The organism is Actinocrinis sp., assembly GCF_035653575.1.
GTDB lineage: Bacteria > Actinomycetota > Actinomycetes > Streptomycetales > Catenulisporaceae > Actinocrinis.
The window spans coordinates 1-44,835 of record NZ_DASRBQ010000049.1; the positions used below are offsets into that span (position 1 = coordinate 1).

34 protein-coding genes are annotated in these 44,835 nt (G+C 69.6%); 18 read left to right on the plus strand and 16 right to left on the minus strand.

Going from position 1 to position 44,835, the window contains the following annotated elements:
- Window positions 1-83 precede the first annotated feature (83 nt).
- Window positions 84-608, plus strand: a complete 525-nt coding sequence (locus VFA06_RS07215) for a DinB family protein (protein WP_324839650.1) — start codon at window positions 84-86, stop codon at window positions 606-608.
- 46 nt (window positions 609-654) lie between these two features.
- On the opposite strand, the gene VFA06_RS07220 is transcribed toward VFA06_RS07215, so the two are convergent.
- The 3 genes from VFA06_RS07220 to VFA06_RS07230 form a co-directional block, all read right to left on the minus strand.
- Window positions 655-801: a hypothetical protein gene (locus tag VFA06_RS07220; protein ID WP_324839651.1), complete on the minus strand. Its 147-nt coding sequence runs from the start codon at window positions 799-801 to the stop codon at window positions 655-657.
- Window positions 802-992: 191 nt separating this feature from the next.
- Window positions 993-1,265 carry a Sec-independent protein translocase subunit TatA gene (tatA, locus tag VFA06_RS07225; RefSeq protein ID WP_324839652.1) on the minus strand — a complete coding sequence of 91 codons (273 nt, stop codon included), beginning with the start codon at window positions 1,263-1,265 and terminating at the stop codon, window positions 993-995.
- 65 nt (window positions 1,266-1,330) lie between these two features.
- The gene (locus tag VFA06_RS07230; RefSeq protein ID WP_324839653.1) at window positions 1,331-2,374 is read right to left on the minus strand and encodes a MazG family protein; all 1,044 of its coding nucleotides are present in this window, start codon (window positions 2,372-2,374) and stop codon (window positions 1,331-1,333) included.
- Window positions 2,375-2,445: 71 nt separating this feature from the next.
- On the opposite strand from VFA06_RS07230, the gene VFA06_RS07235 reads away from it, so the two are divergent.
- Window positions 2,446-3,084, plus strand: a complete 639-nt coding sequence (locus VFA06_RS07235; RefSeq protein ID WP_324839654.1) for a maleylpyruvate isomerase N-terminal domain-containing protein — start codon at window positions 2,446-2,448, stop codon at window positions 3,082-3,084.
- Between the two features lie 61 nt (window positions 3,085-3,145).
- Here VFA06_RS07235 and mfd read toward each other — a convergent pair whose 3' ends face one another.
- The gene (mfd, locus tag VFA06_RS07240) at window positions 3,146-6,724 is read right to left on the minus strand and encodes a transcription-repair coupling factor (RefSeq protein ID WP_324839655.1); all 3,579 of its coding nucleotides are present in this window, start codon (window positions 6,722-6,724) and stop codon (window positions 3,146-3,148) included.
- Between the two features lie 523 nt (window positions 6,725-7,247).
- On the opposite strand from mfd, the gene VFA06_RS07245 reads away from it, so the two are divergent.
- On the plus strand, window positions 7,248-8,249 hold the full coding sequence (locus tag VFA06_RS07245) for an SMI1/KNR4 family protein (protein WP_324839656.1): 1,002 nt from the start codon (window positions 7,248-7,250) through the stop codon (window positions 8,247-8,249).
- A 168-nt stretch (window positions 8,250-8,417) separates the two neighbouring features.
- Window positions 8,418-11,279, plus strand: a complete 2,862-nt coding sequence (gene ppc, locus VFA06_RS07250) for a phosphoenolpyruvate carboxylase (RefSeq protein ID WP_324839657.1) — start codon at window positions 8,418-8,420, stop codon at window positions 11,277-11,279.
- Window positions 11,280-11,553: 274 nt separating this feature from the next.
- Here the strand turns inward: ppc and purU are convergent, their stop codons facing one another.
- Entirely contained in the window at window positions 11,554-12,435 is an 882-nt protein-coding gene (gene purU / locus VFA06_RS07255) for a formyltetrahydrofolate deformylase (protein ID WP_349260091.1), read from the minus strand.
- 57 nt (window positions 12,436-12,492) lie between these two features.
- Between purU and VFA06_RS07260 the strand changes: the two genes are divergently transcribed.
- Window positions 12,493-15,849 (plus strand): S41 family peptidase, encoded by a 3,357-nt coding sequence (locus tag VFA06_RS07260; protein WP_324839659.1) that lies wholly within the window; start codon window positions 12,493-12,495, stop codon window positions 15,847-15,849.
- A gap of 114 nt (window positions 15,850-15,963) precedes the next feature.
- On the opposite strand, the gene VFA06_RS07265 is transcribed toward VFA06_RS07260, so the two are convergent.
- Both VFA06_RS07265 and VFA06_RS07270 read right to left on the minus strand, forming a co-directional pair.
- Window positions 15,964-16,833, minus strand: a complete 870-nt coding sequence (locus VFA06_RS07265; RefSeq protein ID WP_324839660.1) for a sirohydrochlorin chelatase — start codon at window positions 16,831-16,833, stop codon at window positions 15,964-15,966.
- Window positions 16,834-16,945: 112 nt separating this feature from the next.
- The gene (locus tag VFA06_RS07270; protein WP_324839661.1) at window positions 16,946-18,163 is read right to left on the minus strand and encodes a uroporphyrinogen-III synthase; all 1,218 of its coding nucleotides are present in this window, start codon (window positions 18,161-18,163) and stop codon (window positions 16,946-16,948) included.
- A gap of 239 nt (window positions 18,164-18,402) precedes the next feature.
- Here VFA06_RS07270 and VFA06_RS07275 point away from each other — a divergent pair, with 239 nt between their 5' ends.
- The 5 genes from VFA06_RS07275 to VFA06_RS07295 all read left to right on the plus strand — a co-directional run bounded on the left by VFA06_RS07275 (window position 18,403) and on the right by VFA06_RS07295 (window position 26,628).
- Window positions 18,403-20,703, plus strand: coding sequence for a molybdopterin oxidoreductase family protein (locus VFA06_RS07275; protein ID WP_324839662.1), 2,301 nt, complete (start codon window positions 18,403-18,405; stop codon window positions 20,701-20,703).
- Window positions 20,703-22,022: an NAD(P)/FAD-dependent oxidoreductase gene (locus tag VFA06_RS07280; protein ID WP_324839682.1), complete on the plus strand. Its 1,320-nt coding sequence runs from the start codon at window positions 20,703-20,705 to the stop codon at window positions 22,020-22,022. The genes VFA06_RS07275 and VFA06_RS07280 overlap by 1 nt, the downstream gene beginning before the upstream one ends.
- Window positions 22,023-22,049: 27 nt before the next feature.
- The gene (nirB, locus tag VFA06_RS07285; protein ID WP_324839663.1) at window positions 22,050-24,710 is read left to right on the plus strand and encodes a nitrite reductase large subunit NirB; all 2,661 of its coding nucleotides are present in this window, start codon (window positions 22,050-22,052) and stop codon (window positions 24,708-24,710) included.
- Window positions 24,707-25,051 (plus strand): nitrite reductase small subunit NirD, encoded by a 345-nt coding sequence (nirD, locus tag VFA06_RS07290; protein ID WP_324839664.1) that lies wholly within the window; start codon window positions 24,707-24,709, stop codon window positions 25,049-25,051. Before nirB ends, nirD begins: the two co-directional genes overlap by 4 nt.
- 203 nt (window positions 25,052-25,254) lie before the next feature.
- Window positions 25,255-26,628 (plus strand): nitrate/nitrite transporter, encoded by a 1,374-nt coding sequence (locus VFA06_RS07295; RefSeq protein WP_324839665.1) that lies wholly within the window; start codon window positions 25,255-25,257, stop codon window positions 26,626-26,628.
- Window positions 26,629-26,674: 46 nt separating this feature from the next.
- Here VFA06_RS07295 and VFA06_RS07300 read toward each other — a convergent pair whose 3' ends face one another.
- Both VFA06_RS07300 and VFA06_RS07305 read right to left on the minus strand, forming a co-directional pair.
- On the minus strand, window positions 26,675-28,051 hold the full coding sequence (locus VFA06_RS07300) for a hypothetical protein (RefSeq protein WP_324839666.1): 1,377 nt from the start codon (window positions 28,049-28,051) through the stop codon (window positions 26,675-26,677).
- A gap of 357 nt (window positions 28,052-28,408) precedes the next feature.
- Window positions 28,409-29,824, minus strand: coding sequence for a transcriptional regulator (locus VFA06_RS07305; protein WP_324839667.1), 1,416 nt, complete (start codon window positions 29,822-29,824; stop codon window positions 28,409-28,411).
- A gap of 265 nt (window positions 29,825-30,089) precedes the next feature.
- Between VFA06_RS07305 and VFA06_RS07310 the strand changes: the two genes are divergently transcribed.
- Window positions 30,090-30,770 (plus strand): bifunctional DNA primase/polymerase, encoded by a 681-nt coding sequence (locus VFA06_RS07310; RefSeq protein WP_324839668.1) that lies wholly within the window; start codon window positions 30,090-30,092, stop codon window positions 30,768-30,770.
- A 202-nt stretch (window positions 30,771-30,972) separates the two neighbouring features.
- On the opposite strand, the gene VFA06_RS07315 is transcribed toward VFA06_RS07310, so the two are convergent.
- Window positions 30,973-31,686 (minus strand): metal-dependent transcriptional regulator, encoded by a 714-nt coding sequence (locus tag VFA06_RS07315; protein WP_324839669.1) that lies wholly within the window; start codon window positions 31,684-31,686, stop codon window positions 30,973-30,975.
- Window positions 31,687-31,790: 104 nt separating this feature from the next.
- Complete coding sequence (pdxH, locus tag VFA06_RS07320) at window positions 31,791-32,450, minus strand: pyridoxamine 5'-phosphate oxidase (RefSeq protein ID WP_324839670.1); 660 nt, start codon at window positions 32,448-32,450, stop codon at window positions 31,791-31,793.
- 328 nt (window positions 32,451-32,778) lie between these two features.
- On the opposite strand from pdxH, the gene VFA06_RS07325 reads away from it, so the two are divergent.
- Both VFA06_RS07325 and serC read left to right on the plus strand, forming a co-directional pair.
- Window positions 32,779-33,882 carry a citrate synthase 2 gene (locus VFA06_RS07325; protein ID WP_324839671.1) on the plus strand — a complete coding sequence of 368 codons (1,104 nt, stop codon included), beginning with the start codon at window positions 32,779-32,781 and terminating at the stop codon, window positions 33,880-33,882.
- 230 nt (window positions 33,883-34,112) lie between these two features.
- The gene (gene serC / locus VFA06_RS07330; protein ID WP_324839672.1) at window positions 34,113-35,231 is read left to right on the plus strand and encodes a phosphoserine transaminase; all 1,119 of its coding nucleotides are present in this window, start codon (window positions 34,113-34,115) and stop codon (window positions 35,229-35,231) included.
- A gap of 203 nt (window positions 35,232-35,434) precedes the next feature.
- On the opposite strand, the gene thpR is transcribed toward serC, so the two are convergent.
- Both thpR and VFA06_RS07340 read right to left on the minus strand, forming a co-directional pair.
- Window positions 35,435-36,064, minus strand: coding sequence for an RNA 2',3'-cyclic phosphodiesterase (thpR, locus tag VFA06_RS07335; protein ID WP_324839673.1), 630 nt, complete (start codon window positions 36,062-36,064; stop codon window positions 35,435-35,437).
- 166 nt (window positions 36,065-36,230) lie between these two features.
- On the minus strand, window positions 36,231-37,520 hold the full coding sequence (locus VFA06_RS07340) for an MFS transporter (RefSeq protein WP_324839674.1): 1,290 nt from the start codon (window positions 37,518-37,520) through the stop codon (window positions 36,231-36,233).
- Window positions 37,521-37,784: 264 nt separating this feature from the next.
- Here VFA06_RS07340 and VFA06_RS07345 point away from each other — a divergent pair, with 264 nt between their 5' ends.
- The 3 genes from VFA06_RS07345 (at window position 37,785) to VFA06_RS07355 (ending at window position 40,397) form a co-directional block, all read left to right on the plus strand.
- On the plus strand, window positions 37,785-38,123 hold the full coding sequence (locus VFA06_RS07345; RefSeq protein ID WP_324839675.1) for a YciI family protein: 339 nt from the start codon (window positions 37,785-37,787) through the stop codon (window positions 38,121-38,123).
- A 138-nt stretch (window positions 38,124-38,261) separates the two neighbouring features.
- The gene (locus VFA06_RS07350) at window positions 38,262-39,563 is read left to right on the plus strand and encodes an RNA polymerase sigma factor (protein WP_349260093.1); all 1,302 of its coding nucleotides are present in this window, start codon (window positions 38,262-38,264) and stop codon (window positions 39,561-39,563) included.
- A gap of 108 nt (window positions 39,564-39,671) precedes the next feature.
- Window positions 39,672-40,397, plus strand: coding sequence for an ester cyclase (locus tag VFA06_RS07355; protein ID WP_324839677.1), 726 nt, complete (start codon window positions 39,672-39,674; stop codon window positions 40,395-40,397).
- A 156-nt stretch (window positions 40,398-40,553) separates the two neighbouring features.
- Here the strand turns inward: VFA06_RS07355 and VFA06_RS07360 are convergent, their stop codons facing one another.
- Window positions 40,554-40,802, minus strand: a complete 249-nt coding sequence (locus VFA06_RS07360) for a hypothetical protein (protein WP_324839678.1) — start codon at window positions 40,800-40,802, stop codon at window positions 40,554-40,556.
- 397 nt (window positions 40,803-41,199) lie between these two features.
- Here VFA06_RS07360 and VFA06_RS26040 point away from each other — a divergent pair, with 397 nt between their 5' ends.
- Together VFA06_RS26040 and VFA06_RS07365 are read left to right on the plus strand one after the other, a co-directional pair.
- A complete protein-coding gene (locus VFA06_RS26040; protein WP_414639844.1) occupies window positions 41,200-41,274 on the plus strand; it encodes a 50S ribosomal protein bL37 in 75 nt (24 codons plus the stop codon).
- Window positions 41,275-41,425: 151 nt separating this feature from the next.
- Window positions 41,426-42,232 carry a TrmH family RNA methyltransferase gene (locus VFA06_RS07365; protein WP_324839679.1) on the plus strand — a complete coding sequence of 269 codons (807 nt, stop codon included), beginning with the start codon at window positions 41,426-41,428 and terminating at the stop codon, window positions 42,230-42,232.
- Between the two features lie 546 nt (window positions 42,233-42,778).
- Here VFA06_RS07365 and VFA06_RS07370 read toward each other — a convergent pair.
- Complete coding sequence (locus VFA06_RS07370; RefSeq protein WP_324839680.1) at window positions 42,779-44,104, minus strand: radical SAM protein; 1,326 nt, start codon at window positions 44,102-44,104, stop codon at window positions 42,779-42,781.
- A gap of 57 nt (window positions 44,105-44,161) precedes the next feature.
- Entirely contained in the window at window positions 44,162-44,332 is a 171-nt protein-coding gene (locus tag VFA06_RS07375; RefSeq protein WP_324839681.1) for a hypothetical protein, read from the minus strand.
- Between the last annotated feature and the right edge of the window lie 503 nt (window positions 44,333-44,835).

The window sequence follows — 44,835 nt, forward strand, 5'->3', positions numbered from 1 at the left end:
GAGGTCACGCGATCGGCTGAATCGGTGCGCGGGGAGGCACACCGCACCTTGCCGGGCACCGTCCGCGCACTAGGGTCTGCGCCATGGAGAGCGATCAGGAGCGTCGGGATCTGCTGGCGATGGCCGCAGACCAGCGGACGAATTTCCGGTACACGGTCGAGAACCTCGACGACGAGCAGGCCAGGAGCCGCACCACGGTCAGCGAGCTGACGCTCGGCGGCCTGGTCAAGCACCTCGCAGCGGTACAACGCGGCTGGCTCGCGGTGATCGACGGCTCCGCGCCGGCCGAGTTCGGCTGGTCGGACATCGACCGCGACGCCTACCGGATGACCGAGTCGGAAACCCTCGACGGCGTACTCGGCTCGTTTGACGAGGCGGCAGCCGAGTTCGACCGGACCGTTCGCGACGAGCCCGACCTCGACCGCCGGATCACGCTGCCGCGCTATCCGTGGTCGCCTGCTGAGCCGGTCGTCTGGACGGTGCGCCAGATTCTGCTGCACGTCTTCCGGGAGATCGCGCATCACAGCGGCCACGCCGACATCATCCGGGAGGCGCTGGACGGGTCCAGCACCACGGCGCGGATGGCCGCGGCCGCGGCAGGAAACTAGCGCAACCGGAAGCCGACTCAGCCGGGAACCGACACCGCGGGGCCGCTCAGCGGACCGGCTGCTCCTGGTTCACCTGTTTGAGGTACCACAGGACGGCGGTCGCCAGGATCTCGGACTCGTTGCGCCCGGTCCTACGGGCGAGGTCTGCCAAACGCTGCTGAAGGCGGGGAGGCAACGAATATTCGAGTTCCACACTTCCACCATGGCAAAGGCATGGCGGGATAGGAAGTCAGAACTCCGATATTCACACGATCGTGGGACTTGACGGACCGCGCTGACGTGCTGCGCTCGCGCCGCGCGGTCCGGCGATCAGGCTAATGCCGCCTGACCAGGTCTGAGTCAACGTTCCGTCGCCGCCGGACCGTGCCGGCCGGACGGGAAACGTCAGGGCTGCGAGACGCCGGAGTTGTGCGGGACGGAGTCGTTGACCGTCGGGGTGACGACCTTGCCCTCGACCGCCTGCTGCGGCGCTGCGTCCTTCTTGGCGTCGGCCTGGCCGTCGGCGCCGTCCTTGGCCGCGGCCTTCATCTCCGACTTGAAGATGCGCAGCGACTGGCCGACCGAGCGCGCGGCGTCCGGCAGCTTGCGCGAGCCGAACAGCAGCACGACGAGCGCGACGATGATGACGATGTGCCAGCCTTCAAGCCCACGGAGCATGGTTCGTTCTCCTACAGCGCAGTCGCAGTCCGACCGGAGCGTTTCGTCCGGTACCGCCAACCAGACTAACCTGCCACCCGGGCATCCCGGGAGGTCTCGGCCGCCACGATCTGATCGCGCAGGCCACGGGCCGCTGCGCGCAGCGCTTCCTCCGGGTCCACGCCGAGCGAACGTGCGTGCGCCACGACGGCAAGCAGCAGCTGCCCGACCGCCTCGGCGTCCTTGGCCTGAGCTGCCGATTCCTCCGGGATCGCGGGCACTTGCACCGGGATCTGGCTGTTGCGGGCGCGCTTGAGCAGCTTGTCGGCGAGCGAGAGTGCGGGCTGCGCGAGCGGTACGCCTTCGACGGCGGAGGTCCGACCTTTCTCCGCCGCCTTGATCTTGTCCCAGTTCGCCTCGACGTCGGCGGCCGTGTCGGCGCAGGCCCCGGCGAAGACGTGCGGGTGCCTGCCGATCAGCTTCTTCGCGATGCCTTCGGCGACCTCGTCGATGCTGAACGGGTCGGTCGGGTGCTCTTGCGCGATGCGGGAGTGGAAGGCGACCTGGAGCAGCACGTCGCCGAGCTCTTCGCGCAGCGCGTCGCGGCCGGGGCCCGGCTCGTCGTAGCTGCCGTCCTCGATCGTCTCGACGGTCTCGTAGGCCTCTTCCAACAGGTATTTCACCAGCGACTGGTGCGTCTGCTCGCCGTCCCACGGACAGCCGCCGGGTGAGCGCAGCCGGTCCATGACCGCGATCAGGTCGAGCACCTTCGCGCCGGGCAGGTCGTAGCTGCCGGGCAGCAGCTCAAGCTCGATCTCCGAGCCGTGCGCGAGCTGCCCGCCGAGCGCCTGGGCCAGCGCCTCGTCGCCGTCCGGCGCGGCGATCCAGACCACGGTGGCGCCCGCCTCGGCCTGCGCGATCAGATCGACGGCGATCTCGTACGCGCCGGCCTCGGCATCGAAGACGACGATCTGCACGTCGGCGTCGTCAAGGTAAGGCAGCACGGGGTGGTCCGGCGAGCCGGTGTGGACAACCGCGTCCGGACTGGTCATGAGGCGCCAAGCCGCGGCTGACACCAACCCGGGGGCCACGCGCGGAGAGAACGGGACGAGGACGATGCGGCCAGCCATGCCTTAACCCTACGGCGTTCGCACCCGTAGTCTGACGCAACAAGATCCGCCGCACGGAGGGGATGGCAGGCGTGACTGAAATCAGGGATCTGTACTTGGACGTGGCTCAGGCTGCCGCGGAGTTGCTCGCGGCTCCTGAGGTCGCGGCGGCCTGGGACGAGCCGTCGGCGCTCGCCCAGCTCAGCGTTCGCGGCCTGGCCGGGCATCTGGCCGCGCAGGTGTTCTTCATTCCGTCGATGCTGGCCGACCCGGTGCCCGTCGAGCCGGTGGTCGGGCTGGACGAGTACTACGCGCGGGCGGCCTGGATCGGCACGGATCTCGACACCGAGTTCAACCAGAGCATTCGCGCGGGCGGCGAGAAGGTGGCCGGGGAGGGCCCGGAGCAGCTGGCCGCGCGCACCGCGGCGTGCATCGCGGACCTGCGCAAGACCCTGTCCTTCGAGCCGGATCGGCCGGTGCGCCGCCCGAACTGGAGCGGGTATTCGGTGAGCCTGGACACGTTCGTCGCCAGCCGGATGCTGGAGCTCATCGTGCATAGCGACGACTTGGCGCACAGCGTCGGCGTGCCGACGCCGCAGTTCCCGGCGGAAGCGGTCCAGACCGTGGTCGACGTACTGACGCGCATCGCGCTGCGGCGGCATGGGCAGACGGCGGTGCTGCGCGCGCTCAGTCGTTCCGAGCGCGCGCCCGCGTCGATCTCTGCTCTCTGACGAGGAACACGAGCGCGCGGATCGGCCCGACACCTACGACCTGAGTAGGGCCGGGCCGATCTCACATCAAGATCACGGCGTCGATCAACGCGCGGCACCAGGCGAGCAGTTCCAGGCCGGTGACCGGCTGTCCGCCGATCCGCTGCGTCATCGGCTTGGGCACCAGGATCGTCTGCGTCGGGGCCTTGTTCAGCGACTTCGGGTAGACCCGCTGGAGCCGCATGAGCTGCGACTCGCGCAATTCGACCGGCGCGAACTTGATGTAGTTGCCCTGCATCGCGATCTCGGTGAGCCCGGCCGAGCGCGCGTGCGCGCGGAAGAGCGCGACCGCGAGCAGGTTGCCCACAGGCACCGGTAGCTGCCCGTAGCGGTCGACCAGTTCGTCGTGCACCTCGGTGACGCCGGACGGGTCGGTAATCGACGCGATGCGCCGATACGCCTCCAGACGCAGCCGCTCGTCCGGAACCCAGTCGTGCGGGATGTGGGCATCGATCGGCAGGTCGACGCGCACGTCGGCGGGCTCGGGCTCGGTGCGTCCCTCAGCCTGCGCGCGGTACTCGTTCACCGCTTCGCCGACCATGCGCACGTAGAGGTCGAACCCGACGCCTTCGATGTGCCCGGACTGCTCGCCGCCGAGCAGGTTGCCCGCGCCGCGGATTTCAAGGTCCTTCATCGCGACGTACATGCCGGCGCCGAGGTCGGTGTGCTGCGCGATGGTGGCCAGGCGCTCGTGCGCGGTCTCGGTCAGCGGCTTCTCCGGCGGATAGAGGAAGTACGCGTACGCCCGCTCTCGGCCTCGTCCGACCCGGCCGCGCAGCTGGTGCAGCTGGGAGAGCCCGAAGACGTCCGCGCGCTCCACGATCAGCGTGTTGGCGTTCGAGATGTCGATGCCGGACTCGACGATCGTGGTGCACACGAGCACGTCGAACTCACGGTTCCAGAAGTCGACGATGAGCCGTTCCAGGGTGTGCTCGTTCATCTGGCCGTGCGCGATGGCGATGCGCGCCTCGGGGACCAGTTCCTGGAGCCGGGCGGCGGCGCGGTTGATCGACTCGACCCGGTTGTGGATGTAGAAGACCTGGCCCTCGCGCAGCAGTTCGCGGCGGATCGCGGCGGCGATCTGCTTCTCCTCGTACGCGCCGACGAAGGTGAGCACCGGGTGCCGCTCCTCGGGCGGGGTCTGGATGGTGGACATCTCCCGGATGCCGGTCACCGCCATCTCCAGCGTGCGCGGGATGGGGGTCGCGGACATGGTCAGCACGTCCACGTTCGCGCGCATCTGCTTGAGGTGTTCCTTGTGCTCGACGCCGAAGCGCTGCTCCTCGTCCACGATCACCAGGCCGAGGTCCTTGAACTTGGCCTCCTTGGAGAAGAGCCGGTGGGTGCCGATGACGATGTCCACGGTGCCCTCGGACAGGCCGCGCAGCACCTCGGCGGCCTCCTTGTCGGTCTGGAACCGGGAGAGCGCCTTGATGTTGACCGGGAACTGCGCGTAGCGCTCGGCGAAGGTGGAGAAGTGCTGCTGGACGAGGAGGGTGGTGGGCACGAGCACGGCGACCTGCTTGCCGTCCTGAACGGCCTTGAAGGCGGCGCGCACCGCGATCTCGGTCTTGCCGTAGCCCACGTCGCCGCAGATCAGCCGGTCCATGGGCACCGACTTCTCCATGTCGGCCTTGACCTCGTCGATGCAGGCGAGCTGGTCCGGGGTCTCCACGTAGGGGAACGCGTCCTCGAGCTCGCGCTGCCAGGGCGAGTCGGGGCCGAAGGCGTGGCCGGGGGCGGCCATGCGCGCCGAGTAGAGCTTGATCAGGTCGGCGGCGATCTCCTTGACCGCCTTGCGGGCCCGGCTCTTGGCCTTGTGCCAGTCGGAGCCGCCGAGCCGGTGCAGCGACGGGGACTCGCCGCCGACGTACTTGGTGACCTGCTCCAGCTGGTCGGTGGGGACGAACAGGCGGTCGCCGGGTTGGCCGCGCTTGCTGGCCGCGTACTCGATGACGAGGTACTCGCGGGTCGCTCCGGCGACCGTGCGCTGCACCATCTCGACGTACCGGCCGACGCCGTGCTGCTCGTGCACGACGTAATCGCCCGCGTGCAACTGGAGCGGGTCGACCATGTTGCGGCGGCGTGAGGGCATCCGGCGCATGTCCTTGGTGGACGAACGCTGCCCTGCCATGTCCGACTCGGTAAGCACGACGGTGCGTGCGCGTTCGAGGACGAATCCGTGGTCGATCGAACCGGTCGCGACGTGCACGATGCCGGGCTCGGGGGCGTCGGGCAGGTCGATGTCCAGGCGCGCGCCGAGGTCTGCGCCCTTGGCGACCTCGACAAGGCGCTCGGCCGGGCCGTGGCCTTCGGTGACCAGCACGACGCGCCAGCCTTCGCGCAGCCAGTTGCGTACGTCGGCGAGCGCGGCCGTGGTATCGCCTCGGTATTCGGGGGCTGCGACGGCGTCGGCAGTGACCGTGTCGTCGGTGTCTAGGGCCTCGTCGCCGGACTCGGCCAGCGCCTCGTCCGCGACACGGTGCCCACTGTCGGCGAAGCCGAACGGACTGATGGACCACCAGGGCAGGCCGCGCTCCTGTGCGTGCTCGCGCACGTCGGCCAGGGACCACAGCGAGGCGGCGTTCAGGTCGAGCGGCGCGGCGGCGCCCATCGCGGCCGCAGCCCAGGAAGCGTCGAGGAATTCCTGCGAGGTACGCACCAGGTCGGCGGCGCGCGCCCTTATCCGCTCCGGGTCGATGGACACGATGTGGGTGTCCTGCGGCAGCAGGTCGATCAGCAGTTCCATGCGGTCGACCAGGACCGGGGCCAGCGATTCCATGCCCTCGACCGCGATGCCCTCGGCGATCTTGCTGAACACGTCGGCGAGCGCCGGGAACTCGGAGGCGTAGCCGTGCGCGCGCTTGCGAACCGTGTCGGTGAGCAGCAGTTCGCGGCAGGGCGGCGCCCACAGGCCGTGCTGGGCGATTTCGAGGGAGCGCTGGTCGGCGACCTTGAAGTAGCGGATCTCCTCGATCTGGTCGCCCCAGAACTCGAGCCGCAGCGGGTGCTCCTCGGTGGGCGGGAAGACGTCGAGGATGCCGCCGCGCACCGCGAAGTCGCCGCGCTTCTCGACCAGGTCGGTGCGCAGATAGGCGGCGTCGCCGAGGCGGCGGACCACCTCGTCGAGCTCGATCTCCTGTCCCGCGGTCACCCGCACAGGCTCCAGGTCGCCCAGCCCGGCCACCTGCGGTTGCAGCACGGCGCGGACCGGTGCGACGACGACCTTCGGCAGCACCTCGTCGCCCTCGGCGCCCGGGTGGGTCAGCCGGCGCAGCACGGCGAGGCGGCGGCCGACCGTGTCCGAACGCGGCGAGAGGCGCTCGTGCGGCAGGGTCTCCCAGGCCGGGAACTCGGCGACGGCGGAGGCACCGAGGAGGCTGCGCAGCCCGGCGGCCAGGTCGTCGCTCTCCCGGCCGGTGGCGGTGACCGCGAGCAGGGGCCGGCCGGCTCGCTCGGCGATCGCGGCGAGGGCGAAGGGGCGCAGCCCCGGTGGCGCGGTCAGGTCGAGGCGGGGCCGGTCGCCGGCGCGGGCGGCCTGCACCGCGGCGACGATCGCCGAGTCCTGCGCGACAGGGCCGAGCAGTCCGGGCAGTGGCATGGGGGAACTCCTCGGTCCATGGCGGGCACGCGGACTACCCCCAGTCTCTAAGAGACGGGGGGTGAGGGCTTACCTGTCCAGGGTACGCGGACCGGCCGACAGGCGGCGCTCCCCCGCGAAGGCACGGTCGAACGGACATCCGATCACCGAGCCACAACCGCTCCGGGGGCGCAAGTAGTGCAAGTAGCCGCGCACAATTACGCCAAATACATACTCCCGCCATCGGTCGGGGCGGCGGCGCAGGGTCGGCCGACGCGCCGACGCCGAGACACGTACAGCCAGGGCGAACACCCGTCGCAGCGCGGCGGCCGAGCCTACAGCCGCCCACTAGCCCCGGCCGATGTCGGGAGCCAAACGGACACTGAAAGGCGCTCCTGCCTACCGCAGCCGGGACTCTGACGGGTACCGTTCCACTGACGTTAATGCCGACTTCGGTGACCGCAGCGGGACTCTTGCGGTGGTTCGGCCGGGTGGACGTGACCGTTCGGGACAAGGGCTGGAGATCATGACGCAAGGATCGGGCATGGGTTCGCCGACGCGCGCCGCGATACCGAACGGGCAGTTCGCCGGCCGGCTGATCGAGTTCAGCGACCCGGAACTGGACCGCAAGTACCCGCGCGGCGTCTACGTGGACTTGCACGGCTACCCCAACTTCTCGGTGTACGCGCGGCTGGCGGTCGAGATCGCTGACCCGCCGTCAGGTCTGTCCGTCGACGAGGTTCGGGTGACCGACGTCATCGCGGCCAACCTGATCGGCTCGGGCAGCGGCGACCCGCTCTGGCAGCAGGGCCGCCCGCCGACGGTGACGCCGGAGGGCTGGACCTGGGTGCACGAGGCGCGCAGCCGCAAGCTGTACCTCGTGCCGGCCGAACTGAACGCGTCGTTCCGGCATCACGGTGGCATCGCCACGCTCCAGGCTGACCCGTCGAAGTCGGGGCTCTGGCACGAGGGCATGCTCGAGCCGGTCGCCTTTGAGCGCTCCGGCTCGGTGCCGGAGGAGGCCCTGGTGCAGTTGGAGTCGCAGCTCGGCTTCCAGCTACCGGTCTCCTACCGCCGCTTCCTCGGCGGGACGGACGGCGGCCGGCCGCTGGTGCCCGCGGTGAACCTCAACTGCGGCTTCATCGCGGACGGCTGGCTGTTCGGGCTGCGCCGCTCGGATCCGCACCAGGACCTGGTCTACGCGAACCAGTCGCTGTACGACCGGTTCACCGAGGAGTACCTCGGCATCGGGTTCGTTCAGGGCGGGATGCTGGCGCTGAAGATCCGCGGCGGCGACCTCGGCTCGGTCTGGTACTTCGACGACGACGATCCGCGCGACCACGACGGCCGTGACGCCGCCTCGGTGTGCGCCGAGCTGCTGCACCGGGTCGGCAACGACTTCGACGACTTCGCCAGGCACCTGGTCGCGCTGCCCGCGCAGATCGTGGAGATCTCGGAGGCGGCGGTGCGGGGCGGACACGCCCGTCCGGTCGAGGAGCAGCCGCACCTCGGCTCCGCGCTGCCGGCTCACCTGCGCCGCCGCTGAGCGCACTCCCGTTCTGACCAGCGTGGTCCGTGGCGGCGTAGCTTTAGGTGGACCTCAGTCTCACCGAGTGAACTGATAACGAAGATGTGACGAACGCCGCATAGGATGAGCCCAGGTGTGGACAGCGTGGTCCGCCAAGCAGTGTTGCCGACCTGCCGAGGATGAGCCATGCCCGAGCCCGAGACGCGCGACGTAGCAGACCGACCTTCCTCCCCCCACCCGGACCAAGGCGCTTCCCCGGACGCCGCCCTGCGCACGGACATCAAGTCCCTCGGCGAGCTGCTGGGCCGCACCCTGGTGCGGCAGGAGGGCCAGGAGCTGTTCGACCTGGTCGAGGAGGTGCGCGCGCTCACCAGGTCGGACGACCCGGCGGACGGTGAGCGGGCGGTGCGCCGGCTGGCCGAGATCGACCTGGCCACCGCGATCCGCCTGGTGCGCGCCTTCTCCACGTACTTCTATCTGGCGAACGTCACCGAGCAGGTGCACCGCGGCCGGGAGCTGCACACCCAGCGCGCGACCGTCGGCTCCTGGCTGACCCAGGCGATCGACCGGATAGCGGCGGCGATCGAGGACCCGGAGTCGAAGGTCACCCGGGACTGGGTGGAGCAGGTCGTCTCGTACCTGTCCATCCGGCCGGTCTTCACCGCGCACCCCACCGAGGCGGCCCGGCGCACCATCCTGACCAAGCTGCGGCAGATCGCGCTGCTGCTGGACGCCAACCCGTTCGTGGAGTCCAGCGACCCGGTGGCGCGGCGGCGGGCCGAGCGGCGGCTGGCCGAGCTGGTGGAGTCGCTGTGGCAGACCGACGAGCTGCGGGTGGCGCGCCCCGAGCCGACCGACGAGGCCCGCAACGCGCTGTACTACCTCGACGAGCTGCACGCCAGCGCCGTGCCCGACGTGCTGGACGAACTGGCCGCGGAGCTGGATCGGATCGACGTCACGCTGCCGGTGGACGCGCGTCCGCTGTCCTTCGGCTCCTGGATCGGCGGGGACCGCGACGGAAACCCGAACGTCACCCCGCAGCTGACGCTGGAGATCCTGAGCCTGCAGCACGAGCGGGCCATCGAGGACGCGCTCAAGGTGGTCGGCCAGCTGCAGAGCTCGCTGTCCACCTCGAAGCGGATCGCCCGGGTCAGCCCGCAGCTGGAGGCCTCGGTCGAGGCGGACCTGGCCGTGCTGCCCGACATCGCCCCGCGCTACAAGCGGCTCAACCAGGAGGAGCCCTACCGGCTCAAGGCGATCTGCATCCGGCAGAAGCTGATCAACACCCGGCGCCGGATCGCCGAGCGGCGGCCGCACGCTCCGGGGCAGGACTACCTCAACGGCGAAGAGCTGGTCGCGGACCTGCTGCTGATGCGCGAGTCGCTGCTGGCCGACCGCGGCGAGCTGATCGCGCGCGGCTCGCTGGACCAGGTGATCCGCACCGTCTCCGCCTTCGGCCTGCACTTGGCGACCCTGGACGTGCGCGAGCACGCTGACGCGCACCACCACGCGATCGGCCAGCTGATCGACCGGCTCGGCGGCGAGTCGTGGCGCTACGAGGACATGCCGCGCGACTACCGGGCCGGGCTGCTGGCCAAGGAGCTGCGCTCGCGCCGGCCGCTGGCGCTGCTCCCGGTGGCCATCCACCGCGCCCCCGACCTGGCCACCGCGACCCCGCTGCTCGACGAGGCCGGGTCGCGTACCTTCGGGATCTTCACCGCGATCCGGGAGGCGATCGACCGCTTCGGCCCGAACGTGATCGAGAGCTACATCATCTCGATGTGCCGGGGCGTGGACGACGTGTACGCGGCCGTGCTGCTGGCGCGCGAGGCGGGCCTGATCGACCTGCGCGGCGAGCGGGCGGCGATCGGCTTCGTGCCGCTGCTGGAGACGGTGGGCGAGCTGCGCCAGGCCGACTCGATCCTCAACGACCTGCTCAGCGACCCGTCGTATCGCAAGCTGGTACGGCTGCGCGGAGACGTGCAGGAGGTGATGCTCGGCTACAGCGACTCGTGCAAGGAGGCCGGGATCGCCACCAGCCAGTGGGAGATCCACCTGGCTCAGCGCAAGCTGCGCGATGTCGCGCACCGGCACGGCGTGCGGCTGCGGCTCTTCCACGGCCGCGGCGGCACGGTCGGCCGCGGCGGTGGCCCGACCCACGACGCGATCCTGGCCCAGCCCTGGGGCACGCTCGAGGGCGAGATCAAGGTCACCGAGCAGGGCGAGGTGATCTCGGACAAGTACGCGCTGCCGTCGCTGGCGCGGGAGAACCTGGAGCTGACCGTCGCCGCCACGCTGGAGGCCTCGGTGCTGCACCTCGGGCCGCGGCAGAGCGCCGACGCGCTGGCCCGCTGGACGGCGACCATGTCAGGGATCTCCGACGCGGCCTTCGCGCGGTACCGCGGCCTGGTGGAGGATCCGGACCTGCCGAAGTACTTCCTCGCCTCCACCCCGGTGGACCAGCTCGGCGACCTGCACCTGGGCTCGCGCCCCTCGCGCCGTCCCGACTCGGGGGCGGGGCTGGAGGGACTGCGGGCGATCCCGTGGGTGTTCGGCTGGACGCAGTCGCGGCAGATCGTGCCCGGCTGGTTCGGCGTGGGCACCGGCCTGGCGGCGGCGTACGAGGCCGGGCACGCCGAGGTGCTTGCCGAGATGTACGAGCAGTGGCACTTCTTCCGCAACTTCCTGTCCAACGTCTCGATGACGCTGGCGAAGACCGACCTGCGGATCGCGGCGCGGTACGTGAACCAGCTGGTGCCTGAGGAGCTTCAGCACATCTTCGACGTGATCAAGGAAGAGCACGAGCTGACGGTCCAGCAGGTGCTGCGGGTCTCCGGTCAGCAGCAGCTGCTCGGGCACGACCCGGTGCTCGCCCGCACGCTGCGCATCCGGGACCGGTACCTCGATCCGATCTCGTACCTCCAGGTGGCGCTGCTCAAGCGGCACCGTGAGGCGGTCGCGGCGGGTCAGGAGATCGAGCCGCAGCTGACCCGGGCGCTGCTGCTGACGGTCAACGGCGTCGCGGCCGGGCTGCGTAACACCGGCTGACGGCTCCGGGGCAACACCGGCTGAGCTCGTAAAGTAAGACAGCGGACGGCCGTTGGCCGTCCGCTGTGCTTTTCGCCGCCGTTCGGGGTTCACCTTGAGCGGATCTTAATCATTCCCCCGCCGACCTGTGGATAAACAAGATCGGGTTGTCCACGACCTGTGGATACATTCTGTGGATAACTCTGCGCGTAATCCACAGCCACCTAACGTAATGAACGGCCGGTGACCTACGGGGCAATGACTGATGGGAACGCTGACTTAGGGAAACACCGACTTAGGGGAACACCACCGTGCGGCGGCCGTTGACGAGCACCCGGTGCTCCGAATGCCAGGCCACCGCACGGGAGAGCACCCGGCACTCCACGTCGCGGCCCACGGCGACGAGCTGATCGGGCGTCAGGCCGTGGCCGACGCGCGCGACGTCCTGCTCGATGATCGGGCCTTCGTCCAGGTCGGCGGTCACATAGTGCGCGGTCGCGCCGATGAGCTTCACGCCGCGGGCATGCGCCTGGTGATACGGCTTGGCGCCCTTGAACGACGGCAGGAAGGAGTGGTGGATGTTGATGATCCGGCCTTCCAGCGCCTTGCACACATCGTCCGAGAGCACCTGCATGTAACGCGCCAGCACGACTAGCTCGACCCCGTTCTCCTCGGCCAGGTGCAGCAGCCGGGCCTCCTGCTCCGCCTTGTTCTCCTTCGTCACCGGCAGATGGACGAACGGGATGCCGTACGACTCGACCAGGCCCTGGAAGTCGGTGTGGTTGGAGACCACCGCCGGGACCTCGATCGGCAGCGCGCCGATGCTGTGCCGGAACAGCAGATCGTTGAGGCAGTGCCCGAACTTGGACACCATGATCAGCGTCGGCATGCGGGTGGCCGCGTCGTGGATCTGCCAGGCCATGTGAAAGGCCGCCGCGGTCGCCGTGAAGCCCCCGTTGAGCGACATGAGGTCGACGCCCGGCTCCTGCGCCACGAAGTGCACGCGCATGAAGAACAGCTTGGTGTCCGGGTCGCCGTACTGCTGGCTGTCCACGATGGTGCAGCCGGTGACCAGCAGGAAGCTGGACACCGCGTGCACGATTCCGCGCTGGTCGGGGCAGGAGAGCGTCAGCACGTACTCGCGGGGCTCGGCGGGCGTCGTGGTCATGCCCTCCATCTTCGCCCATAGCGATTTCCGTCGCCCAGAGCGCCGGTGCCCGGATATCGTCAGGCCGTGGCCTCTTCTTCATATCTTCGGTACCCGCATCTGTCCGGGGACCTGGTGACCTTCGTCGCCGAGGACGATATCTGGCTCGCATCCCTGACCGAGGCCACAGGCGGCGGGGCTGCCGGGAGCCGGGCCTGGCGGCTGACCGCGGACCAGGTACCCGTACTGAATCCGCGGCTGAACCCCTCGGGCACGCGCGTCGCGTGGACCTCCACCCGTGAAGCCTCGGCCTCGCTCGCCCGGGGCTCGGCGCGCGAGGTGTACTCGGTGCCGGTGGATGGCGGACCGGTGCAGCGGCTTACGCACTGGGGCGATGGACGCATCGCGGTGCGCGGTTGGCTGTCAGACGACGAAGTCCTCGTGATCAGCAACACCGGCCAGCACGACACGATGCGCACGCGGGCGTTCGGGGTTCCCCTTGAGGGCGTGGCCCGGTTGCTGCCCTATGGGCCCGCGAGTGATGTGTCGGTCGCGCCGAATGGTGCGGTTCTGGTCGGCTCGCCGACTTACGCGGAGCCCGCGCGCTGGAAGCGCTATGGCGGCGGGACCGGCGGCAAGATCTGGTACTCGCCGGACGGCGTGGAGTACCGGCGGATTCTGGGCGAGGTCGGCAACCATCTGGTCAACCCGATGTGGATCGGCGATCGGGTGGTCTTCCTCTCGGACCACGAGGGAGTCGGCGCGCTGTACTCGGCGCTGCCCGACGGCTCGCAGCTGCGCCGGCACACCGATCTCGGCACGTATTACGCGAGGCACGCGACGACGGACGGCGCCAGGGTCGTGTACCAGTGCGCCGGCGATCTGTGGCTGCTCGATTCGCTTGACGGCGAACCGGTCCGGCTCGACGTCCGGCTCGGCGGGGTGCGCTCCGGTCGTGCCAAGTTTCCGGTGTCGACGCGGTATGCGCTCGGCGGCTTCTCGCTGTGCAAGACCGGTCGTGTTCTCGCGACCGAGGTGCGCGGGACCGTGCACTGGCTGCCCGCGAAGGATGGTCCGGCACGCACGCTGCTCGGTACGCCGGGAGTGCGTGGAAAGCTGCCGAAGATCGTGCCGGGGACCTCAACTGTCGTCTGCGTATCGGACGCCGGCGGCGAAGACGGTCTGGACGTTATCGCGGCAGACGGTTCGGTAACGCGGAGACTGGCGCACGGTCAGCTCGGCCACGTACTCGAACTCGCGCTCTCGCCGAACGGCAAGCGCGCCGCGGTCGCGACGCACGACGGCCGGCTGCTGCTCGTCGAACTGGGTGCAGGGGAAGCCCCCGCTGCCGCCGCCGAGGGCTCAGAGAGCGGCAGCAGCGCGGAGGACGTCGAATCGAACGAGACGGCGACGGAACGCGCGCCGGAGGCCGGAACGGTCACCGAACTCGTGCGCAGCACGAACGACGAAGTGCACGGGCTCGCGTTCTCCCCGGACTCCGCGTATTTGGCCTGGGCTCAGCCCTGGAGCGCCTGGGGCAGCTCGCACATCCGGCTGGCCAGGCTGTCGGACCAGACCATCGTGGACGTTACAACCGCGCGCTTCGACGACACCTGCCCGGTCTTCACGCACGACGGCAAGCACTTGGCGTTCCTCTCCAACCGGGTCTTCGACACGGTCTACGACGATCACGTTTTCGACCTCGGGTTCCTGCCGGGCGTGCGGCCGTACCTCGTTCCGCTCGCCGAGACGACCCCGTCCCCGTTCGCGCCTGAACTCAACGGCCGGCCCGTGTCGCCGGAGAAGGACAGGGACAGGGCGGGCGCTGCCGGTGCGTCGCGCGCCGAGTCGGGCGCGCAGGATGACGACGAGTCAGATTCCGACTCTGGGGCATCCTCGATCGTCGTCGACTTCGAGGGCATCGAGGACCGCGTTGTGCCGTTCCCGGTCGAGGCCGGCCGCTACCGGGCGCTGCACGCGGTCAAGGGCGGCGTGGTGTGGATGGACTATCCGCGCACGGGTGAGCTGCACGAGGCGGCGATAGGTGCGTCCGACGAGCATCCCAAGCCCAGCCTGATCCGCTACGACCTGGAGAAGCGCAAGCGCTCGACGATCCTCGAGGAGCTTGACGACTTCGCCGTCTCCGGCGACGGCGCGCGGCTGGCCTATTCGGACGGCGGGGAGCTGAAGGTGAAGGCCTCCGACGCGAAGGACGACGAAGACGCGGTCGCCGTGGACCTGGACCGGGTCCGGGTCACCGTGGATCCGGCGGCCGAGTGGACGCAGATGTTCCACGAGGCCTGGCGGCTGATGCGGGACAACTTCTGGCGCGCCGACATGGCCGGGGTCGACTGGCCGGCCATGGCCGAGCGCTACCGGCCGCTGCTGGACCGGATCGGCTCGCAGGACGACCTGCACGACCTGCTCTGGGAGATGCAAGGCGAGCTCGGCGCCTCGCACGCCTACGTGCGGCCTCCGGCGGCGGGCACGTACGAGGCGCTGGCCCAAGGCCTGCTCGGCGCGGATCTCGCCCCGGACCAGGACGGGACCTGGCGGATCGGCAGGGTGCTGCGGGGAGAGTCCTCGGTCATCGCGGCGCGCTCCCCACTCGCCGCTCCCGGTGTCGCGGCCAAGCCCGGCGACGCCATCGTGGCCGTGGACGGGCAGCCGGTCGATCCGATGCACGGCCCGAACGCGCTGCTGGGCGGTAAGGCAGGCAAGCCGGTCGAGCTGACGCTGCGCAGAAACGGCGCGGCGGACCGGCGTGTGGTTGTCACGCCGCTGTCGAGCGAGGGCGTGCTGCGGTACCACGACCTGGTTCAGCAGCGCCGCGCTGCGGTACGAGAGGCCTCCGATGGAAGGCTTGGCTACCTTCACGTGCCGGACATGATGTCGTTCGGCTGGGCGGAGTTCCACCGGGACCTGCGTACCGCGTTCGACGCCGAGGGCCTGGTGCTCGACTTGCGGGAGAACGGCGGCGGTCACACCTCGCAGCTGGTGGTGGAGAAGCTGGCGCGCAAGGTGATCGGCTGGGCGCGCTCCCGGCATTCCGAGCCGGTCAGCTACCCGGGCGAGGCGCCGCTCGGCCCGATCGTGGCCGTCACCGACGAGTACGCGGGTTCCGACGGCGACATCGTGACCCAGGCGATCAAGCTGTACGGCATCGCGCCGGTCGTCGGGATGCGGACCTGGGGCGGCGTGATCGGTATCGATTCCAAGTACACGCTGGTGGACGGCACGGGCGTCACGCAGCCGAAGTTCGCGTTCTGGTTCGAGGGCGGCAGCGGCTGGGGCGTGGAGAATTACGGGGTCGATCCGGACATCGAGGTGCCGTTCCCGCCGCACGACGCGGTGGCCGGGCGGGACCCGCAGTTGGAGACGGCGATCCGGATGGCCTTGGAGGCGCTGGAGAGCAGGCCGCGGGCCAGGCCCCCGCAGATCTAAGGCCGGCGCAGATCCAGGTCCCCGCAGACTTAAGGCCGGCGCGGAATGAGGCGCAGTGAGCGCCTCGCCGTGCGAGTCACCAGGGGTTGGAGCGGCCCTGACGCCGCCTCGCTCTCAGTCCTCCGGGGTCGGGCCGCCGAGATCGGCCGGCGGCCCGGCCAGCGCGGCGTCGTACCTGCGCAGGATGAGGCGCGCCACCTGGTCGTGGGCGCCGAGTGGCGCGCTGACCGTCATTCGGCGCGGGTTGTCCGTGTCGAGCGCCGCAAGGGTCGCGCTCTCGTTGATCCGCCGGCTGAACTCGCCGGAGGAGAGCAGGTAGGTGGCCACCGCGACCGGCCGGCCACGGCGGGCCAGCCGCGCCAGCAGGGTGCTGATGTTCGGCTCGGCGGTCGTCACATAACCGGTGCGCACGGGCATGCCCAGGCGCTCGGCGAGCAGCCCGGCCATGGCGACCGCGTCGGCATTGGCGCGCCGGTCTGCCGAGCCCGCGGCGGCGAGGACCACCTGCGTGCCGAAGACGGTGCCGCGGGCCGCGGACAGCCGGTCCTGCATCGCCGCGGCGAGCAGCGGATCGGGACCGAGCGCGGCCGCTTGGTAGATCATGGCGGTGCGGCCGGCCGGCTGCGCCGCGACCTGTCGCAGGGCGCGCGGAATGTCGTGCCGCACGTGATAGCCGGAGCCGAGCAGTAGCGGCATGATCACGAGCTCGGTCACGCCTTCGGCCAGCAGCCGGGCGAGTTCGTCGGCTACCCGAGGCCGGGCGACCGAGACGAACGCCAGCGACGTCTCCACCCCGGGACGCAGGAACCTCACTCGCTCCAGGAGCGCGTCCAGGGTTTCCAGGCCGGCTGGATCGTTGGTGCCGTGTGCCACGGCGAGCAGCGGCACGTCCGCGCGCGGCGGCGGCAGCACTCCGGGAGGCGCGGGCAACCAAGCGGGCCGCGGCTCACGGAACGAGGTCAGCCCAAGCACCGGCACGGACATCTCAGGGTTCCTCCTTGCTTAGCCGGTGCGGTGCGGGATGCCGTGCTGCGGACGTTCGGTGTTCGGCCCCGGGTTCGGGCACGGGTCCTGGTCCGGGTCTGGCCTTCAGCGGTCAGGCCGGGTCGATGGCCAGGCGATAGCCGCGCTTCGTCACCGTCTTGATCAACGACGCGTCAGGCCCGAGCGCGGTACGCAGCCGCGCGACGGTCGCTTCGACCGCGTGCTCGTCCCGTCCGCCCGATCCGGCGCCGCGCGGTCCCCACACCCGCCGCAGCAGGTCGGCGCGGGAGACCACCCAGCCGGGACGGCGGCCGAGCTCCGCGAGCACGGCGGCCGGCAGCGGGGCGAGCAGGACCGGCTCGGCTCCGGTGACGACCGCGGCGAGGCCTTGCAGCGTCAGGGTCCGATGCTCGTCGATCGGGAACTCGTTGCGGATCTTCGGCGGCAGGACCGAGCAGAGCGTGGCCACCATCGCGCCGAGCCGGGCCCGGTCCGGCCACACTGCGCGCACGTCGAGCGCTTCCAGCGGTCGAGCACAGACCGGTCCGACGCACACGGCCGTGACGTCCGTGCGCAGCGCGACCAGGAGTTGATCGAGCGCGCCGGTGACCGCGGCCGCTTCCAGCAGCGCGGTCACGCCGGGCGCGGAGGTGAAGCTGACCGCGTGCACTTCGCGGCGCACGATCGCGTCAACGAGGCGGCGCACGGCCGCGCGGTCGGAGGGCGGTCCCCAGCGGTAGACCGGAATGTCCACGACGACCGCACCGGCTTCGCGCAGTGCGGTAACAAAGCGGGTGTCCTCCGCCGGGTTCTCGACGCCGTACTGCTGTACCGCTATCCGTTTGCCCTTAACGCCAAGGTCGAGCAGGTAAGCCAGCAGCTCATCGCACGACTCCGAGGGTGCGCTGTAGCTTTCACGCAGGCCGGAGGCACGTACGGCGCCCGTAGCCTTAGGTCCGCGCGAGACGAGGACCGCGTTGCTGAGTACCCGGTTGAGTTCGTCGCCCAGGCCCCAGCTCTCGGCCGCCGACATCCATCCGCGCCATCCGCTGCCCGTGGTCGCCACCGCGTAGTCGAGCTGCGAGATTAGACACTCGTTGGTGGCCTTACGCAGCGCGGCGTCGTCGTCGAGCGGGACGAGCCGGAGGGTCGGGGTCTCGATGACCTTCGCGCCGCGCCGCCGCAGCAGCGAGGCGAGATCATCGCGCCTCCGGTCGGCCGTGACGGCCACGACGCAGCCGGTGAGCGGGAACTCCTCGAATACCGTGCTGGTCGGGTTCGGGCCGTCCGTAGCCGAGGGGGTGGATTCGATCGCCTCTGCCAGTGCCATGTCCGAAACAGTGGCCGCACACCGTTACGGATATGTTGCCGAGCCGCTACGCACCGGTAAGGGTCGCCGACCCCACGTTACGTGTCACTTGACAGAGTGAGCGAGCTCAGGGGCCAGGAGCGGCGGCAGCCGCCCTCCCATGACGCGCACAAGCCCTTTCGAGCGGAGTGAAAAACACGTGCGCGCGCCGAAATCGGCTGGACCCAGACGCGTCATAGCGACGCCGCACCGTCGTAGGCATGACGGGAAAGCCTGAAGCCGCGGACGGCGGTCGTAGCCACTGTCCGTACTGCGCGCTTCAGTGCGGTATCGAGCTCCGCCCGGCGGTGGCCGGACATGGTTCGGTGCCGGTGCGTCGCACCGGGCGGGGGGACACGGGGGACGGCACGCACGGCGATGGTCCGGCTCTGGAGGTCGTCGGGCGTGCCGCGTTCCCGGTGAACGAGGGCGCGCTGTGCGGCAAGGGCGCAAGCGCCGCAGAACTGCTCAGTCCGCGGCTGCGGCTGACCACACCGCTGATCCGCGATGAACGCGGTGCCGAGCTGCGGCCCGCCTCCTGGGAAGAGGCGCTCGACCGGGTCGCACGGGAACTCGGCGCGCGTGACCCGGAGGCGGTCGCGATCTTCGGCGGCGGCTCGCTGACCAACGAGAAGGCCTACCAGCTCGGCCGCTTCGCGCGAACCGTGCTCAAGACCCCGAACATCGACTACAACGGCCGGTTCTGTATGTCGTCGGTCGCGGCGGCGCAGAACCGGGCTTTCGGCGTGGACCGAGGGCTGCCGTTCCCGGTGCGCGACATCCGCAGGGCCCGGGCGATTCTGCTGGTCGGCGCGAATCCGGCGGAGACGATGCCGCCGATCATGCGGCACTTCACGGCGGCGCGCGAGGCCGGCGGCACGGTGATCACCGTGGATCCGCGGCGCACCCGGACCGCCGAGCTGGCCGATCGGCACCTGCAGCCGGTGCCGGGATCGGATCTGGCGCTCGCGCTCGGGATGCTGCATATAGCGGTCGCGGAAGGCCTGGTTGACGAGCAGTACGTCGCGGAGCGCACCAACGGCTTCGATGACGCGCGGCGCATCGCCACCGCGTACTGGCCGGAGCGGGTCGAGCGGTTGACCGGAGTGCCGGTCGCCGCGATGTACCAGACGGTCACGACGCTGGCCGAGGCCGCTCGGGCCGCGCGCGCGGCGGCGACCCAGAACACTGAGACCCAGAACACTGAGGCCGAGTTCGGCGGCGCGATGATCCTCACCGCGCGCGGGACCGAACAGCACAGCAAGGGCACGGACACGGTCAACGCCTGGATCAACCTTTCGCTGGCCCTCGGCCTCCCGGGACGCCCCGGCTCGGGTTACGGCGCGTTGACCGGCCAGGGCAACGGACAAGGCGGCCGCGAGCATGGTCAGAAGTCTGATCAGCTGCCGGGCTACCGCAAGCTGGACGATCCCGCGGCGCGCGAGCACGTGGCGGCGGTCTGGGGCGTCGACCCGGACGAGCTGCCCGGCCCCGGTCCGAGCGCGACCGAGCTGCTGGCGCGCTGCGGTCGCGACATCGACGGCACCGGCAGCACCGATCCCAAGGATGGCGCCGACGGTGCCGCGACGCCGGGCCGCATCGACGCGCTCCTGATCATGGGTTCGAACCTGCTGGTGAGCGCCCCGGGCGCGGCGCAGACCGAGGCCCGGCTGCGCTCGCTCGGCTTCCTCGCGGTCTGCGATCTGGTGCTCTCCGAGACCGCGGCGATCGCAGACGTCGTACTCCCCAGCGCGCAGTGGGCCGAGGAGACCGGCACCATGACGAACCTGGAGGGCCGGATCCTGCTGCGTCCGGCCGCGATCGCGCCGCATCCCGGCGTGCGCACCGACCTGGAGATCCTGGCGGAGCTGGCCGCGCGGCTGGGTGGCAAGCTCTCCGCCGACCCGGCCGAGGTGTTCGCCGAGCTGGGCCGCGCGAGCGCGGGCGGCATCGCCGACTACAGCGCGGTCACCCACGAGCGGCTTGAGCGCGGCGAGGAACTGTATTGGCCGTGCGGCGAGCAGAGCCCGGACGGTACGCCCCGCCTCTTCGAGCGCACCTTCCCGACCCCGGACGGCCGCGCGCGCTTCGTGCCGGTCGACTACCGCCCCTCGGCCGAGGAGCCGGACGATCAGTACCCTTACCGGCTGACCACCGGCCGGGTGCTCGCGCAATACCAGTCCGGGGCGCAGACTCGCCGCGTCGGCGCGCTCAACCAGGCCGCGCCGGAACCGTTCGTCGAGCTGCACCCGGACCTCGCCCGCGCGCTGGGCGTGGCCGAGGGCGCGGCGGTCAGCGTGGTCAGCAGGCGCGGGACGGCCACCGCCCCGGCGCGGATCAGCCGCGCCATACGGCCGGACACGGTGTTCATGCCGTTTCACTGGCCTGGCCCCGGCCGGGCGAACTCGGTGACCAACCCAGCCCTGGATCCGACCTCGAAGATGCCGGAGTTCAAGACCTGCGCGGTGCGGCTGGAACTGCCGTCGCACGTCGCGGTCGCCGAGGCGGGAGCTGAGCCGTGATGCGCCGGATCGTCGTGATCGGATACGGCATGGCCGGTCATCACCTGGTGGCGCGGCTGCTGCGGGCCGGGCGGCACACGCCGGCCGGAGACTTCGAAGTGACCGTGCTCGGCGCGGAGAGCGGGGCGCCGTACAACAGGGTTCTGCTTCCAGAGGTGCTGGCCGGCCGGATCGACCAGCGTCGCATCGACCTGTCAGAGCCCGATGACTCGCGCGTGACCGTGCGCGCCGGGGTCCGCGCCACCGAGATCGACCGCGAGCGGCGCCTGGTTCACGGCGACGACGGCTCGGTGCTGCCGTACGACGAACTGGTGCTGGCCACCGGGGCCAACCCGGTGCTGCCGCCGCTCGGCGGCATCCGCGACGAGCACGGGCTCAAGCCCGGCGTGCACACGCTGCGGACGCTGGTCGACCTGGACCGCATCCAGGACCAGCTCACCGCGGTGGAACGCGGCGGCGCCGCGCTCAACGGCTCTGCGCTGAACGGCTCTGCACTCAACGGTCACGCGCGCAAGCTGCGGGCCGTCGTGGTCGGCGGCGGCCTGCTCGGCGTGCAGTGCGCCAGGGGTCTGACGCTGCGCGGACTGGAAGTCGTGCTCATCCATCAGGGCTCGCATCTGCTCGACCACCGGCTCGACGCCGACGCGGCCGCGATCCTCGCCCGCACCGCGCGCGGCCTCGGAATTGAAGTGCATCTTGAATGCCGGGTCCGCTCGGTGCTGCGCGACCGCGAGGGCCGGCTGACCGGTGTGCAACTGGCCGACGGCTTCCGCCTGGACGCCGATCTCGTCCTGCTGGCCTGCGGAAGCGCCCCGGCCACCGGCCTGGCCGCGCGCGCCGGGCTGGCCGTGGACAACGGAATCCTCGTCGACGAGCGGCTGACCAGCGTCACCGACCCGCACGTGCACGCGATCGGGGACTGCACCCGCGTCCACCGCAGCCTGCGCGCCGCGCACGGCCTGGCCGCGCCCGCCCTAGAGCAGGCCGAGGTGCTGGCCGAACGACTGCTGGGCGGCCCGGCGCTCTATCAGGGCTCATCGACGATAGCCAGGCTCACCGCGACCGGCGTGGACGTGGCCATCCTCGCCGCCGCGCCGTCGCTGGTGGCCGAATCGCGGCCCGATCACGTCGCGCGCACGGTGCGTCTGACCGACCCCGTCGGCGGTACGCATCGCGCGGTGACCGTGCACGGCGGCCGTGTGGTCAGCTCCGTGCTCATCGGCGATGTCTCCGCCGCGGCCCGCCTAACCCGGCTGGTCGATCAGCCGGGCCCGCTGCCAGAGAACCCGCTCGACCTGCTGTTCGATACCGCGGTTTGACCTACCGCAGAAAGGAACCGATTCACGATGCGGCAAATCGTCATCGTCGGCTATGGCATGGTGGGGCACCGCTGCGCTGAGCTGTTGGCCGAGCGTGCGGCAAACAGCACGACGCCCGTTCAGATCACGGTGCTCGGCGAGGAGCCGCGTGAGGCCTATGACCGAGTCCATCTCAGTGCCCTGTTCGACGGTAAGGACCCCGCGGATCTGACCTACCCCGCGCCGCCGGGCGTCGAGTTGAAGCTTGGGGATCCGGCGACCGCGATAGACCGGGAGCGCAAGGTCGTCATGACCGCCTCCGGCGCCGAATTCCGTTACGACGACCTGGTTCTGGCGACCGGCTCGTACCCGTTCGTGCCGCCCGTTCCGGGCCACGACGCGACCGGCGCGTTCGTGTACCGCACGATCGACGACGTCGAAGCGATCAAGGACTTCGCGGCCGGCCGCAAGGTCGGCGCGGTGGTCGGCGGCGGCCTGCTCGGCTTGGAGGCCGCCGGAGCGCTTAAGGCCATGGGCCTGGAGACGCACGTGATCGAGTTCGGCCCGCGGCTGATGGGCGTGCAGGTCGACGAGGGCGGCGGCCAGGCGCTGCTGTCGCGGATCAACGACCTCGGCGTCACAGTGCACTGCTCGACGCGCACCGAGGCCGTGGAGATCGGTGAGGGCGGCGCGGTATACGCGCTCGTACTCGCGAAGGGCGACGACCTCAGCGCACTGCCAGTCGATCTGGTGGTGTTCGCCGCCGGGGTGCGGGCCCGCGACCAACTCGGCCGCGAGTGCGGCCTCGCTGTCGGCGAACGCGGCGGCATTCGGGTCGATGAGCTGTGCCGCACCGAGGATCCCTCGATCTACGCGATCGGCGAATGCGCACAGGCTGTGGACGGACGCGTGTACGGTCTCGTCGCGCCGGGATATGCGATGGCTGAGACGGTCGCCGATCACCTGCTCGGCGCGGACCCCGCGCCGTTCCGCAGCGCCGACCTGTCCACCAAGCTCAAACTGCTCGGCGTCGAGGTCGCCTCCTTCGGCGACGCCTTCGGCAACACGCCCGGCGCGCTCTCGGCCCTCTACAGCGACTCGACCGCCGGGCTCTACAAGAAGCTGGTCATCGGCGAGGACGGCCGGCTGCTCGGCGGCATCCTGGTCGGCGACGCCTCGGCTTACGCGACGCTGCGCCCGCTCGCCGGGACCGACGCCCCGCTTCCCGCGACGCCGGAACAACTGCTGCTGCCTGCCGGCTCGGGCGCGGGACCGGCCCTCGGACCGGACGCGCTACCCGACTCGGCCACCGTGTGCAGCTGCCACAACGTGACCAAGGGCTCGATCAACGCGGCGATCCACGAACAGGGCTGCGCCGACGTGGCCGCGATCAAGGGCTGCACCAAGGCGGGCACCGGCTGCGGCTCCTGCGTGCCGCTGCTCGGCCAACTGCTCTCCGCCGCCGGCGTGCAGACCTCGAAGGCGCTGTGCCGGCACTTCGAGCAAAGCCGCGCCGAGCTGTACGAGATCGTGCTGGTCACCGGGATCGACTCGTTCGCGCGACTGCTGGCCGAGCACGGCAACGGCGAGTCGGACGGCTGCGAGATCTGCAAGCCGGCGGTGGCCTCGATCCTGGCCTCGCTCGGCGGCACTCTCGGCGCGGCGAAGCGCAACGGCGCGCCGAAGCACATCCTGGACGGCGAGCAGGCCGCGCTGCAGGACACCAACGACCACTTCCTGGCCAACATCCAGCGCAACGGCAGCTACTCGGTGGTGCCGCGCATCCCCGGCGGGGAGATCACCCCGGAGAAGCTGATCGTGATCGGCGAGGTGGCCAGGGACTTCGGGCTCTACACGAAGATCACCGGCGGCCAGCGCATCGACTTGTTCGGCGCGCGGGTCGAGCAGCTGCCGCAGATCTGGCGCCGCCTCGTCGACGCCGGATTCGAATCAGGGCACGCCTATGGCAAGGCGCTGCGCACGGTCAAGAGCTGCGTCGGCTCCGAGTGGTGCCGGTACGGCGTGCAGGAGTCGGTGAAGATGGCCATCGAGCTGGAGCTGCGTTATCGAGGGCTGCGATCCCCGCACAAGGTCAAGGCCGCGGTCTCCGGCTGCGCGCGCGAGTGCGCCGAGGCGCAGAGCAAGGACTTCGGCGTCATCGCGACCGAGCAGGGCTGGAACCTTTACGTCGGCGGCAACGGCGGCTTCCGCCCCCGGCACGCCGACCTGTTCGCCAAGGACCTGTCCACCGAGGAGCTGATCCGCACCATCGACAGGTTCCTGATGTTCTACATCCGCACCGCGGACCGGCTCGAGCGCACCGCCTCCTGGATCGAGCGGATGGAGGGCGGGCTCGACCACCTCAAGGCCGTCATCCTGGAGGACTCGCTGGGCCTGTGCGCCGAGCTGGACCGGCTGATGGCGCAGCACGTCGAGAGCTACAGCGACGAGTGGCGCGCGGCCATCGAGGACCCCGAGACGCTGCGCCGCTTCGTCTCCTTCGTCAACGCCCCGCAGACCCCGGACCCGGAGATCAAATTCGAGGTCGAACGAGGCCAGATCAAGCCGCTGCTGACCATCGGGCCGCCGCCCGGCCGCGACCTTGATCAAGACTCTGGGTCCGACCGCGACTCCGCCGACGAGCTAGCCGAGGCGGCCGCCGGGCCCGACGGCGCCGACAGCCTGGTCCCGGCGGAGGTGGGAGCATGACCGTGACCGCCGGCAAGCAGCGGACCTGGACCGCGGTGTGTCGATACGCCGAGCTGACCCCGGGGCGCGGCGTCGCGGCGCTGATCGACGGCGTCCAGATCGCGGTCTTCCGCACGACGCCCGGCGAGCTGTACGCGATCGGCAACCGGGACCCGTACTCGGGCGCCTACGTCATCTCGCGCGGCGTCACCGGCTCGCGCGACGGCATCCCGACCGTCGCCTCACCGATGTACAAGCACGTCTTCGACCTGCGCAGCGGGACCTGCCTGGACGATCCTACGGTCGCCTTGCCGACTTACCCGATCCGGCGGTACCGCGGCCTGGTCTGGGTGCAGCGCTGAGCTCGCGGCAATCCGGGCGTGACGTGACTCGGCGCCGGGATGTCACAAGCCGATCCGCGGCGCGTGCGGGGTAGTTGACCGCACGCGTCGCCGCCCGCTAGCTCGCTGAAACGCCCGCTTTCTACCTTCAGTGCCATCAGGTGCCCTTCACCCGTTGACGCCGCACCTCACCCCCGCACCCACCACTGCCGTAGGAGGCGACGATGAGCGCCGAGACATCGACAGGCGCAGGCAACACCGCTGTGATCAGCCCGCCCCGACCCGGGGCCGCTATCACCGACTGGCATCCGGAGGACGAGGCGTTCTGGGAGCGTGAGGGCTCCCGCACCGCCCGGCGCAACCTGATCCTGTCCATCTTCGCCGAGCACCTAGGGTTCTCGGTGTGGAGCCTGTGGTCCGTGTTCGTGCTCTTCCTCGGGCCGGCCTACCACGTGGACCCGGCCGGCAAGTTCTTCCTGACCACCGTGCCGACCGTGGTCGGATCGGTGCTGCGGCTGCCGTACACCTTCGCGGTGGCCAAGTTCGGCGGCCGCAACTGGACCGTGTTCAGCGCCAGCCTGCTGCTGGTGCCGTGCATCCTGGCCGCCCTCGTGCTCAAGCCCGGCGTGTCCTACACCACCCTGATGATCGTCGCTGCCGTCGCCGGAGTGGGCGGGGGCAACTTCGCCTCCTCCATGGCCAACATCAACGCCTTCTACCCTGACCGGCTCAAGGGCGCCGCGCTGGGCCTCAACGCCGGCGGCGGCAACATCGGCGTCGCGGTCGTGCAACTGCTCGGGCTGCTCGTGCTGGCCACCGCCGGCATCGCGCACCCGCGCCTGCTGCTGGGCATCTACATTCCGCTGGTCGTGATCGCGGCACTCGGCGCCGCGCTGTTCATGAACAACCTGACCCAGATGCGCAACGACAAGCGGGCCATGCGGGACGCGACCAAGGATCCGCACACCTGGATCATGTCGCTGCTCTACATCGGCACCTTCGGCAGCTTCATCGGCTTCAGCTTCGCCTTCGGGCAGGTGCTGCAGGTGCAGTTCAAGTGGACCCCGCGGCAGGCCGCCGACATCGTGTGGCTCGGCCCGCTGCTCGGCTCGCTGATCCGCCCGGTCGGCGGCGCGCTGGCGGACCGGATCGGCGGCGCGAAGGTCACCTTCACGAACTTCGTGCTGATGACGCTGGCCGCGGTGCTGGTGTTCGTCGCCTCGCAGCAGAAGTCGCTGCCGCTTTTCGTCACCGGATTCATCCTGCTGTTCGTGTTCAGCGGGATCGGCAACGGCTCGGCGTACAAGATGATCCCGGCGATCTTCCGGGCCAAGGCGAACAAGGCGATCGAAGGCGGTGCGGACACGGCGTTGGCTCAGCGTGAGGCGCGCCGCATGTCCGGCGCTCTGATCGGCATCGCGGCGGCCACCGGGGCGTTCGGCGGGGCGCTGGTGAACTTCGCCTTCCGCGAATCGTTCCTGACCTACAAGTCGGGCAACGCCGCGTACATCGGCTTCATCGCCTTCTACGGGCTCTGCTTCCTGGTCACCTGGACCGTGTACCTGCGGCCGGGCACGCGCAAGCTGACCGGGGTCTGAGCAAGCACCACCCGGCGCGGCGGCGCTGGTCCTCGGACCGGCGCCGCTACAGCCTGCCCTCAGTGATCTGCGACTCGCCGAGCGGCGTGGCGACATTGGCGTTCCACAGCTGCGCCGCCTGGGCCTTCGCGTTGTCCGCGGCCACGGCCTGCTCGTTGCTCGTCTTGTAGTTCGGGTCCTTCTTCACCGCGCTGGTCTTGCAGTTGCCCTGCAAGTCCCCGGCGATCTGCGCGTACGCCGAGTCGTACTGCGCGGAAGCGGTCCACGCCGCCTTGAGCTGGTTGACCAGCTCGGTACCGTTCGCGATGCCGGAAACGTCGATCTTCGCGACGCTGTCGGCCTGCGCCTGGCGCTTCTGCGCGGTGTCCGAAAGCAGGGTCTGCGCGTCGGCGAGGTTCTTGCACGCATTCACTTCGACGACGCCGGTGTTGGCGTCCGAGCGCAGCTGTCCGGACTGCTGGATCAGCTGGTAGATCTGATCGGCCTGCTGCTTCGGGCTGGCCTTGCTCGCCACCGCGGTGGGGGTTCCGGAACCGGCCTGCGGCTTGCCGGACGAGCTGTTGGAGGTCACCGCGACGATGATGCCGATCACCGCCACGACCGCCACCGCGCCCCCGATGATCAGGCCCTTGCGGTTGCGCAGGCCGCCGCCGCCCCCGGGGCCGCCGTACCCGCTGCCGTCGTCGTACCCGCCGGGACCGCCATAGCCCATCTGGTCCTGCGGGTAACCGGCCGGCTGGCCGTACTGGCCGCCCTGGAACTGCGCGGCCTGGTACTGCGGATCCTGATACTGGCCGTTCGGGTATCCAGCGCCCTGATACTGCGCGTTCTCGTACTGCTCGGCCTGCGGAAAGCCCTGCTGCTGCGGATACTGCTGGTAGGGGGCACCCTGCGGCGCGGCCAGCTGCTCGGCGCCAGGGTTCTCCGCCACGGGTGCCGCCTCGGCCGGCTGCTGTTGCTGCTGCTGCGCGCCCTGCAGGTACCCGGGCGCGGCGCCGCCGATCATCGGCTTCTGGCGATCTATAGCGCGACGGCTGTCCGGGGTGGAGTCACGGAATAGGTGGTCGAACTCGGTCGGCAGCCCGGAACCGCTGTCCTGCATCATCATCGCCTGCTCGGCCGGGCCCGCCCCGTAACCGGGCTGGGCCGCGTAGCCCGCCTGCCCCTGTCCCGCGTAGCCGCTCTGCGCTCCGTAGTCGGACGGGCCCGGGTAGCCCTGCTGTGAGGCTCCCCAATCCGGCTCGGTGTCCTGCTGCCATCCGGTCTGCGCCTGTCCGTACTGTGGTGCGGCAGGCTGCTCAGGCGCAGCCTGCTGCGGTACCGCACCCTGGGCGGGCGGCACCTCCTCCGGCCTGCCGTAGGCCGAGGGGTCGTAATCCTGCTCGGACCATCCGGCGGCGGGCGTTTCCGGCAACTGGGACACGGCGCACAATCCTCACAAAGCAACGGCACTGGCTCGCTGGTCGCGGCGGGCGCGCGGGGCGCACTACGCGTGCCGGAGTCAGCCAATACCGCCTCAGCCAACCAAACCGACCGCGCACGGGCAAGGTCGAGTCGCCCGGCACGCACCCTTTGGCATGGAATCGAGACCGGGACGCCCCAGAATACGCCCGCCAGGAGGTCCCGCGAACCGCGTTCCGCCAGATGCGACGGCGCACGGTCACGATCCGCGACCGTGCGCGCGTCCACCGTCACCTGACGCGCCGTCGACCCACTGCGGTCACTCGGATTGGCGTGTCCGTTTTACCCTATTCGCGCCATCGCCCTTGCTCGGACGCCCTCAAGCCGCAGCGGCCGCCGTCTGCCGGACCGCGAGCCGGCCGAGCCGCTCGCGGAAGCCGCGTACCGCCGTCGACTCCTGGTACGGGTCAAGCCGCCGGTCCAAATCGTGCAGGTACTCGACGCCGCGGTGCGAGCGCAGTTGCGCGAGCATGTCGATCGCCGCGGTACCCGCCGCGCAGGCCGCCTCGACCTCCCGCTCCTGCGCGTACGCCGTGGCGATGATCACGGTGTCGACGGCACGGCGACGGACATGCCGCTCGGCGTGCGCGGCCAGCGCCCGCTCGGCGTGCTCCTTGGCCTGCCGCGGCCGGTCCAGGTCCCGGTAGCAGTGCGCGAACTCGTCGGCCAGGTACGCTGGGGTGAAGTGCGCGATCCACTCCGGATCCTTCTCCGGCTCGGCCTTCTCCATCTCCGCCGCCGCCTTCTGCAGAGCCGACTCGCAGGAGCGCACGTCGCCGAGCACCGCGTGCCCGCGCGCCTCGGCCGCGTAGAACATCGAGCGCGCGGTCGCGGTGGCCTGTTCCCGGGCACCTTCCTGCGCCGCGCGGGCCAGCTGCGTGATCTCGCGCGGGGAGCCGAGCTGCCCGGCCAGGTGGCTCATGCCGGCCGCGAGCACGTAGCCGCCGTAGGCGCGGTCGCCGGCCGCCTGGGAGAGCCGCAGCGCCTGGATGTAGTAGCGCTGGGCCAGTCCGTGCCGCCCGGTGTCCACGGCCATGTATCCGGCCAGCTCGGTCAGCTGAGCGGCGGCGGCGAACAGGGCGCGCCCGGTGCGCTCCGGGTAGGCGCCGTTCAGCATCTCGCCGACCACCTCGTCGAGGTAGTGCACGACGATCGAGCGCACGTATCCGGACCCGAATTGGTGGTCGAGCTCGCGGAACGCCTTCGTGGCGGCCCGTACCGCGTACACGTCGCCGGGGCCGACCCGCGGCCCGCGTCCGGCCAGCGTCAGCGGCCTGGCGACCTCGATGTCCGGCGGGGTGATCAGCCAGTCGCGGCTCGGCGCGATCAGCGCGGCCACCGCGAATGAGGACCCGAGCAGGAACTCACGGTGACTCACATCGGCCCGCCACAGCTCCGTGGCCTCCTCGATGGCGGCCTGGACCGTGGGGGCGAAGTGCAGCCCGACGCTGGACGAGCCGTTGCGGCCGTCCGCCATGCCGATCTCCTCGACGGTGACCGGCCGGCCGAGCTTGCGGCCGAGCGCCTCGGCGATCAGCGTCGGGGCCATCCCGCGCGGCTGCTGGCCACGCAGCCAACGCGCCACTGACGTTTTGTCATATCGCAGGTCGAGACCGTGCTCCGCGCCTACCATGTTGACTCGGCGGGCCAGCCCGGCATTGGAGCAGGCGGCCTCGTGAATCAACGCGGCGAGCCGCTGATTCGGTTGCCGCGCGGCGGCGGTGCGAACAGCCATCGGGGTCTCCCCTTCCCTCGACCACACAGGCAGTGTCTTATCGCAGCCAACTGCGCATATGTCGCGAAGAGTAGCGTCGATTCGAAGAGAGCGGTAGCCCTGGGTAACGGTGCAGTCCTGATTCGCTACGCCACGACATGGTAAAGCGTGCGTCGGCGTCCACAAGTCCAGTGATTACAACCGTAACCGTGACAGCTCGTCAGGAGTTGGACGGCGGTGTGGAGCCGATCAACGGGACGGCCACCGAGACGATTGTGAGCCGAGGATGACGACCGCGCGCACCGCCGCCCCCAGGACCGCCGCCGCGGTGCCGGCCCAGCCGGGCCCCGCCCGCAGCGGGGACTCGCTGAGCCTGCTGACCGCCGCCCTCGAGTACATCGAGGACCGGCACTGGGAGATCGCGCTGGGCACTTCGGTACACCGCTCCGAGGCAGGCTGGTTCTGTTCCTGCGGCATCGAGCGGTGCCCGACCCCTGGAACGCATCCGGCGCAGCGCGACTGGCAGAAGCGGATCAGCGGGCAGCCGAGCAAGGCGCACGAGTGGTGGGCGGCCAACCCCGAGGCCGCGGTGCTGCTGCCCACCGGCCGGACCTTCGACGTGCTCGAGGTCTCCGAGGCCGCCGGCTGCCTTGGCCTGGCCCGGTTGGAGCGCGCGGGGACGAACGTCGGCCCGGTCGCCGCGACCCCGAATCGGCGGATGTACTTCTTCGTGCTGCCGAATGCGCGTACGAAGATGGTCAAGGTGCTCGCGACGCTGGGCTGGGGCCGCAGCCCGCTGGACCTGACCTGCCGGGGCGCCGGGGACTATATCGTCGCGCCGCCCTCGCGGATGGGCGCGATCGGCCACGCGCAGTGGGTGCGGCGGCCCTCCGAGACGAACCGCTGGCTGCCTGATGTAGAAGAGGTGCTGGCACCGCTCGCGTACGCCTGCGGCCTGCACCGGTAACCGCTAGCTGAGCAGAAGAGCACCAGCGCCACTCGCCCACGCCTGCGGCCTGCACCGGTAAGGTGCCCTGCACGCCACGCGCCACTACCCCCACCGGCCAGCCCGATAATCCGATCATAAGCAATCTGATGATCGGGTTATCAGTCCGGACCCGGGACCGGGACCGGTTCGGCCGCAACGACGCCGAGTCAGCCCTTAGCCGCTAGGCGTTCTCCGCGCGCCCCTCCACGAACACGTGCGCGGCAAGGTCCAGCTCGATCTCCGCCGCCTCACCGGCCGACGAGATCAGCACTCCGCCGGCCGCCGGGGTGACCTCCAGCGCCGCTCCCGGCCGCAGCCCGACCCGCCGCAGCCGGTGCATGACCTCGTTGTCGGTCTGCACCGGCTCGCCGATCCGGCGCACCACGACCACCGCGCGCTCGCCGTCGGCCAGCTTGTCCGTCACCTCGCGCAGCGAGACCAGCCCGCCGGCCCGGAAGTCGGGGGCGCTGAGCGAGGCGTCCAGCTCCTCGAGGCCCGGAATCGGATTTCCGTACGGTGAGACCGTCGGGTTGTCCAGCAGCGCGAGTACCCGCCGTTCCACGGTCTCGCTCATGACGTGCTCCCAGCGGCACGCCTCTTCGTGCACCTCGTCCCACTCCAGGCCGATCACGTCCACCAGCAGCCGCTCGGCGAGCCGGTGCTTTCGCATGACCCGGGTGGCGTGGGCGCGGCCCGCCTCGGACAGCTGCAGGTGCCGGTCGCCCTCCACGGTCAGCAGCCCGTCACGCGCCATCCGGGCCACGGTCTGACTGACCGTGGGGCCGCTCTGCCCAAGGCGCTCGGCGATCCGGGCGCGCAGCGGCACGATGCCTTCCTCTTCCAGTTCGAAGATGGTCCGCAGATACATCTCCGTGGTGTCGATCAGGTCGCTCACGCTCGTCGGCTCCGGCCCTTGAGAATGATGGGGTGCACTCAATTGTGACTCACCCGACGGACAAACCAATCGCTCGTATCAGCCAGTGAGCCGGGCCGGGCAAGTCAGGGGCTGAGCCGCTCGATCCGCCACTTGTCGCCTTCGCGCACGTAGCGCAGGCGGTCGTGCAGCCGGCTCGCCCTGCCCTGCCAGAACTCGACGGTCTCCGGCACCAGCAGCAGGCCGCCCCAGTGCGGCGGCCTCGGCACGACGTCAGGGAACTCCCGATCGAACCGCTCGTAGCGCGCGTCGAGCCAGTCGCGGTCCGGGATCGCCCGCGACTGCTCGCTCGCCCACGCCCCGAGCTGCGCCCCACGCGGCCTCGTCGCGAAATACGCGTCGCTCTCGGCCTCCGGCGACCGCGTCATCGTGCCGGTGACGATCACCTGCCGGGCCAGCGGGGCCCAGGGGAACAGCAGGCACGCCGCCGGATTGGCCGCCACATCCCGGGCCTTGCGCGACTGGTAGTTGGTGAAAACCGTGAAGCCGTCCGGCCCGTACCGCTTCAACAGCACCGTGCGGGCGGACGGCCGGCCCTCGGCGTCGGCGGTGGAAAGCACGGTCGCGTTCGGTTCGAACCATGGCGTGTCCGATTTTGGGACGGCCTTGTCGAGCTCAGCGAACCAGCGGGCGAATTGCTCGATCGGATCCGCTGTGAAGTCGGTCACCTCGATGCCGCGGTCGGAGTATTCGCGGCGCAGATTGGCTAGGTCCACGGTGTCCATTGTCCCCGGTCATCGCGCGGAAAAGGTCACGGCGCCGACGGCGGTAAGGGGCGCCGGGCCGCCGCGCCCTGGAGCGGGCACGCAATGGTCTATACCTTATGCGGGAACGCTGGGCTTGCGCCGATTTCCGTTCCGAAGTTGTAGCGGTCCAATATAGGTAGGCGGCCCCGCTTGGCGGGAACCTCCAAGGGAGGAACACCCGTTCAACGCGTGAAAGTCACAGAGTGCAAGGGAGCGCTCACCGCCGTCCCTTGTACGGCCCGCGCAGCCGACCGGCAGCGCGGACTACCCCCACGAAGGACGTTTGCCACAGCAAGGGAGCAACAGGATGCCCGACTTCGTACCCGGTCTCGAGGGCGTCGTCGCCTTCGAGACGGAGATCGCCGAACCCGACAAGGACGGCGGCGCCCTCCGGTACCGCGGCGTCGACATCGAGGACCTGGTCGGGCACGTGACCTTCGGTAACGTCTGGGGCCTGCTGGTCGACGGGAAGTTCAACCCCGGCCTGCCGCCGGCCGAGCCGTTCCCGATCCCGATCCACTCCGGTGACATCCGGGTGGACGTGCAGTCCGCACTCGCGATGCTCGCCCCGGTCTGGGGCCTCAAGCCGCTGCACGACATCACCGACACGCAGGCTCGCGACGACCTGGCCAGGGCCGCCGTCATGGCGCTGTCCTTCGTGGCCCAGTCGGCCCGCGGAATAGACAAGCCGATGGTCCCGCAGCGGGAGATCGACAAGGCGCAGACCATCGTCGAGCGCTTCATGATCCGCTGGCGCGGCGAGCCGGACCCCAAGCACGTCGAGGCGATCGACGCGTACTGGACCTCGGCGGCCGAGCACGGCATGAACGCCTCCACCTTCACCGCCCGCGTCATCGCCTCCACCGGCGCCGACGTGGCCGCGGCGCTGTCCGGAGCGGTCGGCGCGATGTCCGGTCCGCTGCACGGCGGCGCGCCCTCCCGTGTACTGCACATGATCGAGGCGATCGAGCGCGACGGCGACGCCAAGGCGTACGTCAAGAGCGTGCTGGACCGCGGCGAGCGGCTGATGGGCTTCGGCCACCGGGTCTACCGGGCCGAGGACCCGCGCGCCCGGGTGCTGCGGCGCACCGCCCGCGAGCTCGGCGCGCCGCGCTACGAGATCGCGCTGGCGCTGGAGGAGGCGGCGCTCGAGGAGCTGCGCAACCGCCGCCCGGACCGGGTGCTGGAGACGAACGTCGAGTTCTGGGCGGCGATCGTGCTGGACTTCGCCGAGGTGCCGGCCAACATGTTCACCTCGATGTTCACCTGTGCCCGTACCGCCGGCTGGTCGGCGCACATCCTGGAGCAGAAGCGCACCGGCCGCCTGGTGCGCCCGGCGGCCCGCTACATCGGCCCGCCGCAGCGCAAGGTCCAGGATATCGAGGGCTTCGACACCATGATCGTCCACTAAGCGGACAGTCAGGTAAAAAGCGCAGGTAAACCGGTGCTCGGTTAACCCCTTCAGGGTCTAACCGAGCACCGTGTGTTTCCGGTAACGTCTTCTTCACGTTCTCGGACGACGACGCCCGGGTCGGGATGCTGTGTTTGATTTGCTTCTTCGGTTCCAGCCAGGGAGCTCAGCTATCCCCGCCGGCGCGGCCGTGTCGGCGGTACGGAATCAGATCGCCGGAGGCACGCACCGTGTCGGAAATCCAGATCCCCGCCGAACTCAAGCCCGTTGACGGCCGCTTCGGCTGCGGTCCGTCCAAGGTCCGTCCCGAAGCCCTTTCCGCGCTGGCCGCGCAGGGTCCCGCGCTGCTCGGCACCTCGCACCGGCAGGCCCCGGTCAAGAACCTGGTGCGCCGGGTGCGTGAAGGCGTCGCCGAGCTGTTCAGCGCGCCGGAGGGCTACCAGGTCGTCCTGGGCAACGGCGGCTCGACCGCCTTCTGGGACATCGCCGCCTTCGGGCTGATCCGGCAGAAGTCCCAGCACTTGAGCTTCGGCGAGTTCTCCTCGAAGTTCGCCGCCGCCGCCAAGGCCGCGCCCTGGCTGGCCGAGCCGCAGGTGATCAAGTCCGAGCCGGGTACGCACCCGCTGCCGGTCGCGGCGGCCGACGTCGACGTGTACGCGCTGACCCACAACGAGACCTCCACCGGCGTGGCCATGCCGATCAAGCGGGTGGCGGGCGCCAACGAGGACGCGCTGGTGCTCGTGGACGCGACCTCGGCGGCCGGCGGCCTGCCGGTGGACGTGAGCGAGACCGACGTCTACTACTTCGCCCCGCAGAAGAACCTCGGCTCGGACGGCGGCCTGTGGGTCGGGCTGTTCTCCCCGGGCGCGCTCGCCCGCGTCGAGGAGATCTCCGGCTCCGGGCGTTACGTGCCGGCGTTCTTCGACCTGCCGACCGCGATCGACAACTCCGCGAAGGACCAGACCTACAACACCCCGGCGATCGCCACCCTCTTCCTGCTGGCCGAGCAGCTGGACTGGCTGAACGGCAACGGCGGCCTGGACTGGGCCGCCGCGCGCACCGCGGATTCGGCCTCCCGGCTGTACGCCTGGGCGGAGAAGTCCGAGTACGCCACGCCGTACGTCGCGGACCCGGCGCAGCGCTCGCAGGTGGTCGGCACGATCGACCTGGCCGACTCGATCGACGCGGTCGCGGTCTCCAAGGCGCTGCGGGCGAACGGGATCGTGGACACGGACTCGTACCGCAAGCTGGGCCGCAACCAGCTGCGCATCGCGATGTTCGCCGCGATCGAGCCGGCCGACGTCGAGGCGCTGACCGCGTGCATCGACTACGTGGTGGAGCGGCTGTAAGACCGCTGCTAAACGGCTTAGCGCGCCCGCGGACCGGTCATCTGGCCGGTCCGCGGTGCGTCGGTCGGAGATTCCCTAATGCCGGAGCACGGAGCCGACGATGACCAGGATGATCAGGGCGACGAAGGCGGCCGTGACGATTCTGGTTCTGATGCGCGGGTCCACCCCGCCAGTCTAGGTACCGCCGCTCCCGAAGCTGGCGCCTACCGCCCCGTCAGCGCCCAGCGCCCGATGCGCTCGTACCGCTTGAGCGGATCGTCGACGACGTTGAACAGGTCGATCTCGCCCACCAGCCAACGCGGCGTGCGGAACGCGGCCATGCGGTCCACATAAGGCTGCAGGTCCGGCAGTCCGTCCCCGCCGTGACCGTGCCCGTGGCCGCCGCTTCCGCTGCCGTTGCCCTGGCCGTGCCCGTGCGTGTTGTGGTTGCCATTTCCGGAATCGCGCACGCGGGCCAGGGTCAGGTGTGGCCGGAACGGCCGCTCATCCACCTTGATGTGGCAGCGCCGGGCGACGCTGTTGACCGACTCGGCGAGCCGGCCGAGCCGGTCGCGGTCGCCCTGCACCCCGGTCCACAGGGTGCGTCCGCCGAAGTGGCCGCCGCCGGCCAGCGCCAGCTCCATCGGGGTGTTGCGCGCGGCCGCCCGGCCGAGCCGTTCCTTGAGGTCGTCCAGCGCGTCCTCGGGCACATCGCCGAGAAACGCGAGCGTGACGTGCCAGGTCTCCGGCCGGCACCAGCGCAACGCCGGGTCGCCGTGCGGAAGCGTGGTCAATGCGGCGCGCAGTTCGAGCACGACGGGGCGCGGCGGGATCACCGCGACGAACAGCCGCATCAAGACCTCCGGTCCGGGGCTCTGTCACCTTCGACAGGGCCACTCGACCCATCATGCCTCTTCGAGCATGATCGCGGCGGCGGGGCGGCATTCCCTGCGGGCCGCGCCCCGCGCCGGCGGCGGTAGCCTACCGGCGCCTAAGCCCCGACCGGATCGAAGAACCTGATTATGCGGTACGCGGCACGACTGCGAGGTGCGGACGGCTGGTCACGCTGGCCATGATTCTCCGGTCGGTGCGCCAGGCGAGCGCGTAAGCCGCGGTGACCGCGGAAAGCGCAGTGGCCACGCCGCACAGGGCCAGCGTCCAGCGTACTCCGAGCGATCCGGCCATCCAGCCGACCAGCGGGGATCCGATCGGCGTACCGCCCATGAATACGAGCAGGTACACGCCCATCACCCGGCCGCGCAGCTGGGGCGTCACCGAGGTCTGCATTACCGCGTTGGCCGTAGTCGCCACGGTGAGCCCGGCCGTCCCGGTGAGCAGGAGCAGCAGCGCGAAGGCCGCGAAGTCCGGCATGGCCGCGGAGATCGCCTCCAGCACGCCGAACGCGATCGCACCGCCGAGCACCAGCCGGATCCGCACGGTACCGCGCCGGGCCGCGAGCAGCGCGCCGGTCAGCGAACCGACCGCCATGATCGCGGACAGCAGCCCGTAGGCCGAGGCGCCGGAGTGGAAGACCCGCGTGGTGAACAGCGGCAGCAGCACCGGGAAGTTGAGCCCGAAGGTGCCGAAGATCAGCACGGTGCCCAGCACGGCGAGCAGGTCGGGCCGGGTGCGCAGATACCGGAAGCCCTCGATCTGCTGGCCGCGGCGCCGCTCGACCCGCTTGGCCGGCAGCAGTTCGCGCACCCGGATCGCGGCCAGGCTGGAGACGACCGCGGCGTAGGACGCGGCGTTGATCAGGAACACCCAGCCGCTGCCGGTGACCTCGGAGCGGAACAGCCCGATCATCACACCGGCCACCGCCGGGCCGACGATCCGGGCCAGGTTGAAGTTCGCCGAGTTCAGCGAGACCGCGTTCTGCAGCTGGTCCGGGCCGACCATCTCGACCACGAAGGACTGGCGGGCCGGGGTGTCCAGCGCGGTGACCATGCCGAGCGTGAGGGCGAAGACGTATATCTGCCAGACGGTGACCGCGCCGGAGAGCGTCAGCACGGCGAGCCCGGCGGAGAGCAGACCCATGCTGCTCTGCGTGATCATCAGCATCACGCGCTTGCGGTAGCGGTCGGCCAGGGCCCCGCCCCAGACCGAGAACAACAGGATCGGCAGGAACTGGAGCGCTGAGACCACGCCGAGCGCGATGCCGCTGTGGGTCAGCGCCAACACCAGCCAGTCCTGGGCGATGCGCTGCATCCAGGTACCGGTGTTCGATACGAGTTGTCCGGCGGCGAAAAGCCGGTAGTTGCGGATACGGAGAGAGCGGAAAGTGGTGGAAACGGCGCTGCGCGCGCTCAAGGGCGACCCCCTGGGGTAGTGCGGTGTTGCGATGGTGCGGCGGTGCGGTGGCGGGCAGGCGAACGGCCCGTCAACCTCGAGCCTACATCATTAGCTACGCTAAGGAGCAAGGAGTTATTCCACCCACCACCCCTTACCGGCCAGTGGCGGCGAGCCGACCGTGAAATCGTCGGGCGATCCGGGCCGCGCCGTTGTCGATTCCGCGGGATGCTGTTCGTCGTAGTTGGTGTCGGAGCCGAAATCCAAAGGTGAAAGGACACCGTCATGGCCGAGTACATGATCCTGCTGTTCGACGACGAGGCCGCGTGGGCCGCCGCGTCCCCGGAGGAGTACGACCGGATGCTCAAGGCGCACGGCCGCTTCCAGGAACAGTGCGTCGAGCTGGGCGGCAAGATCGTCAACAGCAACGCGCTGCAGCCGACCAGCACCGCCACCTCCGTGCGCGGCGACGTGGTGACCGACGGCCCGTTCGCCGAAACCAAGGAGGCGCTGGGCGGCTACTACCTGATCGAGGCGGCCGACCTGGACCAGGCGCTGGCGATCGCGAAGCTGGTCCCGGTGCTCAAGGGCGGCGTCGAGGTCCGACCGGTCATGGTCTTCTAGCGGATGACTCCGGACCGGCGCGCGCAGCGGGACGCGCATCCGGACCCGGGCCTCGCGCGGCACGACCCGGAACCTTCCGAGGCCGCCGCCGAGGCCCGGGACGCGGTCGCCGACGCGCACCGCCGCGAGTGGGCCTACGTGCTCGCCGCGACGGCGCGCGTCGCCGGGGACCTCGATCTGGCCGAGGAGTGCGTGCAGGACGCTTACCTCGCGGCGCTCGACGCGTGGACGAAGCAGGGCGTGCCGAACAGCCCCGGGGCATGGCTCACCACTACCGCACGCCGCCGCGCACTCGACATCTGCCGTCGCCAACGCACCCTGCGCGACAAGCTGCCTCTGCTCATCGACCCCGAGCCGGCGGATGAAGAGTTCGACGCCTCGTTCGCCCCGCCCGACCCGTTCACGGCGCTCGGCGCGCGTCTCGCACCGGCGGACTCGTCTTCCCCGGTCCCCGACGACCGCCTGCGCCTGATCTTCACCTGCTGTCACCCCGCCCTCGCCCCCGAAGCGCAGATCGCCCTTACTCTGCGCCTGGTCTGCGGCTTGACGACGCCTCAGATCGCGCAGGCGTTCCTGGTCTCGGAAGCGACCATGGCCGCGCGGGTGACCAGGGCGAAGAAGAAGATCGCAGCGGCCCGCATCCCGTACCGCGTGCCCGAGGCGACCGAACTGCCCGACCGGCTGCGCGCGGTGCTGTCCGTCATCCATCTCGTATATACGACGGGCCACACCGACCCGACCGGCACGGACCTGATACAGCGCGACCTCACGGCAAGGGCGATCGATCTGGCCCGGATGCTACGAGTGCTGATGCCAGACGAGCGTGAAGTAAGTGGCCTGCTGGCCCTGATGCTGCTCACTGATTCCCGCACGAGGGCCAGGACCGACCAGCAGGGACGGCTCGTCCTGCTCGAACACCAGGATCGCAGCCTGTGGAATCGGGAGCAGATCGAGGAAGGCATGAGCCTGATCCCGCAGGCGTTGCGCGGTGGACGCCCCGGCAGATACGCGCTCCAAGCGGCGATCGCGGCGCTGCACGCCGAGGCGAAGACGTATCAGGAAACGGACTGGCCCCAGATCGTCGAGCTCTACGACGTACTCATGCGCGTCTGGCCTTCCCCGGTGGTGGCGCTCAACCGCGCTGCCGCCCGTTCGATGGTCTACGGCGCCGAGGCCGCGCTCGCCGAGATCGCTGAGCTCGAACAACACGGCGTCGGCGGCGCGGGCAGGTCCGCCGACCTCGCCGGTTACCGCTACCTCCCAGCGGCGAAGGCCGATCTGCTGCGGCGGCTCGGTCGCACCGACGAGGCCGTCGCCGAGTACCGGGCGGCCCTGTCCCTCACCGAGGGCGGCGCAGAGCGCGAATTCCTGCTGCGGAGACTGCGCGAACTCGGCGCCGACGAGCCGCCCGCGGATTCGGCCGACAGCTACGAAGAGTGACGGCCGGTCACCTGGATGGACCCTTGTGACCCACCGGCCGCGGTGCTGGCATATAGCAGGTCAGGACGGGGAGCCGAAGCGAAATTCGATCTCGAGGGGGGCCGGTCAATGGCCTTCGTGATCCGCGTCAACCCGACGCCGGCGATGAACGCCGCGACCTACGAGCAGGCGGGCATTCGGCTCGAGCAGGCCGGCGCAGGCGACCCGTCCGGGCTGATCTACCACGTCTGCTATGGCGACCCGGACGATCTACGCGTGTTCGACGTGTGGGAGAGCCGGGAGGACCTCGACCGGTTCGCCGCGACCGTCGGACCGATCATGCAGGAGCTCGGCCTGAGCCCCGGCGTTCCCGAGATCGCGCAGGTGCATGACTCGGCCGCAGGCACCGCGATGTCCGGCAGCCGATCAGATCTGGCCGACATCCACCGCTCCGCGCACACCGCGTTCAACAGCCGAGACCTGCACGAGGCGGTCCGCCACTTCCGCCCCGACACCGAGTACACCGACCACGCCCGCGGCCTGACGACCAAGGGCCCGGCGGAGTTCATCGACTGGCTGCAAGACTGGATCAACGCCTTCCCGGACGCCGCAGTCGAGGACGCCAGGTACATCGACGGAGGCGACCACTGCGTCGCCACCTTCCAGGGCCGCGGCACGAACAACGGCCCGATGGCCAATCTGCCGGCCACGGGCCACCGCATGGACCTCGGCATGTGCGAGGTGCTGCGCTTCGACGCGAGCGGCCGCATCGCGAGCGGCGACGTGTACTACGACTCGATGAGCATGATGATCCAGCTCGGCCACATGCAGCCGCCGATGGCCGGCTCCGGCTGAGCGGCCGGACCGAAGACAAAAGAAGACCACATAAATACGTCGGCCGGGGTGGGCACTGCGACGCCAGTGGAGGCCGACGAGAGGCCGGGACCGGTCCGGGTGGACAGACTGCATTCACCCGGGCCGATCCCGGCCGTTTCGCGCTCCAGCTGACGCCTACTTGATGTTGAGAGCCTGCTGGATCGGGTTCAGCGCGAAGTAGGCCACGAACAACGCGCCGACGATCCACAGCAGCGGGCTGACCTCGCGGATCTTGCCGGCCGCCGTCTTCACCAGAACGAAGGCGATGACCGATGCCCCAATCCCTACCGTGATGCTGTAGGTGAACGCCATGAGCGTGATCGCGAGGAAGGCTGGGACGGCGATCGTCCAGTCGTCCCAGGGGACGTCCTTGATCTGGGTCAATACTTGTTCCTGCTCTACTTCTGAGCTGCGGTTTCGGCTGGATTCCTACTGATCGCGGGTTGTGAAGTTCATCCCGGGGCCGTGGCCGGGGCATTGTGGGCTGCGCCTGCTGCGGGCCGCGCCCATGGCTGGGGCTGAGGTCGTGGCATCTCCGTACGCGGCAGACTCCGTCTTGCCGGGCGGCTGTCCCGTCGTCAAGGCGCTCTTTCCTTGACGACGGGGCGGACGGCTGGCAACCCTTCGGGTGGCGCGTGCGGAGATGCCACGACCGACCCAACCGACCATCCAACTACCGGCGGCCACCGACAAGAACGGCTGCGCCGCTACATCTTCGGTGCGGCAGCTGCTCTAGTCTGCGGGTCGTACTAGTCAACGAGACGGAAGAGGAGAGATCCCTATGTCGAAGCGTGGGCGCAAGAAGAGGGACCGCAAGAAGGGCAGCGCGAACCACGGTAAACGCCCCAACAGTTGAGCAGCGGTGACGGCCCGGTTCCTTCCTGAAGGGTGCCGGGTCGCTTGCCTGCTGCTTGTAGATCATCGTGCAGGGCTCGCGTCGTTTTGTGGCCCGGAGAGAGCCAGACTCGGCGGTATCCTGGAGCGATCCCCACGACGAGACGAGCGGCATGGACCTCCAACAGATCGGCTTGCGGCATCCGGCCGCTGAGCTGGTGCGCGACATTCAAAACAACCGCACGGGCATCCCCCGCCGGACCTTCGTCGCTGAGGGCCTGTTTGAGAACAACATCGTTCTAGAGACCGGTGTTGTCGTTGAGACGTTCCTGTGGTGTCCGGAAGCGGCGTACTCGGATGAGGCCAAGAAGCGCGCTGCTCAGCTCGTGGCGCGCGCTAGGCGCTCCTATCAGATTTCGACCAAGACCCTTGAGCGGCTTGCGGAACGACCTAACCCGGATGGATTGATCTCGATTGCCCAGCTTCCTGACTGGGGACCGGACACGATCGGCTTCGGGGATGATGCGTTGGTCCTGGTGACTGATGCGCTGGAGATCCCCGGAAACCTGGGCACGCTCATCCGAACGCTCGATGCGTGCGGGGCTGACTGTCTGGTGATGACCAACCGGCGCACGCGCATGACTCACCCGAAGGTGCTGCGCAGTAGCCAAGGGATGAGCATCAAAGTTCCGTCCTTTGAGTTCGAGAAGGCGGAAGAGGCGATTGCGTGGCTAAACGCTGAGCGCTTCACGGTCTACATCGCGGATACGGATAAGAGCACGAATTACCGTCGATGTGACTACCGGGGGCGAACAGCGCTCGTCGTCGGCAGCGAGCGATACGGCGTGTCGCAGCCCTGGTACGACGCGAATTTTAAGCGCATCGGTATCCCAATGCTCGGATCAGCCGACTCGCTGAACGTGTCGGTTTCGGCCTCGGTCTTGCTGTACGAGGCGCGGGCGCAAAAAGACCGCTGGTAAGCCGTTCCGGCTGGTAGGTGAGTTGACAGCGGAGGCGGCCGGCGGCGCTGCCCCGCTTCTGGGCTGCGCTGCCGGTGGCCGGTGATTGCTCCGCATGGCGACGTTGCCGGGGGTGGTTCGCGGCGAACCACCTTGGACCGGGCTTGTGGCGGCCGGTAGTCGCTGTTCGCGCGTTCGGGTACTCCTTTCGCGTCAGCGCCGATTTGGTGGTGTGCGATAGCGTTGCTCTCAGCCTCCTTGAACCGGGTCCGCGCCTGTCCGTCCGATCGGCGGACAGATCCGCCGGTGAAGGGAGGTGAAGCGGCGTTGACGCAGAAGCCTAAACGCCGTAACCGCGAGGTACGCAGCTATCCGAACCTGGATTTGGTTGTACGCCTGGCGGTCGCAGTGATCAGCTTGTTGAAGCTGATCATCAAGTAGTGCGAGGTGACCCCCCCGACGCGGATTCGGGGGGGTCACCTCGTACTTGCGAGTTATAGTTATTACAACAAGCAGGCCCTACCTTACGCTACCGATGCCGTAACGTGCTCTACCTCGCAGACAGGGCTAGTCGAGGGCGACGCTGGCTAGGTCGAACCGTTCGGGCATGGTGGGGTACGCCTCGGCGAAGAATCTCAAGAACTCGTCCATGTCGAACGGCAGGAAGTCGCACGGGTTGTTGTCGGCGGCGTGCGGGTTGGACTTGCAGAACAGCTTGCCGCCGCAGATCCCGATGTTCGTGCAGGTGCCGCACTGCTCGTCGTCGAACGGGTTGTGTGCCGCGATCTCTGGGAAGATCCGTTTGGCCGCGTCGATGTCGTCGGCCACGTCGTCGAGCGAACCGGCGGGAGTGTGCATCGCGTCGCACAGAGCCAGCTCACCGGCGGCGGTGACTTTGAGGTTATAGGGCGTGTAGGCGCTGCACGGGGTGAACGTCGGCCGGGGGAAGTCGGTGATCATCTCGCCGTGCTCCGCCTTGAGCCGCACGAGATCCAAGTAGAGCCGCTTGAACTGGTCGCGGGTGAGCGTCGGAACGAGAAGGTTGTAGTCGTAGTTCACCGTGTTGTAGAGCTCGAACTCACTGCGCCGGATGCCAAGGGCCTTGATCATGCGGTAGACCTCGGGCACGTAGCGCGAGTTCAGCGCGTTCGCGTTGTAGCGGATGCTCAAGACGGTGCCGTACCGGTTGAAGTGCTCGGCGTGCCGCTTGAGCTTGCGCAGGATGGCGTCATAGCTGCCGGAACCGTTGTGCCGGACTCGTACCGTGTCGTGGTCGGCTTTGTTGGTCAGCGTGATGGACAGCGCGTCAAGTGTCTTGACCACGGCTTCGTCAATCAACAGGCCGTTGGTGTCGATCTGGGTGTGGAGCACCACGCCGAGACGGTTCGCCAGCTCGCGCAGGTCTGAGGCGGCCTGGAGTACCTTCGCCTTCTGCATCAGCGGCTCACCGCCGATGAACCGGAACGCAATGTCGGTGATCGGCCGTTTGCCGGAGGTGACTACGGCTTCGATGTACCGCGCGAGCCGGGCTATCGCCTCCTCAGTGATCACCACCTTGTCGCGATAGTCGTTCTGGTAGCAGTAGGTGCAGGCCAGATTGCAGGCTTGTCCGAGTTCCATGGTGATTGCGAGAGCACTGTTTTGCTGTTTGCTGCGGAGATAGCGCTCTCGGGCGGTGGCGATTTCGTCGGTGTCGGCGGGCACGAGGAACCCCGCATCGGTCAACTCCGTGATGGTGTCCGATTGGAGCGTGTTGAGCGCACCGTTCCTGAGCGCGTCGGCGACTGCGGGTTCGACGAGTGCGACGCTGCCGCACGACTTGTTGAACAGCAGCACGTGACCGCCGTCACCGGTCACGGTGAAGTGGTTGTAGTACGACGACTTGAGCAGCATCGTGCCTCAATCCTCTGACATTGGCTCGCACCGTAACCGGTGACGGGTTGGCGGTCGTTACGCGGCGATCAGAGCCGACGTCTCGTTGACGGTCTGGCCGGTGCGCGCCTGCTCTTCGAGCGCGGTGCGGACTTCGGTGCGGACGGTGTTGTCAGATGACGATCCCTGGCACGAGCCGCACGCGGTCGGCTTGAGTGCCACGTCCTTGAGATTGACGACGACGGTCATTTCCACCTCTCGGTTTCGGAATTGGACAGCAACATATGACCGCTTTTTCACGGTTTGTTACTGTCTGCCCCGAGTCTAGCCAGAACTCTGATGACCGCAAGGTGTCTCAGCGTTCTTTCTTCGAGAGCTGGAACCCGGGCGGCGCACGTGGGGGAGCCTGTGCGGCGACTCGGATGCGCCGCCCGGGGGCTTGCGGTGCTGCGGGGAAGGCCGCCCCGCCTACGGTGCGCCACGGGGGCTAACGCACCGGCGGGGAGGGCAGGGCGGCCGGTTCAGGGGGCCGGTGGAGGGTCCCCAGATCGGGACCGGTTCCGGCTCAGTTGTGGAATTGGAGTCGGTTGAGGCCGTCTATCACGCGGCGCAATAGCGCCTCGTCGGGCGGCGGGGGCGGCGGAATCCAGATCGATCGGACCGGCGGCCAAACCAGATAGCCGAGATAGGGCAGACGGCTAGCCATTTGGTGAACTGCCGACCGGTGCGGGGTCCTCGATCCTGGCCGGGTA

Coding starts and splice junctions, on each gene's coding strand:
- VFA06_RS07215 (WP_324839650.1), top strand. CDS start 84: ATGGAGAGCGATCAGGAGCGTCGGGATCTGCTGGCGATGGCCGCAGAC.
- tatA (WP_324839652.1), bottom strand. CDS start 1,265: ATGCTCCGTGGGCTTGAAGGCTGGCACATCGTCATCATCGTCGCGCTC.
- VFA06_RS07230 (WP_324839653.1), bottom strand. CDS start 2,374: ATGGCTGGCCGCATCGTCCTCGTCCCGTTCTCTCCGCGCGTGGCCCCC.
- mfd (WP_324839655.1), bottom strand. CDS start 6,724: ATGCCACTGCCCGGACTGCTCGGCCCTGTCGCGCAGGACTCGGCGATC.
- VFA06_RS07245 (WP_324839656.1), top strand. CDS start 7,248: ATGGGTTCGCCGACGCGCGCCGCGATACCGAACGGGCAGTTCGCCGGC.
- ppc (WP_324839657.1), top strand. CDS start 8,418: ATGCCCGAGCCCGAGACGCGCGACGTAGCAGACCGACCTTCCTCCCCC.
- purU (WP_349260091.1), bottom strand. CDS start 12,435: ATGGAGGGCATGACCACGACGCCCGCCGAGCCCCGCGAGTACGTGCTG.
- VFA06_RS07265 (WP_324839660.1), bottom strand. CDS start 16,833: ATGTCCGTGCCGGTGCTTGGGCTGACCTCGTTCCGTGAGCCGCGGCCC.
- VFA06_RS07270 (WP_324839661.1), bottom strand. CDS start 18,163: ATGGCACTGGCAGAGGCGATCGAATCCACCCCCTCGGCTACGGACGGC.
- VFA06_RS07275 (WP_324839662.1), top strand. CDS start 18,403: ATGACGGGAAAGCCTGAAGCCGCGGACGGCGGTCGTAGCCACTGTCCG.
- VFA06_RS07280 (WP_324839682.1), top strand. CDS start 20,703: ATGCGCCGGATCGTCGTGATCGGATACGGCATGGCCGGTCATCACCTG.
- nirB (WP_324839663.1), top strand. CDS start 22,050: ATGCGGCAAATCGTCATCGTCGGCTATGGCATGGTGGGGCACCGCTGC.
- nirD (WP_324839664.1), top strand. CDS start 24,707: ATGACCGTGACCGCCGGCAAGCAGCGGACCTGGACCGCGGTGTGTCGA.
- VFA06_RS07295 (WP_324839665.1), top strand. CDS start 25,255: ATGAGCGCCGAGACATCGACAGGCGCAGGCAACACCGCTGTGATCAGC.
- VFA06_RS07305 (WP_324839667.1), bottom strand. CDS start 29,824: ATGGCTGTTCGCACCGCCGCCGCGCGGCAACCGAATCAGCGGCTCGCC.
- VFA06_RS07310 (WP_324839668.1), top strand. CDS start 30,090: ATGACGACCGCGCGCACCGCCGCCCCCAGGACCGCCGCCGCGGTGCCG.
- pdxH (WP_324839670.1), bottom strand. CDS start 32,450: ATGGACACCGTGGACCTAGCCAATCTGCGCCGCGAATACTCCGACCGC.
- VFA06_RS07325 (WP_324839671.1), top strand. CDS start 32,779: ATGCCCGACTTCGTACCCGGTCTCGAGGGCGTCGTCGCCTTCGAGACG.
- thpR (WP_324839673.1), bottom strand. CDS start 36,064: ATGCGGCTGTTCGTCGCGGTGATCCCGCCGCGCCCCGTCGTGCTCGAA.
- VFA06_RS07345 (WP_324839675.1), top strand. CDS start 37,785: ATGGCCGAGTACATGATCCTGCTGTTCGACGACGAGGCCGCGTGGGCC.
- VFA06_RS07355 (WP_324839677.1), top strand. CDS start 39,672: ATGGCCTTCGTGATCCGCGTCAACCCGACGCCGGCGATGAACGCCGCG.
- VFA06_RS07365 (WP_324839679.1), top strand. CDS start 41,426: ATGGACCTCCAACAGATCGGCTTGCGGCATCCGGCCGCTGAGCTGGTG.
- VFA06_RS07370 (WP_324839680.1), bottom strand. CDS start 44,104: ATGCTGCTCAAGTCGTCGTACTACAACCACTTCACCGTGACCGGTGAC.
- VFA06_RS07375 (WP_324839681.1), bottom strand. CDS start 44,332: ATGACCGTCGTCGTCAATCTCAAGGACGTGGCACTCAAGCCGACCGCG.